The following is a 56002-nucleotide window of genomic DNA, read 5'->3' on the forward strand; positions in this document are numbered from 1 at the left end:
GTGAAGGAAAGCCTTACCGGACCGTTCCAGGCGAACCGGTCTGACGGCACAAAACCCGGAATCGGAATAGAAAGAAAAAATATACCTGCCATAAAATTAAAGAAAGGGAGAATTGAAGGTTACTCTTCTTTTCTCCCTTTTTCAGATTATAGGACGTTTTAATTATACACTCAGCTTTTAGAACTGTAACAGCATTGCTCCGCAGGAGTAGCCCCCGCCGAAAACGGTAAGGCCGACCAGGTCTCCGGGTTTCACTTTATGCAGGTTTTCGGAGAGAGAGATGGCACAGCTCGGGCTGCCGGTGTTACCTCGTTGTTCGATATTCATCAGAAAACGTTCCTCCGGGATATCGGTTTGCCTGGCTATCGTTTTGATAATGCGCTGGTTGGCCTGATGCGAAGAAATCCAATTCAAATCCTGGACAGTCTTACCATAACTTTGGGTTACCTTTTCTAAAGCTTCGACCATATAATGACAGGCATTGATAAATACATCGCGTCCTTCAGGCATTCCGATGCCACCGTTCTGTGGGCGGAGATACACCGCTTCGGCTGCTTTGCCGATGTGTCCCAGACCTTGGGTATAGATATCGATAATTCGGGGATCATGCCCGCTATAATTCCCGGCAGAGACAAAAAACGCTACAGCACCGTCTCCCCATAGGTGGCCGCTTTGCGGATCGTTTTCGTTGGCATAAGCTGTGTTGTGTTCTGCTCCGATGATCAGGGCTTTGGTCGCTTTCCCCAGAGCAAAATAGCCTTGTGCAATTTCCATCGCATTGATAAAAGAAGAACAGGCTGAGGAAACACTCACACATTTGGCGTGCTCGATGTGATAACGGCGTTGCACCATATGGGCCGGGGTAGCAACGGTATCGTAGGGGGAATAGGTTGCTGCGATGATTAAATCGATTTCCTCCATGGGATAAGGCAAATCGGTGGTGGCAAGATCCACTGCTTTTATCCCCATCGTATTGGTGTTTTCATTTGCAGCTGCTTTACTGCGGTTTTTGATACCGGTCCGGGAATAAATCCATTCGTCGTCCAGACCGTTTACTTCCTTGAAGTAAGAATTAGGAACCACAGAGTCCGGTAAATAGTGGGAAATTTTGTTGATAAACAATTCCATAGATTTAGCATTATGTTTCTGTTAGCTGTGATTTTGACATCAAACCTTCGTGCTAACAAGAAGTATGCCATATCCTCAGCCTTTGTTTAATATTCCATTAAATAGTAAGTCGACATATTCACGCAGCGACTGATAATTCCTTTTCCGGTGCCCGATGATAATAAAGGGTTGCTCCAGACTTTTGAACATAATCAGCAGCGTTTTTGCGAATGAGGAAGGATTATTGATATTGAAGAGGCCTTGCTCTTTACCGTTCTGCAAGATACGGGTTAGCAATTGCCGTTCTTTCATATCGATACCCTTACGCAACTGTTCAACTCGCAAATTGTTGAAAATAAAATCATAACGGATGTATTTGTTCTGACGGACCAGATTGTCGATCACATTGAACCGCGCTAAAATATATAATTTTAATTTGCGGTCGGGAGGAAGTGCAGAGTCTGCGGCCTTCTGCAATTTCTCATTAATGTCTTTGACATGATCCTCGACTACATAGTGATAAATCTCTTCTTTACTCTTAAAATGCATATATAAAGTCCGCCGACTCATGTTTGCTGCCTGAGCAATATCATTCATCGTTGCTTTATAAACGCTCATTTCTGAGAAAAGAGACTTGGCAACATGTATGATTTTATTCTTTGTCTTACTTAATTTTGTTCTCATAAATCTTGCGGTTGTGACTTTAAATTGCACAAAACACAAAATTTTGTGCAATTATAGCTATTTTCTATGACATTTATGGGCAAAGATAGTTTTTTTAACGGAAGAAAATGAGGTTTTGAGGATTGTTAAGTGTTCCAACGATTGCATAACCCCGGTATTTTATGTTTTATCCCTCTCCGATTCGTGTAAAAGGATGACAAATGTCATGTTTTATTGTTGAAGCGGGTGGTATCTTTGCGCGCGAATTGGGAGAGGTGGTGGAGGTGGCGATCGTTTTTTACAGCGTGTAATTTAATTGTCTGATTATGAATGTTACAAAAGTTTCCTTCTACAAGGAAAAAATTTTTTCGGCCCGGTGGTTTCAAACTTGGGGAACTCTTTTATTGGGATCTATGGTGATAGCGACCGGTTACACTTTTTTCATGACTCCCTACCAGATCGTTCCGGGAGGAATTTATGGTATTTCTACCATTTTGAACTGGAAACTGGGATTCCCGATCGGTATGGCGGCATTGTGTTTTAACCTGCCGTTGAGTTTGATCGGTTTTAAAATATTAGGCCGTGATTTCGGTTTGAGGACTTTTATCTGCTTTTGGTTGGTAGCTTTGTTTGCCGACGGTTTTCCGTGGGCTCTGGAACATTGGTGTGGCTATACGGCAGAATTTGCACATGATCCCCTGCAATTGGTCAAAGGAGGTATCGACAATCCCGATGCAACGAAGGAAGGGGTATTGTTGGCCAGTATCTTCGGAGGTGTGGTTATCGGAGTCGGAGCCGGATTGATTTTCAAGACCCGTTCTTCGAGTGCCGGTACGGATGTTTTGGCTGCCGTATTACATAAATTGACCCGCAGGCCTTTGGGGATGATGCAGATGACTGTCGACCTGATTATCGTGGTATTGGGTTTTGTGGCTTTCCCGGATTGGAAAACTCCGTTTTATTCCCTGATCACTATTTTTATTATGGGGAAAGTAATCGATATTGTCATCGGTGGGTATTCCAGCGATAAAACTTTTTTCATCATATCCGAAAAAACAGAAGAATTACGTCGGTTTATACTTTCGGAATTACACCGGGGCGGCTCTATCGTACCGGTCAACGGGATGTGGAACCGTTCGGAGAAAGAAATGATTATGACGGTCGTCAACCGTAAAGAGGTGACTACTTTGCAACGGGCCATCCAGCATATCGATCCTCATGCTTTTACCATGATCCTGAATGCTCAGGAGATTATGGGGCAAGGATTTAAACGGATGGATTGGGACGATAACAAGTAAATACCTGAGTTGCACGGTCGAAAATGCCCTGGAGCCAGGCGATAGTCATGCCGTAGTTGCTGACCGGAATCCGGGCATCGATGGCCGGTTGCAGACGGTGGCGCAATTGGGTGGCTGTGATCATACAGCCTCCGCATTGAATGATCAGGGCATAATCCGTTATCGGACGTGCGATCCGGTCTAAGCCGGCGATATGGTCGAATTCCAGCTGCTTTCCGGTATACTTACGAAGAAGGGCGGGGATTTTGACCCGGCCGATATCTTCACAGGAAACATGATGGGAACAGGATTCGAGCAGAAGAATCCGGTCGCCGTCTTTCAGTTCCGGGATGCGGGAGGTCCCGGCCAGATATCGGTCGAAATTGCCTTTATGGTGTGCCAGAATAATGCTGAAACTGGTGAAAGGAATATCCTGGGGAATCCAGGGGGCTATTTTGCCGAATACCTGACTATCTGTGATTACCAGGTCCGGTCGTAACGAATTCCGCTGAAAATAAGTCGTGATTTCTTCGGGTTGGACGACAATACCGATACCATGCCGGTCCAATATCTCTCTTAACATTTGTACCTGAGGCAAGATCATCCGGCCTGTCGGAGCTTCCGAATCGATGGGGGTGACCAGCATAACCACTTGGCCGGGACAAACCAGATCCCCTAACAGAGAGGAAGAATTTTGCCGGTTTACCAAAGTGCCGATTTTTTGAATCAGCATTTCTCTTTTAGCCTGGCAAGTGGAGAAACCGATAACCGGGGTACCGTATTTTTGCAAGAGTTTTTCCCGAAGTTGCTCCTGTAAAGGTTCCAGGTCCGATTTATTGTGTACGATCAAAAAAGGAAGTTTTAACTTTTGAAATTCTTCGGTCAGTATTTCTTCGAAATGACCGAATCGGTTGCCGGTGATTACCAGTAAGGCTGCATCGGCTTGCCGGATGGTTTCGAACGTTTTTTTTACCCTTAATTCCCCGAGTTCACCTTCGTCATCCGTTCCGGCAGTGTCGATTAAAACGACCGATGCAACTCCCGGGATTTCATAACTTTTCTTTACCGGGTCTGTTGTCGTGCCGGCAATGGGGGAGACAACGGCTTTGTCCTGTTGTAAAATCGTGTTGGCGATAGAACTTTTTCCGGTATTTCTCCGGCCGGTGATGACGAGATGAAATTTATCCATGAATCGGGGTTATTTATACATGCTGACTTCTTCTGCTGTGATTGTCGGGCTTCCGAGAATAATCAAACGTTCGACGACGTTGCGGAGTTCACGGATATTTCCGGTCCATTCGTAACTTTTCAGCGCTTGTAAAGCTTCCGGTGTAATATTTTTTTGTGCTATCCCCATTTCGTTGCAAATGGTTTCCAGAAAATAGGTCACTAACTCGTCGATATCTTCCGGACGGTCTTTCAAAGGGGGAACTTCGATAATTATAACACTCAGACGGTGGTATAAATCTTCCCGAAACCGTCCTTTGGCAATCTCTTCTTTCAAATTTTTATTGGTTGCTGCGATGACCCGCACATCTATCTGAATATCCGTGTCGCTTCCGATCCGGCTGATTTTATTTTCCTGTAAGGCCCGGAGTACTTTAGCCTGTGCTTCCAGGCTCATATCCCCGATTTCGTCGAGGAATAAAGTCCCTCCCGAGGCTAGTTCGAATTTCCCTTTCTTCTGTTTGATCGCCGAAGTGAACGATCCTTTTTCGTGTCCGAACAGTTCGCTTTCGATCAGCTCCGAAGGAATAGCTGCACAGTTGACTTCTATAAAAGCTCTGTCGTTACGGTGACTTTTTTCGTGCAACTGATGGGCTACCAATTCTTTACCACAACCGTTCGGTCCAGTGATGAGTACCCGGGCATCGGAAACCGCCACTTTATCGATCATGATACGGATATGATTCAATGCATCCGAATGGCCGATCATCTCGTATTTCTTACTGACTTTGGTTTTTAGCTTTTGGGTCTCCTCGATAAGCTGGTTTTTGTCCGTTGCGTTTTTGATCGTAATCAGAATCCGGTTCAGGTCCAGCGGTTTCTCGATGAAATCGTAAGCTCCTTTTTTGATGGCTTCGATAGCTGTATCTATGGTGCCGTGTCCCGATATCATGATGACCGGCACATCGGAAGTAAATTCTTTGATTCGTTCCAGTACCTCGATTCCTTCCATTTTAGGCATTTTGATATCACAGAACACCACCTCCGGTTTTTCAGTTTTCACCGACACCAATCCCTCCATGCCGTTTTCAGCTAATACGACTTCGTGTCCTTCGAAAGAGAGAATGTCTTTCATCGAATTACGGATGCTACGTTCGTCGTCGATTACAAGTATTTTTGCCATGGTCATTTTTTTTACACGGATAGCAAAATTAGGAATAATTTCGAAATCCTCAAATTTCCGAATCTTCAAATGTTTTCATAGCTTTGTAGCTAGGATGATTGTCAAATTATTTGGAATACGCTTATGAGATATATTTTATCTGTTCTGATTGTTTTTTGTTTGATTTGTCCCGATACGCTGGGACAGCGTAAAAAAGTAGGAGTCGTGCTGAGTGGTGGGGGGGCGAAAGGAGTTGCTCATATCGGTGTGCTGAAAGTGCTCGAGGAAGCGGGGATTCCGATCGATTATATTTCCGGGACGAGTATGGGGGCTATTGTCGGAGGGTTGTATGCTGTCGGATATAATGCCAAGGCGCTGGATAGTTTGGTCAGGATGCAGAACTGGCCTTTCTTGCTGAGCGATAAGGTATATCGTTTCAACCAGCCTTTTACCGAGAAAGAATCCAATGAGAAATACCTCATTTCCCTTTCTTTTTCCCAGGAAAAAGGTCTTTCGGTACCGGCAGGTTTCGTGAGCGGACAGAATATTTATAATCTGTTTTCCGAATTGACCATCGGTTTTCACGATTCGATTCCTTTCCGGGATTTACCGATTCCGTTCGCTTGTGTGTCGGCCAATATGATCGATGGGAAAGAAGTGGTGATGGACAAGGGGATACTGCCTTTGGCGATGCGGGCGAGTATGGCTATCCCGGGAGTCTTCGCTCCCGTAACTATCGATAGTATGGTATTGGTAGACGGAGGTATCTCGAATAATTTTCCCGTGGATGTGGCTAAAAATATGGGAGCCGAAATTACCATCGGGGTGGATCTCAGCACAGGGTTGAAAGATGAGAAAGGACTGGATAATATCATGGGGATCGTCGATCAGCTGACGGCTTTTATGGGCATGAAGAGTTATGAGAATAATAAAGCGATGGTGGATTTGTATATGAATCCGGATCTGAAAGGATTTACTGCGGCCAGTTTTACTGCGGAGGCTATCGATACGATGATTCAAAGAGGAGAACGGGTAGCCCGGGCCAATTGGGATAAAATTATGGCTTTGAAGAAACAGATCGGTCTTGAACCGGACGAAGATGCTGCTCCCCATCTCGAAAACAGGTTTTTGGAAACAGACACTCTTATTATAGGAAAAATTTCTATCGAAGGAGTGAAGGAAAAAGATGAAAAATGGATACAACGGCAAATCGGGATCAAAGAATTTTCTGTCATCACCATGGATGATTTACACAAAGCGATTTCTTTTTTATACGGTACCGGGGCTTTTGCCAATGTAAACTATGCCCTCAACGGGGATCAGATTTATGACCTGACGCTACGGCTGAAAGAAAAACCGGCCAGTTCACTGAATCTGGGATTCCGTTTCGACTCGGAAGAAATGGCTTCGATCCTGTTGAATACAACCCTTAGCCATAGGGCGTTGAGGGGGTCCAGACTGTCGATTACCGGACGTTTGAATAAAAACCCTTACGTATTGGTGGATTATTCTTTCGGCAGTAATATGCTGAGAAAATTGGGCGTATCCTATATGTTCAAATACAACGATATCAATCTGTACGATAAAAAAGACAAAGTCGATAATATTACTTTCTCTTATCATCGCGGAGACCTGAATTTATCGGATATTTATTTCCGGAATTTCAAATTTCAATTGGGGTTACGGTATGAATATTTCAATTATAAATCCGTCCTGTACAATACCGATTATATAGCGGAAAATCTGAAGTCACAAGGATTTGCCAGCTACTATGCTTTAGCTCATTTCGATACTTACGATAAGAAATATTTTCCGGACAAGGGGATGAGTTTCCGGGCTGATTATTCACTTTACACCGATAATATGGTCAATTATGACGGGCATGCTCCTTTTTCGGCCTTATCGGCCGATTTCGAACCGACCGTCCGGCTGACCCGTAGGGTATATCTTTTGCCGGCTTTGTACGGAAGGGTATTGATCGGACGCGATATAGCCATTCCTTATCTGAATTATGTCGGTGGAGAAGTAGCCGGAAGGTATATGAATCAGCAATTGCCTTTTTACGGTATCCATAATCTGCAGGTGTTCGATAATTCGGTGGTCGTGGGGCGTTTACAGTTGAGATATCGCTTGGGAATGAGGCATTACATCACTTTAACCGGGAATTATGCCAAACAGTCGGAAAGCTTTTTCGATATTCTGAAAGGAGACGATGTTTGGGGTGGAGGTGCCGGTTATGCTTATAATTCCATTATCGGACCGATCAGTGTCACCTTCGATATGTCCAATTGGGACCAGAAATTAGGGGTGTATTTCAATCTCGGCTATTATTTTTAAATTGGAGTAATTGTAATAAAAACGGAAATAAATGGGAAAATATTGGATTTGCATCTGTTTGGCCTGGGGGTTAGGGATCGGAGGTTGTACACCGGTACAGCAATATCGGTATACCGAAGGAAAGATTTACGGTACATTTTATCATATATCCTATGCTTCTGACGAGGATTTGAAAGAGGAAATCCTCCGGCAAATGGAGTCGGTAAACGCTTCTCTTTCCATGTTTAATCCCGAATCGGTTATTGCCCGTCTGAACCGCAACGAGACGGATAGTACAGATGCTCTGTTTCAGAAAATGTATGCGATGGCTTTGCAAGTAAACCGGAAAACCGAAGGAGCTTTCGATATTACGGTCGGACCTTTGGTCAATGCCTGGGGATTCGGTTTTAAACAAAATTCTTTCCCGGATTCTGCCCGTATAGATACATTACGGCAATTTGTAGGTATGGATTTACTGACTTTGACGGAGGGGAAATTGCAGAAAAAATACCCGGAAATTACGCTGGATGCCAGTTCTATTGCTAAAGGACTTGGAGTAGATTTGGTGGCCGAATACTTCGAGCGTAAAGGCTTGAACGATTATATGGTAGAGATCGGAGGAGAGGTCAGGGCCAAAGGACAAAGCAGTAAAAAACGGCCCTGGCGGATAGGAATCGACCGTCCCGAGGAAGATGTGACCGCTCGGAACCGCCGGTTACAAATGATTGCCGGACTGAGTCAGGGGGCTTTGGCTACTTCGGGCAACTACCGGAATTTTTATGTGCACGACGGTAAAAAGTATGCCCATACGATAAATCCCAAGACAGGTTATCCTGTTCAGACCGAAGTGCTCAGTGCATCGGTTTATGCTCCTACCTGTATGGAAGCCGATGCTTATGCCACTGCTTTTATGGTATTGGGATTGCAAAAAGCCCGGCAGATTGTTTTGGCCGATCCTGAACTGGAAGGCGCTTTTATTTATCTGGAAGAGGGAAAAATGAAAAACTGGATTTCACCTGGCTTCGAAAAATTGATTGTAGAAAAATAGAGAGGAGTGAGGGAAAATGATGAAGAGAATCGTATTTACACTCATCATTTGTTTTTGGGTTGGAAGGGTACTGGCTATAGACCATAGGATTCCGGCAGTACAAGATTCTGTGCGCCTGGATACCGTTAAGAAAAGTTTACAGGCACAGTCTTTACAACATCTTTTGGAGCGGGATTCCTTGCCACTGATGACCTTACCGGTTTCTGAGGCACAGATGAAGATGTCTCCGGTCTATTTACCGGATAGTCTGATCCGGGATACCCTGCGGTATGAATATACCAAGATTAAAGACTTTGCCTATAAGGCGAAATGGACGAAAGAACTTTATAAAATGGTCTTCGTCAATCCCCGCCGCGGCTATCTGAATGTTATGCGTACCCAGAACAGTGAGGAAAGGTTTAAAGCTTATTCCGGGAAAGTGATTCATGATATTTCTATTGTTGTTCTGCCTCCTTATGGAACTAGTGTTTACGATACCACTTATTTCGAGGAAGATATGGGATGGCTGAAAACTTTAGCCAACAAAACCCATATGAAAACGGCCGAAAAAGTGATCCGCAGGCAGTTGACGATAAAACCCGGCATGTTATTGGTACCTTTTGAGTTGGTGCAAAATGAAATTTTGTTGAGAAGATTGGATTATATCGATGATGCGAATATGATCGTTACGGAAGATCCGGACAACCCTGCCCAGGTGAATGTTACCCTCATTTGTAAAGATCAGCTTTCGTGGGGAGCGACGGTCGAATCGAATTTCTTGAATTCTTTCGATATCGGACTCGAAAATAAAAACTTTATGAAATTGGGACATGTCCTGAATTATGAGTTCAGTTACCGGGGAACCAAAGACAAAAAATGGGGAAATGAGTTGGAATATAAGGTAAACAGTCTTTGGGGGACTCATATCAACATCCGGGGATATTACCGCAATGATTACCGTGAAAAAGAAGTTTTCGTAGATGTCGAAAGGCAATTCCTGACCAACCGGATGAAATGGGCCGGAGGGATGGGAGTAGGACGTGTTTTTTATTCGGATGATTTACCGGACCGGAATGTAAACCGGTTGGAAGAGTTGTTCAATTATCATTATCAGGACGTATGGTTAGGTAAATCTTTTTTGTTGCCTTACCGGTATAGCTATAACCAGAATATGTTTCTGACGGGTCGTTTTTTCACGACCCTTTTCAACAATCGTCCTTTGGTTACAGACGATACCAACCATTTGTATTATAACCGGAGGGATTATTTTGCCGCTTTTACTTACATCAAAATGAAGTATTATAAGGCCAATCTGATCTATGATTTCGGGCGTACGGAAGATATTCCTACGGGATTGATGCTTAGTCTGACCACGGGGTATGAAAAGAGTGAATTCGATAATTATGGCTATATCGCCGGAGAGTGTCACTATTCCCATTTTAATAAATACGACGAGCGTTATTACGCCCTGGAAGCAGCCTTGGGGTCTTATGTCAACGAAGACGGTTTCACCCGGGGAACGCTGAAATTGGGAGCCAGTCATATCAGTAATTTGTGTAGCTGGGGCAGTTTTAAATTCCGTTTCTATAACGACGTACATTATGTGAAAGGAATCCGGCGTTATCCGGGCGATTTTTTGTATATGGAAGATCGGAATATTCGCGGATTTTCATCCGATACACTAAGAGGAAATCAAAAACTGTCGTCTTCTTTGGCGACTACTTTTTTCTTGCCCTATATTAAAAAAGGATTCCGGGTTTCCATTTCTTCTTTCTGTGATTTCGGTGTGATTGCCGCCGACAATAAAAAATTGGTACACAGCAAAACATATTGGGGATTCGGGGTAGGAGTCAACCTGAGAAACGATAATGTCGTCATTAAAAATATTTCTTTTCGTTTTGCCGTTTATCCTACTATTCCTGAGGATGGCAGGAGTTTTCAAGCGATACTTTCCAGTGGGAACAGAGGCAGTTTTTATGATTATCACGTAACAAAACCACAGGTGATTCAGTATGAATAGGAAATACGGATAGATCATGACAAGTTTTGCGTCATCTGATATTTGGTTAGCTTTTATTATGACTCTGGTTGCAGCGATTTCTACTTTTATGGGAGCGATGACGTCGTTATATTTCAGAAAAGTCAACCAGGTTACCCTCTCGGTCATTTTGGGATTTGCAGCCGGAATAATGATTTATACCGCTTTTATGAAACTGATGCCCGATTCGATCAGCATCCTATCCTCCCAATTGTCTTATGCTCAGACGAAAATCACCAGTACGGTCTGGTTTTTTGTCGGTATCGTTTTGTTGTATCCTTTAGGATATCTGGTGAAGTTGTGGAAGAAAAAAGAGGTGGAACGCTACGACGCTTCACTTCAATATTACCGGCGGGTAGCGATATTGGTGCTTCTGACGATTACCGCCCATAGTTTCGTCGAAGGGCTGGCGACTTTTCTGTCGTTTTTGGCTACTCCTTTGGTGGCTATTCCTCTGGTTCTTTCTATTATTGTCCACAACTTTCCCGAAGGGATGACGATCGGAGCCCTGTTTAATAAAATCAGTGATTCGATGAATCGCCGCCGGGCTATATTCTACAGTGTGATCGCTTCCTTATTCGAACCGATCGGAGCCCTGATGGCTTATATTTTTATTCTGAAATATTCTAATCCGGTTTTAACCGGAATACTGAAAGCTTTTCTTTCCGGACTATTGGTAGCCACTGCACTGAATGAACTGATTCCCAATTCCCAACTGAAAGGGAACCGGAAGGTGTCGGTACAGAGTATTATTTTAGGCATGTTTATTATGGGTGTCGTCTTGGTCAGTGCTTCGATTTTTTAAAATTTTACAACAATTGTAATTATTTCAGAATTTTTTAACGTTTCTCCGGTCTGAGGTTTGGAGGATGTGCCTCTGCGGTTTATCTTTGCTGAAAATATAAAGATAGGGTATTTTGTTGATTCATAAATAATTAATTGGTTGTAAATGAAAAAAGTCTTCTTGTTTTCTTTATTTTTGGTTTTAGGGTTAGTTCTTTCACAGTGTTTACCGGTTTGGTTGGGGGAGGCATTCCTGACAGCTGAAAAGGTAGCGAAGACTTTGATGTTCGTTTGTCTGGCATTTATTATGATTAATGTCGGGCGGGAATTCGAATTGGATAAAACGAAATGGAGATCTTATGCTGCCGATTATTTTATAGCTATGGCTACTGCTGCCGTGCCCTGGATTATGGTCGCTTTTTATTATATGTTCTTATTGCCTGCCGATTTATTCGGGAATTGGGATGCCTGGAAAGAGAATTTATTATTGAGCCGGTTTGCGGCCCCTACTTCTGCCGGTATATTGTTTACCATGCTGGCTGCTGCCGGGTTACGGCGCGAGTGGATCTATAAGAAGACCCAGGTGCTGGCGATCTTCGACGATCTCGATACGATCTTACTGATGATTCCCTTGCAAATATTTATGATCGGTTTTAAGTGGCAGTTATTTGCCGTGGTGATTGTGATCACTTTTTTATTAGTGATCGGTTGGAAAAAACTGGGAACGATCCGGTTGTCCCAAACCTGGAAATCTATTTTATTTTATGCTGTATGTATCGTAGCTGTAACGGAAAGTATTTATCTTTTGACCAAGTGGATGATGGGAGCTGACGGAGCGATTCATATCGAAGTATTGTTGCCTGCCTTTGTCTTGGGAATGGTGATGAAGACTGTCCATCAACACGGGAACCGGGACGAAAAGATAACCGGAATGATTTCTTATCTGTTTATGTTTCTGGTGGGGTTGAGTACACCTCAGTTTATCGGTATCAATCATGGACACCGGATTACAGAAGCTGTGGGGATTATTGCTGCACAGCCTATGCCTTCCTGGGAGGTATTGATTGTGCATGTGATCGTTGTTACTTTACTTTCGAATTTGGGAAAGATGTTTCCGTTGTTTTTCTATCGGGATCGGCAATTGGAAGAGAGACTCGCCCTTTCTGTCGGTATGTTCACCCGGGGGGAAGTTGGGGCCGGAATTATTGTCATCGCTATGGGCTATAATCTGGGCGGTCCCGCTCTGATTATTTCTGTATTGAGTTTGGTACTCAACCTGCTTTTGACCGGTGGTTTTGTGGTCATTGTGAAACGTTTGGCACAACAGGCTTATGGACTGAAAGAATAGACGGAATAAAGATACCTTTTCTTGGGGACAATGGAGAAAAGAAGAATAAACTTTCATTCTCCGTTTCTCCAAATTTATGGTAGGTTTGAATAAGTTCATAAAGTCTATGGACCTGCGGGTGTGGCCGGACGGAACCGGAGTTTGTATTATTTCGCCTCTTTCTTCTTAAATAACCGTCGGAAAAATCCTTTCTTTTCTTTGGTTTTTTCTTCGGTAGTTCCGGGATGTTTCACTTTTTCCAGTTTACGGTTCGAGATCTTTTCGAGCAGGTTCAAATGTTCTTTGAAGGTCGGTATTTCCGTTTCTTTTTGCTGAGGTGGTAAGGCAAAAGGGAAGGAGAGTCTGTTCCAAACCTGATAATTCGGGCTCTCCAGGCAATCTTTCATAAACCGGCCGAAAATAGGCATAGCCATATTGGCGCCTTGTCCTAAACGGATGGTGTTGAAATGGATGTTTACATCGTTGGCTCCGACTCTGATTCCGACGACTATCTGGGGATTATATCCGATAAACCAGCCGTCTACCTGATTTTGGGTCGTACCGGTTTTCCCGGCCATTTCATTATGCAGACCGTATACCGAACGCAATCTTTGCCCTGTTCCTTCGTCGATGACTGCCGAAAGCATATTGCTCATTAAATGGGCTTCGTTTTCAGGCAGTACTTGCCGGGGAATTTCGGGCTGAGCTTTGAATATCAGATTACCTTGGCGGTCCTTGATTTCTTCCAGGTAATAAATCGGACGGAGGTTTCCGTTATTGGCAAAAGTCATAAAAGGACGAACCATTTCCTGCAAGGGGATATCGGCTACTCCCAAGGCTAAAGAAGGATAGGGAGGAAGCTCGGAGGTGATACCCAAACGGCGGGCATGATCGATAACGGTGTCTATGCCCGTCTGAAGCAATACTTCGACAGCGATGGTATTGATCGATTTACTAAGGGCTCCTTTCAAGGTGTAATATCCCTCGTAATTGTTGTCCGAATTGCGTGGGGACCAGTCGTCATATTCCGGATAGGTTTTCTGTTCATTTTTGTAATAAGCGTCCAGACGGGTCCCCTGATGTATAGCTGCACTGTATACGACCGGTTTAAAGACCGATCCTACCTGGCGCGGGGCTTCAACCTGGTCGTATTGGAAATATTTATAGTTCAGATCACCGACCCAGGCTTTTACTTTCCCGGATTGTGGTTCCACAGCAATCATTGCCGGATGCAAAATCTTCAGATAATGCTTGATCGAATCGATCGAAGAATAATCTACCCGCATTTCTCCCTCTTCCGGGCTGTATACCAGCATCGCTTTTTTTTCATTCAGAATTTTCAGTATGTCTTTTTCAGCCAATCCCTGATGTTTCAATCGTTGATAGACCGTACTGTTCTGAATAGCATTTTTCAGTATCGCGGGATTTTTGTCCCAGGGTTCTTGTTTATCCAGGTGGATGTAATAGGATTGCTGTAATTTTTTCATGTGCTCTTGAACGGCATTTTCTGCATATTGCTGCATCTCTGCGTCCAGAGTTGTTTTCAGGATAAGACCGTCCTTATATAGGTTGTAGTTCGTACCGTATTTTTCGTTGTATTCTTTGAGGATCCGGTCGGCATCCCGGCGTATTTTTTCGCGTAAATAAGGAGCCAGACCGGAAAAATGGTTGACCGGAATGTAATGCAGCTGTAGTTCTTCCTGCTTTATTTTTTCACCGGTCTCTTCATCCAGATAATCGTATTTCATCATTTGGTCGATTACCGTGTTGCGACGGTTGAGCGCCCTTTCCGGATGCAGACGCGGATTGTAACGCGAAGGTCCTTTGAGCATACCGATCAACGTGGCTGCCTGAGGGATAGTCAGATCGGAAGCAGAGGTTGAAAAATATTTTTGAGCGGCACTCTCGATACCGAATGTATTTTCCCCGAAAGATACCGTGTTCAGGTAAAGGGTGAGGATATCGTCTTTGCTATAAATGTTTTCCAAACGATGGGCTGTAAACATTTCTTTGAGTTTCACAACCGGTATAAAGGTCACCTGCTGTTCGTCCCGGGGATACAGATTTTTAGCCAATTGCTGACTGAGCGTACTTCCGCCGCCTGAACTACGGTGTCCCAGCAGAACAGTTTTGAAAAATACCCTCAGCATACTGATTTTGTCTACGCCTTCATGTTCGTAAAAACGGACATCTTCGGTCGCGATCAGGGCTTTGACGGCATAAGGGGAAATATGATTGAAATTGACATTGGTACGGTTTTCGACATAATATTTACCGATCAGCAAGTTGTCTTCGCTATACAATTCCGAAGCTTCGTCATTACGGATATCCCGCAATTCGGCATAATCCGGTAGCTTACCCCAAAGACCGGCATATACCGAGTAGACAAATAGAGTGATACCGATTGCGAGAAACAGGATAAATAGCACCCCGTATTTCAATAGCTTGAACTTGTGGTGGTGCCGGTGAGAAGAAACCGCTTTTTTATGTTTTTTCTGATATTGTTTTTGGGCCATATGCTGAAAAGCTAAGCATATAATTCGACTTAGCCGGACAAAAATACAAAATAATTTCTTTTATCGGTCGGACTTCGGCTAGTACCGACATGCCCGCTGGCAGTTTGAAGGGTACGAGGATGAAGTGAAACCTGAAATGCTGGGGGAAAGTGAAGAAAATATTTAAAAGAAAAGTCCGGATGTAAAGTCCGGACTTTATACCTAAGGAAACAGAAGGGTTATTTGATGATTTCAACCATGGCACAACGATTCCATTTGTTGTTGTTTTTGTAGTAAGGTTTTTCTTTACCTACATATTCGATAACCATCCGGTTAGAATTGATGCCGTAATCTTTTTTCAACATATTGGCGACAGCCTCGGCTCTTTCTTGTGAAATCCGGAGATTTACATTGATCGGACCGAATTTATCGGCATAACCTACGATGCGGATTTTGACATCCGGGTTGTTTTTCATGAAAGTTCCGATATTGTAGATCAACGGGTCATAAATATCCTGAACCACGGCGCTATTGAATTTGAACGGGATGGTAGAGGGGATAGATTCTACGATTTCTACATTTTTCGTTTCAACCGGTCTAACCACTTCTTTCTCGATAACTTTGATCTCTGGCGGACGGTTCTGTAACTGAGTCACTTGATTAGCTAATACCAGGTTGGCGGCAGCCATTTCGTCGATGACAGCTTGTTTCGGTGCGGTACGGAAACCTCTGCCTTTGAAATAATAGGTAACCCCTGCAGTAAGTCCACCCAGCCCATCGTTCGGGAAACCACCGGTTTCTACCATCTTATCGTTGAAGATCATGCCCTGGAATTCGATGTTGGCATCGAATCTTTCAGAAATCTTGTATTTGGCTTGAATACCGCCATGGATGGTGAAAGATTGCTGATGTTTCCGGGTCATACCTCCGACACCGAAGAAAGGAACGATATCGAATTTACGGTCGGGGTTGTATTTCGCGAAGAAATTTATCAATCCCATCATAAAGTCGATGTTCATGTGCATATAATGCATGTGTAACATACTTCCGGCATTATCGGTGAAACCGTGTAATGCTCCGCCACCGCCTTGTAACCGTAATCCCCACCAGGGGTTGAACATTTTACCTACAGCCAACTCAGGCATAAAAGTAATCGTGTTTTTAAATTTTGCCTGTGAGGAATGTTCGGCAAAGAAAGCATTCGCTCCAAAATTTGCAGAAACAAACCAGTTATGCCAGAATGGGTTGGCTTCAAATGAGGTTTTGTATCCCGGAAGACGTTGTTCTATAATGACTTCCTCGACTTGCGCCTGGGCCTTTGTTATTCCACATAGACCAGCAACCAAAACAATTAACATTAATCCTTTTTTCATAACATTTTTATAATTAAGTAACTTATAATATTGACATTACATTTCGTTTGTTGTTATTATCTTTTGATTTAAAATAATAGAGGTGTCAATGAACTTGTATTTTAATGTCAAAACTTACCGGAATAACGTAGTTTGGGGGGAGGACGTTTCAAAATAGGGTCAATAAAATGTGAGTTTTTATGATTTTTAACCTTTTACTTTTAAGCTTTACATATTTTTTTTATCTTTGAACTCCGATCGTATTTCTTCCGGGGAGTATGGTCGGAGGAGGATGATTGCTTATTTTTAATCAGATACATATAAAACAAAAGTGGACCCGTCCACAGACAAAAATTGACGAACATGTTAAACATTGCATTATTTGGTCCTCCGGGAGCAGGAAAAGGTACTCAGGCAAAAAAGATTGTAGAGAAATATAATCTGGCCCATCTTTCGACAGGAGATATGATCCGCAAGGAAATTGCGGAAGGAACCGAGTTAGGTAAAATAGCGGAAGAGATTATCGCAAGGGGCGAATTGTTGTCTGATGAATTTGTGGTGAGACTGATCGAAAATAGTATGGCTCAGCATCGGGGAGTGAACGGATTCCTGTTCGATGGTTTTCCCCGTACTGTGGCTCAGGCTGAGATTCTCGACCGGATGTTGGAAAAGGAAGGTACTCCTTTGAAAGGATTGATCTGTATCCATGTCCCTTTCGAAGAATTAAAACGCCGGATGCTCGAACGGGCTAAAATCGAAGGACGGGCTGACGATAACGAAGAGGCGATTGCTAAACGGTTCCGGGAATATAATGATAAAACCGTCCACGTGGCTAATCATTATAAGAAGAAGGGAGTGCATATCGATGTCGAAGGAAATTGTCCGGTAGAGGAAGTGTTCAATGCTATTACGAAAGCGATAGAGGAAATGAAATAAGGTAGATCGGCTTGGTTTCGATCGGAATCCTTTAGAAATGAATCGGCGGAACTCGGGTCGGGAGTCAGTGTTTATCCCGAACGAAGTTCCGCCGATCAGTAAAGTGCCGGTCACGAAAGAACATTATTTTTTCAGTCCTTTTCTTTCCAATAGCGGTTCGATGCCGGGTTCTTTGCCCCGGAATTGTTTATAAAGTTTCATCGGATCGTCCGAACCTCCCCGGGAGAGTATATTTTCCCGGAAAGCTTTGGCTTTCTCCGGATTGAAAATATCTCCGGTTTCCTTGAATGCAGCAAAAGCATCTGCATCCAACACTTCTGCCCAGGTGTAGGCATAGTAGCCTGCCGAATAACCTCCGTTGAAAATATGTCCGAAATAAGGACTGCGGTAGCGGACGGTGATTTCAGGTATTAAACCGATCTTATCCAGTACTTCTTTTTCGAATTTTTCCGCATCGATCGGATCGCTGTTTTGAATAGTGTGGTACGCCATATCCAATAGGGCGGCCGACATAAATTCCGTCACAACGAAACCCTGATTGAAATGACTGCTGTTTTGAATTTTATCGATTAACTCCTGGGGCATCGGTTCACCGGTTTGCCAATGGTGGGTATAGATTTTTAAAACTTCGGGATCTCCGGCCCAGTTTTCCATCACCTGGGAAGGCAATTCGACAAAATCGCGGGCAACCGAGGTGCCTGCCACACTGGGGTAAGTACATTCGGATAGTAGTCCGTGTAAAGCATGCCCGAACTCATGGAATAGGGTACAGGCTTCATCGAAAGTAAGCAAGGCGGGCATATCTCCGGCCGGTTTGGTGAAATTGCAGACATTGGTAATGACCGGACTGGAATTCAATAATTTAGATTGCGGGCGGAAAGCGTCCATCCAGGCGCCGCTGCTTTTACCGGCCCGTGGAAAATAATCGGCATAATATATTCCGATGTGTTTACCGTCGGCATCTTTGACTTCGAATGCCAGGGCTTCGGGGTGGGGAAGAGGAAGGTTGTCGAGTTGTTCGAAAGTCAGGCCATATAACTTGTTGGCTACATAAAAAGCACCTTTACGGACTTCTTCCAGCGGAAAATATTGGCTGATTTCGGTTTCGTTCAACCCGTATTTCTCTTTTTTCAATTTTTCAGCATAATAGCGCCAGTCCCAGGGAGCTAGTTTGAACCGTCCTCCGGTTTTATCGATCATTTTCTGTAGTTCCCGGGCTTCTTGCCTGGAGATCGGTAATGCCGCTTCCCAAATTCGATTACATAATTGATATACGTTCTCCGAATTTTTAGCCATATTATCGTCGAGGACATAGCTGGCATAGTCGGGGAAGCCTAACAGCCGGGCTTTTTGTACCCGTAAAGAAACCATTTTGCTGATGTTGGCCCAATTGTTGTATGCATTGTCCTGACTGCCCCGGTCGATATAGGCTTTGTAGATCTGTTCGCGCAGATTACGGTTGTCTGCATATTGCAGGAAAGGCATAATACTGGGATTCTGCAAAGTGAATACCCATTTCCCTTCCAAACCGTTTTCTTTCGCTGTCTCGGCAGCAGCAGCGATGACACCTTGCGGGAGCCCGCTCAGGTCTTTTTCATTATCGATCACCAACCGGTAGGTATTCGTTTCATGCAATTGGTTGGCTCCGAATTTCAAACTCAGTAAAGCCAGTTCACTATTGATTTTTTTGAATTTTTCCTTGTCTTCTGCCGAAAGATTGGCACCACCACGAACAAAGTTGTTGTAATATTTTTTCAATACCATTTTTTGTTCCGTAGTCAGATTTTCTTTGTCCTGGTTATCGTATACCGTTTTGATCCGGGCAAATAGCTCGGCGTTCAGATTTATACCGTCCGTATGAGCCGTGATTTCGGGCATAATCTCCTCTGCAATGGCATTGATCGAATCGTTCGTATTGGCTTCCCGGAGATTGAAAAACACATAAGATACCTTGTTTAACAACTGCCCCGATTTTTCCATGGCCTCGACGGTATTGGCAAAAGTGGGAGCTTCCGGATTTTTCAGGATGGCCTGAATTTCTGCTTCCTGTTCTTTTATCCCTTCCCGGAAAGCCGGAAGGTAATGACGATTCTGAATTTTGTCGAAAGGAGGCACTTCGAAAGGAGTATCGAATGGGATTAAAAACGGATTGTCCGTAACCGGTTGGGGGTGATTGCAGGATTGCACCACTATTCCTGCAAAACAAATGACATACATAATTTTTTTCATAAAAGTGAGGTAAAATTGTTTTTGATCTTTACACACAAAGATAGCTATTTAATAGGCTAAAGTGCAAATAAACGGATAAATATAGTAAAAACGGGGACTGCGGACAGTTATTGTTCCCAGTTTGAGGCAGGTATAAATCCATGACGGGGAAATTATTCGAACTTTTTTTGTAAGACATTTGCTTATCTGAAAAAAATGTATTTCCTTTGCATCCTGTTTGGAAAGCGTTTATAAAAAATACTGAGAGATGTCAAGAGTTTGTCAAATAACCGGAAAAAGAGCAATGGGTGGAAACCATGTATCTCACTCTAAAAGAAGAGTAAAGAGAACATTCTCGATCAACCTGTTCAAGAGAAATTTTTATTGGCCAGAAGAAGACAGATGGATTCGCCTGAATGTTTCAGCCGATGGTCTTCGTTTGATTAATAAAAGAGGTTTAAATGCATGTTTAAAAGATGCTACTGCTGCTGGATTAATTAAAACTATTTAAAATCACTGACGATGGCAAAGAAAAGCAAAGGAAACAGAGTGCAGGTGATTCTTGAATGTACTGAACAAAAAGAATCCGGCGTGCCAGGAATGTCCCGGTACATCACTACCAAGAATAGAAAGAATACTCCTGAAAGATTGGAACTGAAAAAGTACAATCCGTATTTGAAAAGAGTAACGTTACACCGTGAAATAAAATAATTGAACTATGGCAAAGAAAACCGTTGCAACATTGAAAACCGGAGATGGTCGTGGTTATGCAAAAGTAATCAAAATGGTTAAATCTCCGAAAACTGGTGCCTATATGTTCAAAGAACAAATGGTTACCACCGATCAGGTAAAAGAAGTATTGAAGAAATAAGATGTTTCTTTTATATAAAAGAAAAGCGCTTTATCAAAAAGCGCTTTTTTATTTGCCTTACGTTTATATAAACGTTCATGTATAAGGTAGGCCGATAGTTACAAGAGGAATGGTTGCCTGTGTTATTTTAGCAGGCTTGTATTCATGCGGGAAACATGATGTTTATAAGGGGATGGGCAAGACAAGGTGGAATTTTTGAACTGCCTTTGAAAGGATTTTATGAGGCAGTTCTTTTTTTGAGATTACGGATCGAATGTTAAAAAAATACTAATATTCGGTTTTTCTATTTATATATAAATATATGTTTATATATTTGTACTGTGAAATGACAGAGAATAGGACACTTTATAAACTTTAGACGGCTTTATGGGAACACAATGTTTTACGAAAGAAGAGCTTGAACATATCGCTTATGCCTTGAAAGCGGTAGCACATCCGAATCGGTTGGCTATCATTTGTCTGTTGTCCAGGAACGAGGAATTGAATGTTTCGGAAATCTGTGAACAGATGGCTTGTAGCCAGGCGTTGATTTCCCATCATTTGACGGATATGTATGCAAAAGGTATTCTTCAAATCCGGCGTGAAGGACGTAACGCCTATTACCGTCTGGCCGACGATCGGGTGACTAACGTGATGCGTTGTATGATGAAGGCTGGAGGTTGAGAAACCGGAAGCTATTTTTTTATTTATTATATAAATGTATGTTTGAATATTTAATTATAAAAAGGAGGTTCTTATGGAAAAATTTGAAGAGTTTATAAATAGTGAGACACCGGTATTGGTGGACTATTTTGCGACCTGGTGTGGTCCGTGTAAAATGATGCATCCGATATTGGATGAATTGAAAGAGCGTTTGGGGGATAAAGTCCGGATTTTGAAGATAGATGTAGACGTTCCTGCCAATCGTCAAAGTGTTTACGCTTATCAGATCCAGTCTGTACCGACTTTGATGCTTTTCAAAAAAGGACGGATGTTGTGGCGCCAGAGTGGGGTAGTCAGAGTCCCTCGATTGGAAGAAATAATCAAACCCTATTTAGCCTCTTAAATTACCGGACATGAAGTATATGATTATCGGCGGAGTTGCCGGTGGTGCGTCTACGGCGGCTCGTTTGAGAAGATTGGATGAACAGGCTGAAATAATACTGTTTGAAAAAGGAGAATACATTTCATATGCGAACTGTGGATTACCTTATTATATCGGTGGGGTGATCGAAGAAAGAGAGCGTTTATTTGTACAGACTCCCGAAAGTTTCAAAGCCCGTTTTAATATCGAAGTTCGGATAAAATCGGAAGTAAAAGCGATCGAGCCTGAAAATAAACAGGTCGTTATAAAAGATTGGGCTACAGGAAAGACATATCGGGAGTCGTTCGATAAATTGGTATTGTCACCGGGAGCCGAGCCGGTACTTCCACCTTGGGAAGGGATTCGGACCGAAGGTATTTTTACCCTCCGGAATGTGGCTGATACAGATCGGATCAAAGCGTGGGCCGGCCGTCAGGAAGTGAAGAAAGCCGTTGTCGTCGGAGCTGGTTTTATCGGACTGGAGATGGCGGAAAATCTTCATGAGCTGGGTATACAAGTGACTGTTGTCGAGATGGCGGATCAGGTGATGACACCTGTCGATTTCGAGATTGCCGCAGTAGTTCATCAGCAGTTTAAAGATCGAAAAGTGGGGTTATTGCTTCAGGAAGCGGTGGCTGCTTTCTGCAAAACAGAGAACGGATTGCAAGTAGAATTGAAAAGTGGTAAAGCCTTACAGGCCGATTTGGTCATATTGTCTATCGGCGTGCGTCCCGATAACCGTTTGGCTAAAGAGGCCGGATTGAAGATCGGGGAAACCGGTGGTATTTGGGTGAATGAATATTTGCAGACTTCCCATCCGGATATCTATGCCGTAGGAGATGCGATCGAATTCCCCCATCCTGTAAGTGGGCGTCCGTCGCTTTCTTTTTTGGCTGGTCCGGCAAATAAACAAGGACGGATATGTGCCGAAAATATCGTGGATGGAAATATACGGCCTTACAAGGGAGCTATCGGGACAGCGATCGCTAAAGTGTTCGATCTGACGGTCGGGGCAACCGGATTGTCGGCGCGGGTACTTGAACGGTTGGGAATAACCTGGCAGGAAGCTATCGTTCATGCCGGTTCGCATGCCGGTTATTATCCGGGAAGTATTCCGATGACTTTGAAGATTAATTTTTCCCCGGAAGATGGAAAATTACTGGGAGCTCAGGTGGTTGGGATGGACGGAGCGGATAAACGCCTGGAAATGTTGGCTGCAGTCATTCGTACCGGTGGTTCGGTTCAGGACTTGATGGAATTGGATCAGGCTTATGCACCACCTTTTTCCTCGGCGAAAGACCCGGTGAATATGTTGGGATTTGTAGCCGATAACAGGATGCGGGGCAAAGTGAAAATGATCGGTTGGAAAGAGTTGGAAGCGTGGGATAAGAATACCCTGACTTTAGTGAATGTATGTTCGGAAGAGGAATGTGAGCTGACTACGATCGAAGGGGCCGTCAATATTCCTTTGAATGAATTACGTGAACGTCTGGGAGAACTTCCGAAAGGGCGTCCTGTGGTCGTGTTCTGTGCCGTAGGATTAAGAGGATATATAGCTGCCCGAATCCTGATGCAAAGAGGGTATGAAGTTTACAATCTGAGCGGTGGTTTAAAGACGTATAAAGCGGTTACCGTCCGGCAGAGCAATGAGATTTTACCGGAGACTTTACAGAAAGAACAGAGTCGGTCGGGTGGAGGAGGCCGACACCTGACCGTGGATGCTTGCGGATTGCAGTGTCCGGGACCTGTGATGAAACTGAAAAGTGGAATGGAGGGTTTGAAGATCGGGGAGAGGCTCGAGATTACAGCTACCGATCCCGGTTTTGTCAGGGATGTCGGGTCATGGGCTAAAATGACCGGCAATCGGTTGGTGCAGGTGGTACAGGAAAAAGGAATCATTACGGCTACCCTGGAAAAAGGAGAAGGAGGACAGGGAGGCGGGAAGGATGGTGTTTCCGCTGACGGAAAGACCATTGTCGTTTTTAGTGATGACTTGGATAGGGCGTTGGCTTCGTTCGTGATAGCCGATGGGGCAGCTTCTGCCGGACGTAAAGTGACGTTGTTTTTTACCTTTTGGGGATTGAATGTGATCAAGCGGAAAGCTACTGTACCGGTAAAGAAAGATATGGCTGGAAAGCTGTTCGGTATGATGTTGCCTTCGGGGAGTCATAAGCTGGCTTTGTCCAAACTGAACTTGGGAGGGATCGGTTCACGGATGATGCGGGGAATGATGAAAAATAAAAAGATAGATTCTCTGGAGACTCTGATGGAGCAAGCGAAAGCGAATGGGGTAGAGTTTATCGCCTGCCGGATGTCGATGGAGGTTATGGGAATAAAAGCCGAAGAATTATTGGACGGAGTGAAAATCGGAGGTGTGGCTACCTATCTCGAAAGAGCCGAGCAAGCCAATATCAATCTTTTCATTTGAAATTCCGTCCCTGAATCCGAAAAAAAGAGATTAGCATTTGCTAATCTCTTTTTAGTAGCGGGGGCCCGACTCGAACGAACGACCTTTGGGTTATGAGCCCAACGAGCTACCACTGCTCCACCCCGCAATCCCGGTCAATACTTTCTGTATTGCGGGAGCAAAGATAGCTCTTTATTTCTTTCATACAAATTTTTCACTATATATTTTGGAACTCCGAAGCTTCCCCGTTTGCTGGATGTCCCGGGTTGATTCATCGGGGAAATACGGCAGGATGCATTTGGGTGGGGGAGAATGAGACGAGGGGACAAGTAATTCATTTTACGGTATATGAAATCCGGTTGACGAACGGATGGGACGGGCTCAAAGCCGGGGAGAAATAATTACGGTTGAAATTGTCGAGCCTTAAAAGAAGAACTCCGGGACGGACCTTTCGTCCCATTTCCGGACGAAAGGTCCGTCCCGAAATCCGAAAAAAAAGAGATTAGCATTTGCTAATCTCTTCTTAGTAGCGGGGGCCCGACTCGAACGAACGACCTTTGGGTTATGAGCCCAACGAGCTACCACTGCTCCACCCCGCAATCTTGGTCAATACTTTCTGTATTGCGAGTGCAAAGGTAGTGTTTATTTTTTATAATCCAAATATTCGGGAAGAAAAATTATTCTTAGTTTTTGTTAAAATCGGATTTTGTGCTGTAATTTTGTATACATTTGCATGAAAATCGGTGAGTTATCCAAATAATGAAAGTATGATGTATCGGTTGAAAGGGTTAATATATGGGGTAATTTCCTCTGCAACATTCGGTTTGATTCCGCTTTTTGCACTTCCGGCGATTCGTAATGGGATCGGTGTGGATTCGGTAATGTTTTATCGGTTCGGTATTTCGGCTTTGGTATTGGGGCTTTGGTTGGTTATCCGGCGGTACGATCTGCGGATATCGGGACGGGAATTGTTCACTCTGGCCGGATTGGGTATTTTTTATGCTATGACCGCTTTGTTGCTGACTACTTCTTATTTGTATATTCCGAGTGGTATTGCAACGACGATTCATTTTCTTTATCCGGTGGTTGTGACGACCGTTATGATCCTCTTTTTTAAAGACAAGGTTTCTGTTCCGGTCATCGGAGCTACTTTGATGGCTATCTTAGGGGTATATCTGCTGAGTAATAACGGGGCTGCCGGAACGGTGAGTCTGAAAGGGTTGTTGCTGGTTTTGACAACGGTCGTTACTTATGCCCTTTATATTGTGGGTGTAAACAAATCCTGTGTACACCGGATGGATGGTTTGAAGCTCACTTTTTATGTGCTTTTGGCAGGGGCTATGGTGTTCGGTTTGAATTTATCGGTGAAGGGAGTACCTTTAGATCCGATTCCGGATTGGGAAACAGGAGTATATTTGTTATTATTGGCTTTGATTCCGACATTGGTTTCCGATTTTACGTTAATCTTATCGGTACAGCATGTCGGCTCGACGACTACGGCTGTATTGGGATGTATGGAACCGTTGACTGCCGTATGTATGGGTGTCTGGTTTCTGCACGAAAGCCTGGGCTTTTGGCAATTTGCAGGGATTGTGATTATTTTGTCGGCGGTATCGGTTGTCATTCTGGCCAATAGTAAAGACGGATTCAGGCCTCGGCGTTTGATTCCTTTGAAATTGCGGAAAGCGGTTCGATGGATAAAGCCAATCAATTTCAGTCATTAAATATTGCTCTTATGGTTACTTTAAAAAGAATTACGCAGGCGGAAGATGAAGCTTTCCGGAAATTAACGGCCCTTTATACCGAAGCCTTTCCGGTAGAAGAAAGGCGGGAGATCGGTCAGCTCGGAGAGTTGCTGCATACCGAACCTGCCATGTATTTCAATGCAGTGGAATGTGACGGTCAGCTTGCCGGGTTGTTTGTTTATTGGGATTTCGGAAGTTTTTATTACCTCGAACATTTGGCTGTTTTTGCTGAAATGCGGAATAAAAAGATCGGACAACAGATTCTGGATTGGGTGAAAGAACAGCTGCAAGGGGTGAGATTACTCGAAGTAGAGCCTGCAGAAACGGAGATGGCTACCCGGAGAATCCATTATTATGAGCGGAACGGTTATCGGATTTTAGACCGGAATTATTTACAACCTCCTTATGTGAAAGGGGGGAAAGATTTTCCGCTCTGGGTGATGGGGAACGGGAGCGGACAGTCGGCAGAAGTATTGAACCGGCAAATACAGACCATCAAAGACAAGGTATATTACCGTCTGTAATATTTATTTTTACAACATACCGGAAAGTAGAAAAATACCTGAGATCGAATCATTATCTTTGACTTCAAGATAAGGGTAAAACAAGGTCAACGGCATCGGAAAAGTCAACTGACTGTTTGGATGTCGTTGACCTTTTGTTTTGGTCTTTTGAGAATTATATAATACACTTTTTATGTTATTAAAAACGTTGAAAATCGGTAATCTTTCTATTCAGGTGCCGATTATACAGGGAGGCATGGGAGTTGGAATCTCCCTTTCAGGTCTGGCCTCTGCTGTTGCAAATGAAGGTGGGGTCGGAGTGATTTCTGCTGCAGGACTTGGGGTAATTTATAAGAATTTGTCCAAAAATTATCTGGAAGCGAGTATATTGGGACTGAAAGAAGAGCTGAGCAAAGCCCGTCAGAAAACCCAGGGAGTCATTGGAGTAAATATTATGGTGGCTCTTTCGAACTTTGCCGATCTGGTCAGGACGGCGATTGCCGAGAAAGCCGATATTATTTTTGCCGGCGCGGGAATGCCGCTGAATTTACCCTCCTTTCTGCAAAAAGACAGTACCACTAAATTAGTACCGATCGTTTCTTCGGGGCGGGCTGCCAAGCTGATCTGTGAGAAATGGAAAAGTATTTACAATTATTTGCCGGATGCTTTGGTGGTAGAAGGTCCGAAAGCCGGAGGACATCTGGGATTCAAAAATGAGCAGATCGATGACGAACATTATCAACTGGAAACCATTTTACCCGAAGTGATTCAGGAAGCTCATGAGATAGAAGAAAAATACGGCCGTAAGATTCCGGTGATCGCTGCCGGTGGGATTTATTCCGGCGACGACATCCGAAAAATCATGGAGTTGGGAGCCGACGGCGTACAAATGGGTACCCGTTTTGTGACTACCGAAGAATGTGATGCTTCGGATGTTTTCAAACAAACTTACCTGAATGCACACGAAGAAGATATTCAAATCATAAGAAGTCCGGTAGGGATGCCGGGAAGGGCGATTTTCAGTAATTTTATCCAAAAGATCAAAGAGGGGAAAAAACAACCGAAAGTGTGCCCTTTCAATTGTATTAAAACCTGTGATATCAGTAAGAGTCCGTATTGTATCATTACGGCCTTGTACAACGCTTTCCGGGGAAATATGGAAAATGGTTATGCCTTTGCCGGAGCCAATGCATTCAAGGCTACGAAAATTATGTCTGTGAAAGAAACTTTCCGTTCGTTGCTGGAAGAATTCAACCGCACAAAATAAACCGTATTTTTGCTGGATTTCTTAAATATTTACCTATATTTGAAAAGATCAAAATTACTTTCAAAATAGGTAAATAGTAGAACATATGGATCAAGATAAAGCCCAGCAATCGATCGATACGCTATCGGAAAAAGTGAATGGAGTAGTCAGAAGTGTGCGGGTGAGCTGTAGTCCTGAAAATGATTACCGGGGGGAGAAAGACTATCGTTCTGTATTCGGCGTACAGGAAATAGAATGTTTGTATGTGGATACGGAAGTATTGAATAAACAGTTTGAAGGCGAACCCTGGGAGGGGAAGATGACTGTCCGTTTGTTTCGCCTGGAGAACGGCAAAGGACAGTGCTTGTCTGTGAAAGAGAGCGGAATAAAAGTAGAGCGTCAGGATGCTTTGCCGGTGTATGAAGAGCGGATAGACCGCGCAGATTTACCGGAACAGGCCTGGAAACAGGGGATATATCGTATCTTGGCGGATATCGACGGAGTGGCCGGACAATCAGAAGATCTGTATATCGTCCCGGGGGAGGGGAAACCCGAAAAATATTTTCGCATCCTGCATGCCGGTCTGGACCGTTTTTGTGAAGAAACCGAGTCCGAGGCTCAGAAACGTCCTCATTCTTTCCGGATGTTCGATGCCACCCGATTGAAAAATATCCGTTTCTTCCTGATGGCCCAAAACCTGCTGGGGGGAGAGTGGGTATATGAATTCGTTATCCGGGTGGTAGACCGTAGGGGGAGTATCAAAGCCATGCAGATCGTAAAATCCGCCCAATATATCAAGGATCAGGCCGGGAATAGTATTCTTTGTTTTGCTGTCGATCTGGGGAGTCAGGAAGATTTCGTCACTCCGGGAGAATATACCGTGATGGTTTCCTGTTTCGGACAGACGGTCCTGAAGATGGGCTATGGAATAGGTCATAAAGATATTCCTTATGATTTCGAGCAGGAGATACTGGCCGATGGTGGAGAAGTGGCCGTGAAGCAAAATCTGAATCCGGTATACACCGCTAAAGATAAAGATGAAATCCTCGACCGTTTGTATCGTTTGGTGGGGTTGCGTAAAGTGAAAGAAGAGATAACCCGGATCATAGAGTACGTCGAATTTATCCGTCTCCGGCGGGAGAATGGCTTCAGCGATACTTTTCCTCAATTGCATCTGATCTTTACCGGATATCCCGGTACCGGTAAAAATACCGTGGCGGAGATGGTGGGAGAATTGTATCAGAAATTAGGGCTTTTGAGTCACGGCCGGGTGAATCATTACAGCCGTCGTGATTTGGTGCGTGAAGGCACTGCTGCAGAAGAGCAATTGGTTCGGCAGGCCCTGAAAAACAGTATAGGGGGGATTCTGTTTGTCGATCAGGCCGGAGATTTATTTCATCCCGAAGATCCGAACGATCGGGGGGTGATCGCTTTAGGAATATTGTACGGTATACTGACCAGGGAAAAACCGGAAGTTTTGGTTATTCTTTCCGATATTGATGAAGAGATGACTGTTTTGCTGGAAGCTTTTCCCGATTTGCAGAAGCTTTTTCCGCGCCGGCTTTGTTTCGAAAATTATAGTCCTGAGGAATTGATGGAAATCGCCCGGATCAAACTGGAAAAACTGCAATTCCGTTTTACGCCGGGAGCAGAAGAGAAATTTTATAAACAGTTGAAAATAGCTTGCCGGGCCAATGAGGTGGATTTTACCAACGGACGTTACATCGACGAACAGCTCGAACAGGCTTCGGCCCGGATGTCGGCCCGTCTGATGGCGAACCGCTGCGGAGAGTATAAGAAAGAGGACCTGATGCTGATTACGGAGGAAGATATCGTAACTTTACCCGAGGGAGACCCTGGCAAAGCATTGGAAAAACTCAAGGCGATGATCGGTTTGGGGGCATTGAAACAAAGTATTGTACAACATCTGAGTTATGTATATTTTATCCGGGAAAGGCAAAAACATGGTTTCGACGATACCCTTCCTCCCCTGAATATGATCTTTAGCGGTAATCCCGGTACAGGGAAGATGACTGTCGCTAAGATGATGGGAGAAATCTATCATTCGGTGGGTATTCTGTTGCGTCCGAATGTGACGGTACAGGACGGACGTCAGCTCACCGGCGATGGAGGGCTGACTCCCCAACAGGGAGCCGAAGTGTTGATGAACGGTGCGGCCGGAGGTATTCTATATATCGACCATGCCGATGTATTGCCCCGGAGTGAATGGGGATTGGCCCTGTTCGAGGCTTTATTGTCGAATTTATCGACCGAGGAATGCGGGGATACGATCGTGGTTTTAGGCGGATATCCCGAAAGAGTCGATAAGATGCTGGAGATGAATCCCGCTTTAAAGAATTATTTTCCTTATGTATTTTCGTTCAACGATTATACGCCCGAAGAACTGATGCAGATCGCTGAAAATAAACTGAAAGAAAAAGCTTATGTATTTCATCCCAAGGCACGGGAAGTATTCGGTGAGCTGATCCGGAAAGCTTATGAAAACAGAGATAAGAATTTCGGTAATGCGCTTTTCGTTGAAAAAGTCGTGGCAGCGGCTATTCGTCATATGTCCGAACGGACGATGAAAATCCGTCAGGAACGGGAGCTGACCCGTCAGGAGATGACTACCATCCGCAAAGACGATATACCGGTCGATAGTTTTGAACTTCCAAAATTGGAAAGGGATGTATTCGATGAAGAGGAGATCGGCCGGGCATTGGAAGAGCTGGATAAAATGGTCGGACAAACGGGAATAAAAAAACAGATCCGTGATTTTGTAGAGCTGGCGCGTCATTATAGCCACGAGGGGGTAAAATTGAGCAGCCGGATGTCCCTGCAATGGTGTTTGACCGGTAATTCGGCCATGGGAAAGGGAACGGTAGCCCGGATCATCGCCCGTCTTTACAAAGCCATGGGGATCGTCGATAAGGGACAGGTATTCGATTTTAAGGTGGAAAGAATGATCGGACTGATGGAAGACGAGGCTCAGCGTAGTATCGGGGAAGCGTTGGTGAAATCCAGCGGAGGTATCTTGCTTTTCGATGAAGATTCACCCAAATTGAACGAAGCTGTCGGCTTCCGTGAAAGAGTACGTGCTCTCCTGATGAATCAGATGGCCGAACATCCCGGAAGTTATATTATCATCTATGCAGAACCCCGGAACAGGGTATCGGGTATCAACGGAGACGCCGAACACATGTCGGATTTGGTCAATGTACTGGTCTTCGAAGATTATACGAAAGAAGAGTTGATGATTATTCTGAAACGTCGTCTGGAGAAAGAACGAATGAAAATGACAGCGACAGCCCGTCAGTATATGACTGTTTTTATCGGTTCGCTGGTTGCGACCGAGGAACGCAGTCATGCCAGTTCGCGCCTGATGCGGATCGTAGCCGATCTGATTGTCCGCAATTGTCTGCAACGGATGGCAAAGAGTAACCGGACGAGTACAGTAAAAGAGGTGATTTCTGTTCAAAAACAGGATGTGGCTATGTTTACCGAAGCTTTTGTGGCAGGAGTAATGAACGAACGGAAAAGAATCGGATTCATTTGAATCGGGCAGATAAGAAAGTAGAACGATATAAAGAGATTGGAAATGAAAAAGCAAATGATATTGTGGACTTGTATGCTGTTATTGGTATTGGCAGGATGTAAGAAGGACGATGTGCAGTATACAGACCGGTATGAACTGAAAGGAAAGGTAGAGAAAGGACCTTTTGTCAGAGGATCGGAGGTTACGGTTTATGAATTGAGCGAACGGCTTGAACGGACCGGAATCAGTTATACGAAGACCGTACAGGACGATCAGGGAAATTTCGATTTCGGTATTTTGGATATCCGGTCTCCTTATGTAGAAATTGTGGCGACAGGAGCTTTTTATAATGAGCTGACCGGCGAACAGACCTCCGGATCGTTGAGTTTGCGTTCGATTGCAGATCTTTCGAATCAGAAATCGGTGAATGTGAATGTATTCACTCATCTGGAAACCCGACGATTATTGGAGTTGAACGGTGGAGAAAAGCGCTTTAAAGCCGTCAGTCAGCAGGCACATGGAGAAGTGTTGAAGGCCTTCGGGTTGCAGAGATTCGAGATGGATGAGGTGAATACCTATTCACTGACAGATGGAATCAAAGGAGCGGGTAGTTTGTTGGTGGTGTCGGCTTCTCTGTTGAAGGATAAAACCGAGACCCGGTTTGCGGAATATTTGGAAGGGTTGTGTGAAAAGTTGAAGGAAACCGGTACGCTTCCGGACGATACGAAGGAAGAAATCCGTAAAAATGCAGTGAGTATCGATTGGACAAAGGTTGCTGAAGGATTAGTTGCAAAGTATAAGGAAACCGGCCTGGAAATTACTGTGCCCGATTTGAGTTATTTTATCGACTGGGACGGCGATGGAGAAGCCGGAAATGAATTCGGAGGGATCGTAGGCGATAAAAAATTGAAATTCAAGACCGATACTTTACGGGTAAGTCAGGATGGGGGAGAATATGCTGTAGATATCCTGGCTAATTTATCTTATGATTTTACTTATCCCGGTATGGAAGAAGAAGTGCCGAAATCCGGGGTGGAGGTAGATAAATTATTCCAGTTCAAGTCAGAGGAAATGGATTATACAGTGACGCTCGATAAGGTGCAGGGGCAGCTTAAACTGACGGTACAGCCGGCAAAAGGATATTGGATCCGGGATGAACGCATTACTTTGTACAGCCTGGATGGTGAAGTAAGCGCCACCCTGCTGATTACTCAGGACGGAGATATGAATAAGTTCGAAGTACCTGAAGGAGTCGAAGAAGCGGTGAGCGGCATATTGGGGAGTATCCGTGAAGCCTGTGATTATATGTATACGATAGAGGCTTATTATACGCAATGTTTCCCGGAACCACAAAACAAGTGGCAGAAATATTACCGGCATGAAAAAAGTGTCATGGCCGATATAGACTTGAAGCGGGCCTGGGAGGTGGCTTATAAAGCTATTGCCAGTGCCAATAATGGGTATGATATCCTGGAGAAGGAAAAAATGGGTAACCTCTGTTCGCCTCAGTTTAAGTTGTTGCGTTCGATCATGTATTATCCGCTGATCGTATTGTGGGGAAACATTCCTTATCCGGAACATTTTTCGACGGCGGCGGCACCCCGGTTGACAGAGCAAAAAGCTTACGAGAAGTTGGCTGCGGATCTGGAGGAGATCCATCGGCTGATACTGGACTGGAGAAGTGCTGAATATCAGGATTACATCGGTATCGGTGAACTGATGCTGGGAAAAGTGTATATGCAATTGGGAAGATACAATGAAGCGAAAAGGGGCTTGGAGATATTTTTGAAGAATGAAGGGTATGCCTTTAATGCCAGCCGCAAAGAGGCCTTGAATAGCGGTTCTAAAGAACTGGTATTCGGGTTGGATCTGCTGGATTATCCTTCGGTATATACCAGTGAGATTGCAGATCACCGATATTTACCTGTCGGTAGCTATACCGAGGCTTTGTTATTGCTGGCCGAATGTACGAATCGTATCGGTGACCGGGCGAAAGCTATGGATTATCTGAATCAGGTCCGGAAAAACTACCGTTTGTCTGAAGCGACAGATTTCGACCAACAGTTGAAAGCTACCTGGAAAGAATTGTTGAAGGGGGAATTCGCTTATTTCGCTTTTTTAAAACGGAACGATCTGTGTGAAAAAGAACTCGGAATCGAAGCCTGGCAAAAGCTCTTGCCATTCCCTGAGTCGGAAGTCGGTTTAGGTGGGGCAGAACAGAATCCGGGGTATTGATCGTTTTATAGTTGCAACGGTTACAGCAGGTAGATTTGTTTGCTGAAACCGTTGTAATCGTTGCCTCCTTTTAACTATTAAAGAAGTAGAATTATTCCGCTCTTTATTCGTCTTCGGTGTTCGTGTTCAGGGAACCGGTCGCCTAACTATCCATAATCCGATAGAGGTGAGCCGGTATTTTATTCTATAAAATTTTTCTAATTCTTCCTTTGCCAGGTCGTGTTAATGTGAGATGCAGGGTTTTATGCCGGAGGACCATTGGAGCAGGAACGAGTGTCCGGTTAGGGTTTCCGAACGCCCGACCGGTGGTGTCTGACGGAAACGTAACGTAAAGTTTTTTGTGTAGTGAGGAGTTCCGCCGGTCAGTGAAGGAAAGCCTTACCGGACCGGTCCGGGCGACCGGGTCTGACGACACAGAACCCGAAATCGGAATAGAAAGAAAAAATTAATTCTACCATAAATTTGGAGTGACGGAGAATTAGAGTTTACTTTACTTTTCTCTATTGTTTGGCAAACTTTTATTTCCCTGTAACTAAAAACGGTGCAATGTTTTAAAACTAAACATTACACCGTTTTAACTATTTTCACCATTTTAAGAAATTATGTTTTATAAAACTATTTCTTTTGGTGTTGTCAAGGAATTATTTTCCGAGCATTTCGCAAATTTCGTTGTATACAAACTCTCCGGTAAAGCCGAACTTTTCGTCCAGTACTTTGGCTGGGGCAGAATATCCGAAGTGATTTACGCCGTGGATTTTGCCGTTACATCCGACCAATCCTTCCAGAGTTACCGATAAACCGGCGGTCAGGCCGAAATGAGGCGTAGAGGCCGGAATGACTTCTTCCTGGTAAGCGGTCGGCTGCTGACGGAATAAACCTTCCGAAATAGCCGATACAACCTGTGAAGCGATACCTTTTCTTTCGAGTAACAACTTGGCGGCATCGATCAGGGTGGCCACTTCCGATCCGGATGCGATTAGGATCACTTTGGGATTTTCACCGTTTTTCTGTACGATGTAAGCTCCTTTTTCTGCTTTTAAAGCTTCGGTATAACGGTCGGTTGCGGCCGGCAGATCGTTGATATTCTGACGGGACAATACGAGAGCCGTCGGAGTTTCGGTATTTTCCATCGCCATTTTCCAGGCCACCGAAGTTTCGGCTGCATCGGCCGGACGTAAAGCCAGCATGCTCATTTTTCCGGCGTGGTTCTGCATTTTTTCCAGCAGACGCAACTGGGCTTCGTGCTCGATCGGCTGGTGGGTAGGACCGTCTTCACCGACCCGGAAGGCATCGTGGGTCCAGATGTATTTAACCGGCATCTGCATCAGAGCCGATAAACGGAAAGCCGGCTTCATATAATCGGAGAATACAAAGAAGGTTGCACAGGCAACATGAATACCGCCATGAAGGGCGATACCGTTACAGATTGCAGCCATAGTCAACTCGGCAACTCCGGCTTGCAGGAATTTACCGCTGAAATCTCCTTTCACTAGGTTGCGGGCTCCTCCTTTGATAAAACCGTCTGTCTTATCTGAATTGGAAAGGTCGGCAGAGCTGACGATCATATTTTCAACTTCCTGTGCCAGTGTAACCAATACATCGGCTGAAGCCTGACGGGTTGCTATATTGGCTTTGTGTGCAATAGCTTTATAATCGATAGCAGGCGCTTCTCCCGACATAAACCGATGGAATTTGGCTGCTAATTCCGGGTTGGCTTTTTCCCAGGCAGCTTGTTCGGCTTTTTTCTGTTTGGCCTGAGCCCGTTTCTCTTCCAGTACCTGCGCATAATATTCCTGTACATCCGGGAAGATAACGAATGGATTCTGAGGATCTCCGCCCAGGTTAGCCACCGTATTTTCAAAAGAAGCTCCGGCAGCGCTCAGCGGTTGTCCGTGAGTTGATACTTTGTTGGAGAAATCTTCTTCGTTGGCACCGACAGCTCCTTTCCCCATCAGGGTGTGTCCGATGATGAGTGTAGGACGTTCTTTTTCTTCCTGTGCCACTTTCAGGGCCTGACGGATTTCTGCTGCATCGTTGCCGTCGATGGTGATGACCTGCCATCCCCAGGCTTCATATTTTTTGGCTGTATCTTCGTGGGTTACTTCATCCACTTTGGTAGAAAGCTGGATATTATTCGAGTCATAGAACATGATCAGGTTAGCGAGTCCGAGTGTACCGGCAATACGTCCTGCACCTTGGGAGATCTCTTCCTGAATGCCACCGTCTGAGATGAAAGCATAGGTCTTGTGGGCCATCCATTCACCGAAACGGGCTACCAGAAAACGTTCGGCGATAGCTGCTCCGACGGCCATGGCATGTCCCTGACCCAGAGGACCTGAAGTATTCTCTACACCCCGTTTTACGTCTACTTCGGGATGACCGGGAGTGATGCTGCCCCATTGACGGAAGTTTTTCAGATCTTCCATGCTATATTTACCAATCAGGCTCAACGTTGCATAAAGCATCGGTGACATATGACCCGGGTCCAGGAAAAACCGATCCCGGTTTACCCACTCGGCATCGTCCGGATCGAAATTCAGAAATTCAGAATATAGCACGTTGATGTAATCGGCACCACCCATCGCTCCTCCGGGGTGACCTGATTTTGCTTTTTCAACCATTGAGGCTGCCAGAATTCGGATGTTGTCCGCCGCTCTGTTGGTAGTTGTATTCATGATATAAATTTAAAATAGATTTTTGGTTTTTTGCAAATTTATAAATAATCTTTCAAAAAAAGAAAAGTAAGAATTACACTTAATCTTACTTTTCTTCTTCCGTTTAGAGATTCAGCTCTTTAAACTGGTGTTCCCACCAAGCCGGTTGATCTTTCAGATATTTGGCGAAGTAGGAGAGAATCGTATTGTTCCACAGGATACGCTGATTGTAATCGACCACGGCATGATCGGCATCTTTAACCAATACTAATTCGACATCTTTACCCAATAATTTCAGAGCAGTATAAAATTGTATACTTTCGTTTGTCGGTACATTGACATCTTTTGTACCGTGGATTAACAGGATAGGCACTTTCACCTGATCGGCATTGAAAAGGGGACTTTGGTCGACATAGATATCCTTACGGTTCCAGGGGAAAGCGTGTGCCGAAGCGTTGGTACTGTAGCCGTAACCCCAATATCCGCCTCCCCAATAGCTAGAGATAGAGGAAATGCCGGCATGTGAGATAGCACAGGCGAAAATATCGGTTCGGGTGGTAAGGTATTCGGTGGTAAAACCTCCGTAAGAAGCTCCCATACAACCAATCTTAGAAGCATCGATAAACGGATGGGCTTTGGCAAATGCTTTGGTCGAGGCGATAATTTCGTCGGCTGTGATTTTACCCCAATTGTTTTGGTGGCGGGCAGAAAATTCCTGTCCGTATCCGATGGTTCCGGAAGGTTGAAGCACATATACGACATAACCGTTGGCCGTATAGAGGTTGAAAGGCCAGCGTCCGCCGAAACTACGGGAGACGGGGGTCGTTCCGCCGTAGTAATAAACGATCAGCGGATATTTTTTGGCCGGATCGAAATCGGCAGGCAGATAATAACGTCCGTCGATTACCGTACCTTTCTTATACTTATAGTCCCAGTCTTTCATCTCTCCGAAAACAATATTCCGGTATTGCTCTTCGTTGGGATCCGCCCAGAGAGCCGCTTGATTATCGGTTAGGTTCAAGGTATAGATCCGGGGAGGATAATCGGTGTTCGAAGCGGTATACATCATTCGGTCGGCATGGCTGGCAAAACTGGTCCGGAGAATCATGTCTCCCGGGCATTCGATCCGGGTGAATTTACCGTCGGCATAGCAATACAGACGTACGAAATCGGCATCGGTCGTTTTTATATAGATATTACCGTTTTTATGCCAGGTCATTTCTTCCACCGAAGGATTGAAATCGCGGGTGATCGCGTCCACTTTTTTAGTGGCCAGGTCATAAATATACAATTGGGTATCGTATTGGTTGGCAATCTGATTTTTCCCGATGTTTTCTCCCAGTTTACCGAAGGCCGAAGGGCCGCCGCTGATCAGCAGTTTTTTGCCATCGGGAGAGAAAGTACAGGATATGGAATAAAGCCGGTCCTTCCAAAGGGTATCCAGTTGTTGGGTGGTGATATCCATCAGATAAATATCTTGTTTGTTATAGGGATATTCCGTATAAGCCGGGCGTGAAGTGGAGATCAGTAATTTTTTACCGTCTGCACTGATATCCATAAGCGAAGTGCTCAGATTTCCCCAGGTGAGCCGGGAATGGAGGCCGGTAGCGAAATCGTACTTACACAGATAACTCCGGTTACGGAAATAGTCCTGCCGATCTTGTATGCCGTCCAGTTTACGCAATTCCCATTTGGGATCGCTGTAGTTTTCATTGGCATAATAGATCAGATAAGAACGATCGGGTGACCAGATGCAGCTCTGAATTTGCCGGTCTTCTTTGATCAGACGGGTTTGTAGTTGTTTTTCCAGGTCGTAACTATATAAAGATTGTCCGTTGCCTTCTGCTTGCAGGAAAGAAAGTTTGTCCTGATCGGGAATCCATTGCAGATTACGTACGTTATTGCCATAAAAGGTATAGACGATTTCTTTGTCGGCGATCCGGTATACGTAGGTATTGTTACTGCTTCGGCCATCTACGGTATTGGTGATCCCGACAAGGGCATATTTTCCGGTGGGGGAGACAGACAGATGGGATACTTGTTTACCGTTGAGCACATCGTAAATATTCTTGCCTCGTTGCGGGGACAGAGAGAAACCGAAAGGGAGCTGTTCGTAGGCTTTGTCGGCTTTAAAATTAGCATACAATACATTGCCTCCCTGAGTGGCCGTTTTTACGATAATCGTGTGTTTTCCTGGAATCCAATCGCCGTGAACGATTTTTTCTACGGGTTTATTATCCGCAGAACCGGCTTTTTTTACTCCATCGATATAGACTTCGGCCTGACCGAATAGCCGGAAATGAAAACTTCCGCTCATCCATTCGGAATTGCTGAAATAGACCGCGTAATAATTTAGCGTCGGTTGATCTGTTTTTTCACCGGCTGTTACGGTATCCCGGTTCATCGGGGCCACCGTCCACCGGAGCCGGTGAAAATGATTCTCCTTTGAATCGGCATCGGGAACCAGGCTGCCGATATTTACTCCGGAGTAATCGGTGAGCATGGCATCTGTAAATACCTGGTCTTTGACATTTTTTACATGGCTCAAGGCCGGCTTCTCCATTTTTATAGGTGTCAGGCTCAGCCACTCCTTGATATCCTGTGCGTTGGCAGTCAAGGACCCTGCAATGAATAATGAGAGTAAAAATCCTTTGTTTTTCATCGATGATAAGGTTTATCAGGTTTTAGCTTTTTAACATTTTTTCTTTCTGCGAAGGTATCGCTTTTTGATTGAAAAGAAAGTTAATGTCTAGTTAAACCCGGAGTAACTTAATCGTTCTTTTACCGTACAAGTCAGAAAACTTTAAGTTATGCGAATATTGATTTGTCTGTTAGCCTTAGCGGTGACCCTGACCTGTTGTAAGTCGAATAAAAGAATGATACGATCGGAGGTAGGGTATGTATCTACCCAACCGGTAGAAGTTGCTGTACAGGAGAAAGTACAGGATACCTTGATCGTGGAAGAAGAACCGGTGACGGTGAAAAAGGAGAAAGTCGGTTTGACGGACGGTGCCGATTTGATGCGGTATTGTATTATTGTCGGGAGTTTTATTTACCGGCAGAATGCGATCAACTTGCGGTCGGACCTGATGCGCCGCGGATTTTTGGGTTGTTCGATTATGCAGAATAGTGAAGGGATGTACCGCGTTAGTGCGGTTTGTGACGATACTCACGCCGATGCTGCCCGGGAGCTTATCCGTATCCGTAGACAATATCCGCAGTTTCGGGATGCATGGCTCCTGGAGGTCAAAGAGGACTAGTCTTCGAGCATCGAATCGTGGCGGTTGACTCTCACCACTCCTTCCAGATGTTTTAGTCTGGAAATCAATTGGGACAGGTGTTCGGTATTATCGATCAGGACAGTGATATTACCATCGAATACCCCCTCGGCGGCATTGATCGAAATGGCCCGCAAAGTAGCATGCGGATCTTTGGCGATCAATTCGGTAATTTTGTTGATGATATTACCGTCCTCTTTGCCTGTCAGATTCAGGACGGTTTGATAAGAAGTGGCTCCATCGTTGGTCCAGCGGGTCTTGACGATCCGGTAAGGATAACGGCGAACCAGCTCCAGGGCATTTTTACACTGGCGGCGGTGTACTTTAATCCCTTCGCCGATGGATACGAAACCGATGATATCGTCTCCGTATACCGGATTACAGCAACGGGCGAACTTATACTCTACATTATCCACATTTTTATCGATCAGCAGTACATCTTCATCGATTTTTTTTGGACGTACCACTTTGATATCTTTAGGCGGAACGACAGGGGCCGGCTTTTCTTCCACCTGCGTCAATATCTCTTTGATTTCGGAAGGATCGTGCTTGCCGATAGCGATGCCGTGGTAAAGGTCGAGAGCGAACTTGTATTTGTAGTGCTGCATCAGTTTGCGGATCACTTCGTCGTTGAATTCGATTTTCCAGTTTTTCAGACGGCGCATCAGTGTTTCCTTGCCGATATCGGCCTGGTGGTTGATTTCTTCATTCAGGTATTGACGGATTTTATTCCGGGCTTTCGAAGTGACTGTAAAACTCAGCCAGTCGGCTTTCGGTTGCTGGTTGGCGGCAGTGATAATAGAAACCTGATCTCCGTTTTTCAAAACATATTTCAGGGTTTCATTCCGGTGATTGACAATACCTCCAACACACTTGCTCCCGATATTGGTGTGAATAGCGTACGCAAAATCCAGTAAGGTGGCTCCTGCCTGTAACGTTATTAAATCTCCTTTGGGAGTAAATACATGTACCTCTTTATCCTGGAGGTTGATTTTCATATCATCCAGTAATTCCAGCGCATTCTCATTATTGCTTTCCAGGATTTCGCGCAATTCGTTCAGCCAGTTTTCGATAATTGAATCCGAAGATCCCCCTTTGTATTTCCAGTGGGCAGCGAATCCTTTCTCGGCAATCTCATCCATACGTTCCGTCCGGATCTGTACTTCTACCCAGCGTTTGCCAGGCCCCAGCACGGTGGTCTGCAACGATTCGTATCCGTTGGATTTGGGTACAGAAATCCAGTCCCGGAGACGCTGGGGATTAGGCGTATACTTATCGGTTACGATAGAATATACCCGCCAACAGTCGGGCTTCTCATTTTCGCCGACACTGTCGATAATGAAACGTACAGCAAAAATGTCGAAAATTTCTTCAAATTCAACCTGGCTTTTCCGCATCTTATTTAAGATCGAGGCAATCGTCTTCGTGCGGTATTTCATTTTAAATTTGATACCTCTCCGGTTCATTTCTTCGGCAATCGGAGCGATAAATTCGGCAATGTAAGCCTCCCGGGCGGTTTTCGATTCCTTTAATTTTTGTTCGATCTCCCGGTAGATTTGGGGATTGGCATAGCGGAGAGCTGTGTCTTCCATCTCCGATTTGATATTGTACAATCCCAATCGATGGGCAAAAGGGATGTAAATATAGCTGGTTTCCATGGCCAGCTGTTTTTGTCCGGCCTCCGAAAGCTGTGCAGCCTGCCGTAAAGCATAGAGTTTTTCGGCCAGGAAGATCAGCTGTACGCGGATATCTTCGGCAAAACTGAGCAATAATTTTCTGAAATTCTCCGAGTTTACAATCCGCTGGGTGGCATAAATGTGGCTGATATCCTTTAGTCCTTTGATGATTTGCTCTACTTTTTCCCCGAACATCTCCCGGATTTGCTCCAGGGTGATCATTTCTTTTTCCACTGTTTTGTGGAGCATGGCACAAATGATAGAAGTCCGGCCTAAGCCGATTTCCTGGGTAATGATCAGCGTAATATCCAAAATACGGACGATCTCCTGATAGTTTAATTCCGAAGCTTCGGTTTCGTTTTGGATGGCTATCTTAAAGGCTTTACGGATCAACCGGATGTCTTCGCTCGAAATCAGGTTCCGGCAGGATTTTAACACAGCCGTATATTTACTCAATATGATCGGACGATAGGTTTGTTCTGTCATTGCGTTCATAAGTGAATCTTGTTAGAAGGTGTCGCTTTTTTCTGTTTGTAAAAATAGCGATTCTTTTGAAGATTATCGATCCGGCAATTCTATTTTTGTGTAAAAGTTTGTTGAAAAGTGTGTGTAAAGAATAAGTGTACAGAAATATGAAATCAGAAATGAACTGCTGTAATCTGCTACCATGCTGTTATCCCGGAAAATCCGGAAAATCTTTATCGGGCCGCTTGGAAAATAATACGTTGAAGTATAAACAGGAAAGGCCGGTTTAAAATTACGAGGATATGCTTGAAATCAATTTTTTATGTATATTTACGACGATCAAACGTGGGATTATTTTGAACCGTATACAACTTTTTGGAAAGGATAAAAATATAAAATATGACAACAAAAGAGAGATATGAAGGCGTATTGGGGTGGTTTGCCGGGAAAATGCCGGTAGCCGAGAGTGAATTGAAGTATAACGACCCTTTCGAATTGATCGTGGCGGTGATTCTGTCCGCCCAGTGTACCGACAAACGGGTGAACATGACGACTCCGGCTTTATTCGAACGCTTTCCCGATGCAAAGGCCATGGCTGCCGGGACAGTGGAGGAGATCTATCATTTGATCAAATCAATCTCCTATCCGAATAACAAAGCTAAGCATCTGCATGAAATGGCCCAAAAACTGGAAAGGGATTTTCAGGGAAAAGTGCCTGAGGATATGGAGTTATTACAAACGCTTCCCGGTGTAGGGCGTAAGACGGCCAATGTTGTGATGGCAGTGGCATTCCACAAACCGGCCATGCCTGTGGATACGCATGTTTTCCGGGTATCTAACCGGATCGGGTTGGTGAATAACACAAAAACGCCTTTGGAAACTGAGAAACAGTTGGTAAAAAATATTCCGGCGGAGATCTTGTCGACGGCTCATCATTGGCTGATTTTGCACGGACGTTATGTTTGTCTGGCCCGGAAACCGAAGTGTGAAGAATGTGGAATCCGGCAATGGTGCCGTTTTTTTCAGAGTAGACGGTGAAGGGGGAACGGGGAATGGAGAAAGGAAACCTCCCTTCTCCTTTTTCCTTTCTCCTACATTGACTTGTAATATATAGCTGCCCAGGCTCCGGATTTCACTTTGCCGACACCCGATGGCGGACAGGTATCGCTGTACAGTGTAAAAGGAAAATTGAAAATCATCGATTTCTGGGCTTCGTGGTGCGGACCTTGCCGGATGGAGAATCCCAATATGGTGAAACTGTACGATGATTTTAAGGACAAAGGCCTTGCTGTGATTAGTGTATCGCTTGACGAACGTAAAGCCGCCTGGACGCAAGCGATCCAAAAGGACGGTATGCCGTGGGTCCACGTGTCCGACTTAAAAGGCTGGAAAAGCGAAGTGGTGAAGTTGTACAATGTAGATTCCGTACCGTGTATTCTGGTACTTGATGAGAATAACCGGATTCTGGCCAAGAACATCCGGGCGGAAAAATTGCGGGCCTTTGTGGAAGAGCGGCTGGGAAAATAGGTTTGGGTCGTTATATATTACGATGGAGTTCATACCTGTTTTTTATTATAAGCCGGTTTCGATAGGAAAATCTGTAGGAATTATTTTTCTTACAGATTTTCTATATATGTTTACCCTAAAAATGTAGAATTATTCTGGTACTTGTTCGTCTCCGGTGACCCGATCGCTTCCGCCGGTCAGTGAAGGAAAGCCTTACCGGACCGGTCCTGGCGAACCGGTCTGACGGCACAAAACCCGGAATCGGAATAGAAAGAAAAAATTATACCTAGAATTATTCTGGTACTTGTTTGTCTCCCGTGACCCGGTCGCTTCCGCCGGTCAGTGAAGGAATCTTTACGGTAAATGCTCCCTTTCAGCAAAAGATTTACTCGATGATATGCATTCCCGTCAGTTCGGAAAAATGACGCAAGAGGATAACTTTTATTTCAGATAAATCGACCGGATGTCCTAATTCCTTTTCCATGGAAGTCACTCCTTTGTCGACAAATCCGCAAGGATGGATATAATTGAAATAATTCAGATCGGTATTCACATTTAAGGCAAAACCGTGCATCGTGACATATCTGGAACATTTCACACCGATGGCACAAATTTTACGGGCCCGGGGGGTATCCGGTTCGAGCCATACTCCGGTTGCTCCCGCCAAACGGAAGCCCTGAATACCGAAAGAGGCGATCGTGCGGATCACAACCTCTTCCAGCCGGTCTACATAATCTTTTACCCCTAACCCGAAACTCTCCAGATCGATCACCGGATAAACCACCAGTTGCCCAGGACCGTGAAAAGTAATATCTCCTCCCCGGTCGACTTTTATAAATTCGGCATGCTTAGCCCGAAGCTGTATCGCGCTGATCAGCATATTCGCTTCATTACCGCTTTTCCCCAAAGTATAAACAGGGTCGTGTTCTACAAAAAGCAAGTGGTTTTCGGGAATTTTATTCCCTGCCTTCTCCGCTTTCACTTTCTCCAGCAGCCGTTCCTGCAATTCCCAGACTTCCCGGTATCCTTTTTGTCCCAAATCTGCAAATACCGTCTTTTTCTTCTCTTCCATACCCTTGCCGGTTTTCACTTTTTGATATGTCTTTCCGCATGATAACTGGATCTGACCAACGGGCCGCTTTCTACAAAGGTAAATCCTTTCCTGAGCCCGATCTCTTTATACTCTTCAAACACTTCGGGCCGGATGTATTCTTTAACTTCGGTATTTTTAGCCGTAGGTTGCAGATATTGTCCGATCGTCATGACCTGACATCCAACATTTCTCAAATCATCCATGGTCTCGAGAATCTCTTCCCTGGTTTCACCTAACCCCAGCATAATTCCCGATTTAGCCACACACTGACTAGCAGCGATTTGTCCGATCACTTTCAAAGAAACTTCATAAGTTGCCCTACTCCGGACACTATCGGACAAACGTCTCACTGTCTCCAGATTATGCGATATCACTTCAGGTCCGGCATCGATAACCTGCTGTACCAAATCCGTCCGTCCCTGGAAATCAGGAATCAATACCTCCATCGTCGTATCCGGATTTTCTTTCCGGATAGCCCGGATCACCTTTACCCAATGCGAAGCACCCAAATCCTCCACATCGTCCCGATCGACCGAAGTGATCACTGCGTGCTTCAAACCGAGTAACCGAATCGACCGGGCTACATGTTCAGGTTCCTGAGGATCCAAAGGAGCAGGATGCCCTGTCGTCACATTACAAAACTTACAGGCCCGGGTACATATATTCCCCCCGATCATAAAAGTAGCCGTTCCGCACCCCCAGCACTCTCCCTGGTTAGGACACCTCCCGCTTGTACAAATCGTATTCAGATGATGCCCCCGGATCGTGTTCAGTACATCGACAGAAAGCTGTCCCATCGGCAATTTGATCTTCAACCATTCCGGTTTTCTTCTGGTATTTTCCATTTCTAAAGTAAATCGTATTCGATTGCAAAAATAAAAAAGAAAAACGTAAAAGCCGGGAGATACATAAAAAAAGAGCGCATATCCTTATGCGCTCTTCGCTAACTAACCCTTAAAACTGTGAATTAAAAATGTGGTTATTCCCGTTTAATACCACTTAGTTGTTGTCCATGATGGAATATTTTGTTGTTGTTTTCATTTATAAGATGCAACAACTAGAGATTGGTTGCGTCGGAAATATTATTTTTTTCAAAAATATTATCGACAGCTAAAAAAGAAAGGCAGTTATATACATATTTACCGGGACGTGACTTCCTGTTATACCCGGGTGAAAGATGTCCCGGTGACACCCCTCAAACCGGTATCCGTTACCTATGGGTATTTGAGTGTATTCAATAACTTGAAATGGGAACCTGTCGCTTATGCCGGACCTCGGGAAGGACGGTTCCTTTTTAAAGATGTCGGGTATAGAGTATTTATTACGTAACGATGGCAATAGTGTATATCCTGACCATCGGTATGAATTGAATTATCATGACGGCTCGGGATGGTGTTGCCACCGATCTGGCTCCCTTTCGCTTTACAGATCGGGTAGCGATGAAATCCTCTGCCTTGCCTGCAGTTGAATTGATTCCTGAGTGGGATAAGGCGATAGAGTCGGGACATAGCGGTGTCCGTTTAATTGAAATGCCTCTTCAGGCGAATATTTTCAGTTTGTATGTAGAGAGCGTAATTAAGTCGGGTAAATTGCTTTATCAGAAGCGAGCCTTTATGCGCCGTCGTCTGATAGTAGCCTGTCGTTGCTGTGGAGAGACTGATGTGTTTGTGAAACATTACCCCCGTCCCTTTGTTTCCTACTACCAGGCATTATGACGATGGGACGGTTGTATCATTTTATGGGTGCAGGGTGATCAGAGGGGAGATTGTCGCTATGATTCCTGTGGTAATCAATCCTATATAGATCGTGAGGCGGGTATGGGCGATCTCTTTCGGGTGTTCGATCAGATAACGGTTGTGTTCGTCGTATTTCAATAATCCGGCGATTTTCTTTTGGCGAAGGGTATAGCGTAGTAAATAATAGAAGATCAGCGCACCACTCAGCCCGACGAACATACCTGCCAATAAGTCGCCCGGGTAATGTACACCTAAATAGATGCGGGTATAACAATTCAGGACGGCCCAACATAGAATGAAAATACTTAACCAACGTTGTCTGAAGAAAAAAAGCAGGAAGAAGGCTAACCCGAAGGAATTGGAGGCATGACAGGAAGGGAACCCATAACTGCCTCCCCGTTTCCCGTTTACGATATGAACAAATTCGGATAAAGGATTGTTGAGATTCGAAGGACGCAAACGCTCGACTGCGGGACGTATCCAGGTGGCACATAGCTGATCGGCATAGGTGATGGTTAAAGCAATGGCGACGGCCGTGAGTAAAGTCACATATACATTAAAATTTTTACAGAGTATATAGAGGATCGTAGCGTACATCGGGATCCAGATAAATCTTCCGGTAAAAAGCCACATAAAACTATCCCAATAGGGAGAATGTAAGCCGTTCAGTGTTAACAACAGCTGTTGGTCTAATTGCTGTAAAGTTTCAAGCATAAGATTTGTTTTTTCATGTAAACGTACCCCGGAATATATAGTTCACTGAAAAAAGGAACGTTTAAATTGGTTGAAAGAATAGCTATCTCCGGCGTAAAGGTATTATTTTTCCCGAAATTTAAAGTAATAATTTTCAAAAGATTACGACTTTGACCTGCTCTCCTTATAGAAGTCGTTGAAAACCAAGTAAAAATGTTCGTTTTTGAGTTTATCAAAGTGTGTAAACTTTATGTGTTCGGTGCAGAAGATTTCATAAATAACTTACAAACTGAAAGCTTCTAAACGAAGAGTACCGTTCAACGGTTACAAAAGTTGTTGTAATTCAAGGAGATCAGAAATTGGGGTTGACTGTTTTAACTGGGAACAGTGGTTTTCCGGCCTAATCCCTGGGAATCGTGAACCAGAAAGTCGATCCTTTCTCCGGTTCCGATTCTACTCCGATTTTTCCGTTGAATTTGTCGATGATAGTAGAACAGATCGATAGGCCTAATCCTGTTCCCTGGATGAAATTGTTTAATTTGACAAAGCGACGGAAGACACTGGCTTGTTGATCTTTCGGAATACCGATTCCGGTATCTTCTACATAAAAGTAAATATCTTTTTCCCGGAGTCGGTAGCCGAAAAAAATGTGGCCTTGTCGGGTGAATTTCAACGCATTGTTCAGGAAATTAGAAATCACCTGATTGAGGCGTATACGGTCGATTTTGATTGCATACTCTTCAGCCTGTTCTGGTATGAATTTAATTTCGATACCGGTTTTGGCTTTTAGTTGAAAGACGGATTCGATTTCCTGAAAAAATTGATTCAGTTCCACTGTGTTTTCCGTAAAATCCATCACACCGGCTTCAATCTTGGAGATGTCCAAAATGTCGTTGATCAGTTGCAGCAAAAGGTCGTTGTTGACAGAGATAATCCGGGTATACTCGGCCTTATCTTCTTCGCTGAAGTCCATTTCGCTGGCCAGTAGATTTGAAAAACCGACAATGGCATTGAGCGGAGTTCTGATTTCGTGACTCATATTGGCAATAAAAGCGGATATCAACCGATCCGATTCTTCTGCTTTGGCTTTTGCCTGAATCAAATTCGCTTCGATCTTTTTCAGATTATCGATATCTGCACTCAGAAAGACCAGTTCGACTTGTTCGCCGGAAGCATGAGGATCACGAAGAGAGGCATGATATTTATACCAATGCCATTCGTTGTTCTGGCGGATGCGGACATGTCTGCCGAAAGTATGGGCTTGCCCCTGAGCAGCTTCGTCAATAAATTGTAATAATGCTGTCCGGTCTTCCGGATGCATATATCGGTAAGTATCGATCACTTGTGTGATATCCCGGGTGGTTTCTCCTAAATTGATAAACCACTGATCGGTAGCAAATCCCTGGCGAGTAGATACGTTCCATTGAGCTACTCCGATATGGGCCTGGATCGAAGCAAAACTGAAAAGTGATTCGAGTTCCGCTACCCGTCGTTTGGATTGGGTATTTCGTTTTTCACTGCGGAAATGTTCGATGCCTATACATAAAATTTGGGCCAGGGTTTGCAAATAGATTTTATCTTGCTGGCTGCAAGGGCGGACTTGCCGGACGTAGTCGACCCCGACATATCCCCACAATTGGTTGTTCACATGAAGGGGGGCGACGAACATAGAGATAATTCCTTGCTCCAGCAGGAGGTGGCGCTCTTTTTCAAATTTGATTTTTTGTGTCACGCGCAGGTCTTCGGTGATCAATAGCTTATCTTCCTGCATCTGACTATACAACCACGGAATATCCTCGTTGGGAATATGCTGAAGATATTCGATTTGAGGGGGGACCGTATCGGCACAAATTTCATATGTATTCTTGCTGGTATTGTGTTGCATATCGAACTCGAAAATATAAGCCCGGTCTGCTTCCAGTTCTTTCAACATCCTTTGCAGAATTTTTTCCACGGACTCCTTTTCATTTTTAGCTTCCAGGAAAACCCGTAAGGCTGCGGATAAATGTTCCTGGTTATTCATGGAAGTATCGATTTCACTTTGTGTTTTGTCCAATTTTTTCCGATAAAAAACAAATCGTAATGAAGTGAAAATGACCAGATAAATGAGAATACCACCCCCCAGGCTACCACCGCACAACAACAGGAGTGTCCGGTGTTTAGTCCAAAAGGTCGGAGGCCGATTATAGAAATAGAGCCGGGAGGTGTTACAATTGCCGATGTTTAAATGATTGGCTTCCAATAGAGTTTCATTGATATGTACACCGAGGGATTGAGTATTGCTCTGGAGGGGAATAGCTTTAGCCGGTACTCCGCCGAGAACCCGGAGGGCCAGCTCCGACAATAAAACCCCGTAATCGAAACTTTCAGCATAATATCCTCCGATATAATCGATATTGTTATTCCCCCAATCCGTGACAGAGAATACGGGAGTCGGAGCCAATTGGCAAATATTATGGTGTACTTTTTCATGATCGTATAAGTACCCCTCTGCATCCTGCATCCAGCCAGTCAGTAATATACCGGTATTCGGCGAAAGATGCTGCAAACGTTCATATAGCGTGTTGGTCGAAAGGAAACGGCCGTCCAGAAAAGTGAATTTCAGATCGGAAGGATATTCCTGAAGGTATTTTTTTACCAGAAGGGTAGAATAAATCCCGAAAAACTGGCAATCTCCGATAACGGCGATTTCTTGTAAATCAGGACGTAAAGCCTGCATGAGCTGTATGTTTTGCGGGATGTATATATCTTCGGTAATTCCGGTGGCATTATAAGATCGGCATAAATCTTGGGTAAGCTGAAAGTTATGGGCAGACAATCGGGTAGGGTGAAGGTATTCACTCAGGTCTAAACTATATTTTTTTACTCCGACTAGTAGAACATCTACATTTTTCCAGGAGTCCTGACGTGTATACCGATAGGCCATCCAGGCGGCATCCGCGATGAGGATAACCATTTTGGGGGGATGTAACCGATGATTGTTCAAAATGAAACGGGTACTTTGAATCCAGATTTCCGGTGAAGCAAACAAATCGGTATTTAAATATTCGCTATATACCGGGTAGGGGCAATCGTTTTTTTTTAATTCTTGACGGAATGAGGCCTCGAGCGTTTTTGCCCAGCTTGAATTACTATTGTATGAACTGATTAATAAAATATAATCTTCCCTTTCTCCTTTTACTTGAGTAGGTAAAATTATACCTGTAATTACAATCAGAATAACCAATAGGCTTTGCATGCCGTTCGTGTGTTTTTCCTCACAAAGATAGGTTTTTATTTCGAGTCTGATTATGATTTCCCGGAACTTTACATTATAAATCAACTAAGAAATCAATACCTTATAGAAAACTGTTCCGACCGGGTAACCCAGGTATCCGTCTGCCGATAGGATGACTTGTTCTGATGACACAAAAACCGAACTCGGAATAGAAAGAAAAAAATATACCTGCCTTTTACTGGAACAATAGAGAGAAAAATAAGTGGTTGATTATTCGTATGATATGATAATGGTGAATATTTTATTTCAAAAATAATCGAAAAATGGTAACCTCGGGTTGGTTTTGCCCGTAGAAGAGGGTGTAAATGATGATTGAATTTATGATTTTATTTTAGCTGTTATTTAGATTAAGATTATTTAGCACACACCACGAGGGAGAGGAAGCTTATCAACAAGCTGATTTTCGGAAAAGTTCTTTATATTTTGGAAAGTGATCTACGGGAATAATACACCACGCACATATACACCACACAGACGCACGCACATATAATAACATCTTTTCATTAATCCCACTATTTTCCGATATAAAGAATCTACGAAAATGTCTCCCTTTTTTTATTTTATTTACCTTTTACTTAAAACCTTTTATTTCCTGTTTGTTGTTTTTTCCTTAACTTTGCAAGTTATTTGTAAGGATTGAAAAAATGAAAGAATTTCAGGAAGAAGAGGGACAGATTGTCATTTACGGTGCACGTGAGCATAATCTGAAAAATATAGATTTGACTATTCCGCGGAATAGTCTGACTGTCATTACCGGATTGAGCGGGAGTGGGAAATCGTCTCTGGCTTTCGATACGATATATGCAGAAGGACAGCGTAGGTATATGGAGACTTTTTCGGCCTATGCCCGTCAGTTTCTGGGAGGGATGGAACGTCCGGACGTCGATAAAATTACAGGATTGAGTCCGGTTATTTCTATCGAACAAAAAACGACTAATAAGAATCCCCGTTCGACAGTAGGTACGACGACCGAAGTTTATGACTTTTTGCGTTTGCTTTTCGCACGTGCCGGCGAGGCTTATTCTTATGTTACAGGGAGCCGGATGGTGAAATATACGGATGAGAAGATCATCGAATTGATTCAGAAAGATTTCGCTGGAAAAAAGATTCTGCTTTTAGCACCGGTAGTGAAAGGACGGAAAGGAAATTACAAAGAGCTTTTCGAAAATTTACGGAAGAAAGGATTCATTTCGGCACGGGTAGACGGGGAGATCCGTGAAATCGGACTCGGTATGAGTGTGGATCGGTATAAAATCCATGATATCGAGATTGTGATCGATAAGATGATTGTCGACCATATCGATTTGAAACGCCTGAAAAGCTCGGTGGCTACTGCCATGAAAAACGGTAAAGGGGTGATGATGGTTAAACCGTTGGATCGTGGGGATATTAAATACTATAGCCGGCATCTGATGTGTCCGGATACCGGGATTTCTTACCGGGATCCTGCTCCTCATTCTTTCTCTTTTAATTCCCCTCACGGAGCTTGTCCCAAATGTAAAGGGTTGGGGTATGTGAATGCGGCCGATATCGATAAGATCATTCCTAATAATGCGCTTTCGATTTATGAAGGAGGGATCGAACCGCTGGGAAAATATAAAAATAGCATTCTTTTTTGGCAAATAGAGACGGTGTTGAAAAAACATGGCTATGAATTGCATACTCCGATCCGGGGGCTTTCGGAAGAGGCTTTGACGGATATCCTGTATGGTTATCCCGGACAAATCCGGTTAGAGAATACAGCTTTGGGTGTCTCTTCCAATTCGCTTTATAATTTCGAAGGTATTATCAAGTATGTCACTATGCAGGAGGAGAATAGCACTTCGAAAAAAGCGAATAAATGGGCCGAACAGTTTATTTCGGTTGTAAAATGTGACGTATGTAACGGGCAGCGCCTGAATCAGGAAGCTTTGAATTTCCGGATTGCCGGTAAAAATATTGCTGAACTGGCTTCTATGGAACTGAGCGATTTGTATGAATGGGTATGTACCACCGAAGCACAGCTCGAAGACAAACAACGGCAGATTGCCGGAGAGATATTTAAAGAAATCCGTACCCGGTTGAAGTTCCTTTTGGATGTGGGCTTGGAATACTTGTCTTTGAATCGTCAATCTATGACCTTGTCCGGCGGGGAATCGCAGCGGATACGTTTGGCTACTCAAATCGGTTCACAGTTGGTAAATGTGTTGTATATTCTGGATGAACCGAGTATCGGCTTGCACCAAAAAGACAACCGGCGGCTGATCCATTCCCTGCAACAATTGAGGGATAATGGAAATTCGGTGATCGTAGTGGAACATGACCGGGAGATGATGGAAAGTGCGGATTATATTGTCGATATGGGCCCAAAAGCCGGTAGGAAAGGGGGAGAAGTTACCGCTATCGGTACGATCGACGATATTAAAAAGAGCGATAGTCTGACAGCTCAATATCTGAATGGTACCAAAAAAATACAGATACCCGAAAAAAGAAGGGAAGGAAACGGAAAATTCCTGACCTTGAAAGGATGTACGGGGAATAACCTGAAAAAAGTAGATGTAAGCATTCCTTTAGGGATGTTGGTATGTGTGACGGGAGTCAGTGGAAGTGGCAAGTCGTCGTTGATCAACGGGACTTTGCATCCGATCCTGACCGAAAAGTTCTATCGCGCGATTACCTCGCCTCTTCCTTATAAAGCTATCGGGGGAATCGAACATATCGATAAAGTAGTGGTGGTGGATCAAAGTCCTTTGGGCCGTACCCCCCGTTCGAATCCGGCGACCTATACCGGTATCTTTACCGATATACGTAAGATTTTCGAGAAGTTGCCGGAAGCTCAGATTCGCGGATATGGAGCCGGACGTTTTTCATTCAATATTCCCGGCGGACGTTGTGAAGAGTGTAAGGGAGCCGGAGTGAAGACGATAGAGATGAATTTCCTGCCGGATGTGTATGTGCATTGTGAAGCTTGCGATGGAAAGAGATATAATAAAGAGACCCTGGAAGTGAGGTATCGCGGAAAATCGATCGGCGATGTGCTGAATATGACGATCAATCAGGCAGTCGAGTTTTTCGAAAATGTCTCTTTCTTGCAACAAAAGCTGAAGGTGCTTCAGGATGTGGGATTAGGCTATGTGAAACTGGGCCAGCAATGTACGACTTTGAGCGGTGGAGAATCACAACGAATCAAGTTGGCGGCTGAACTGGCAAAGAAAGATACCGGTAAGACACTTTATATTCTCGACGAACCGACAACGGGATTGCATTTCGAGGATATCAATATACTGTTGGAGGTTATACAGAAACTGGTGAATAAAGGAAATTCTGTCATCGTTATCGAGCATAACCTCGATGTTATTAAAGTGGCCGATTATCTGATCGACATGGGACCTGGAGGGGGGAAAGAAGGAGGAAAGATCGTGGCTACAGGTACACCCGAAGAGGTAGCTGAATGCAAAAAATCGGAGACCGGTAAATTTCTGCGGGAAGAGTTGAAAAGGTAAAAGGCTAAAGGCTATAAGCATATATTTCGAACTGCCTATAGCTTTTAGCTTATAGCCTTTTACTTTTTAAATGATTCCCAGTACGTTCAGGAGGATCAGGAATATACAGATAGGGGCTATATATTTGAGAATAAAAGTATAGAGCCGGAAGAAGCGGGTTTTCAAACTGCCGTTGTTGCTGATTTCACTGTAGAGGATGCTTTTATCCAGGTACCATCCGGCAAAGATACAAATCAGAATACCTCCCAAAGGAAGTAATATATTCGAACACAGATAATCACAGGCATCGAAAAGGCTCATTCCGAAAATTTGTACATGGCGGAGGGGTCCGAATGAGAGAGTATTGAAACTACCGATACAAGTGATGACCAGCGTGGCGATTACCGTAGCCCAGGGGCGTTTCAGTTTCTTTTCTTCAACAAGATAGGCTACCGGCACTTCCAGTAAAGATATGGCGGAAGTCAGGGCGGCGAAAGTGAGCAGGATGAAAAAAAGGATCGCCCAAATTTCACCTGCAGGCAGTCCCTGAAATACTTTGGGGAGAGTCAGGAAAACCAATCCCGGACCGGCTTGTGGATCGATATGAAAAGAAAATACGGCCGGCAGAATAGCGATACCCGCTAAAATGGCAACCAAGGTATCGGTGATAATTACTTTCAGGGAGATACCGGTCAGATTGTCGTTTTTAGGAATATAAGAAGCATAAGTCAGCAGAATACCCATCCCCACAGAAAGTGAGAAAAAAGCCTGACCTAAAGCGGATAAAATACTATCGGCGGTGAGCTCGGACAGTTTGGGAAAGAATAAGAATCTCAAGCCTTCTGCCGAACCGCTTAAAGTCATAGAATTAATACTCAACGCAATAATGATGATAAACAGTAGGGGCATCATCAGTTTGGAATACCTTTCTATCCCTTTTTGCACCCCTCCCATGATAATCGCTCCGGTAAGGAACATAAAACCGATATGCCAAAGGAGTGCTTTGTAAGGATGGGAAATGAAATTGGTGAAAATGGAATTTATATCTTCTGCACTTTGCCCGTGAAAGGAGTTACTTATCGACAACCACACATATTCGAGCGTCCAGCCGGAAACCGTTCCATAAAATGAAAGGATCAGAGTGGCTGCAATAATCGAGAGGAGACCGAACAAAAACCACTTCGTGCCCGGTGCCAATACGCGGAAAGTACCGAGTGCATTTTGTTGGGAACGACGTCCTAAAGAAAATTCGGCCAACATCACCGGTAAGCCTATGGCTATGGTAAAGAATATATAGACGAGTAAAAAAGCTCCTCCGCCGTTTGTACCTGCCACATAGGGAAATTTCCAGATATTTCCTAAACCGACTGCCGAACCTGCTAAAGCTGCTATAGCCCCGAATTTGGATTTAAAACCGATTCTATGGTTTGAATGGTGCATATCAGATCTATTTTTGACTGTAAAAATAAAACAATTCTTGTTCCCAGTTAACTTTGCAATAAAGTTTAACAGATTGAATAATAATGTTTTTGAATTCAATTTGATTTACTTTCAATTTGAAATTGAATTTTCTTATCATGTAACGATTCTGAAGTAGAAAAGTTGATGCGAGCTACTTTTCCGGTTAATAGTTGCAATGGTTGCAAAAGTTTCAGAAATTAAGCCTAACCGCTGCCGTGTTTTAGTCCAATTAATATTTCTTCGATAAAAAAATTGAAAACCACTTGTATGTTACTATGGAGTAACATATATTTGTGACTGAATGGTAACATATATAAAAACAGTAAGAAAATGAAAATAGAAAAAGACAGGGAAACTACAGAAAAGCGTTTGCTTACGGCAGTCGGTGAAATCATAGAGGAAAGCGGACTTGAGTCTTTAGGGGTAAATGCCGTAGCACAAAGGGCCGGAGTATCAAAGATGTTGATATACCGCTATTTCGGATCATTGGAAGATTTGATAGCCCAATATATCATACAGCGAGATTATTGGGTAAATATTCCGACAGAGATTCCCGGGAAGAATGAACTAAACGCATTTGTTAAAGATATGTTCCGGGAACAAATTCGGCAGTTAAGGGAGGATAAAATGCTGATACGCCTATACCGTTGGGAATTGTCTGTCAATAATCCGATAGTAGAACAAATAAGGCGGAAGCGAGAGGAAAACGGGATTAAATTGATTGAATTTATTAGTCGTATTTCCGGTGTTCCTTTTTCTCAAATTCAATTTTTGGCAACAATGATTAGTAGTTCTATTACCTATTTAGCAATGTTCGGGGATGTCGGAAAAGTTTATAATGGTTACGATTTTAAGACCGATGATAGTTGGGAACAGTTAGAAAAAGGAATTAATTTGATTGTTGATAAATGGATATGATATATAAAAAATATAATAAGTTTAGTAATCATGGTTTTAGGAAATATAAATATACATGCTCAAAATCCCGATTTCCTGTTTATGGTAGAGTATGCCATTAAAGCACCGTCAGGGCATAACACCCAACCGTGGCTTTTCAGGATCAACGAAAATAGCATCGAAATACATCCTAATTTTGACAGGGCGTTGCCTGTTGTTGATTTTGATAACCGAGAATTGTTTATCAGCTTGGGATGCGCTTTGGAAAACCTTTGTATAACCGCTTTAGAAAAAGGTTATGATTATGATGTTGAATTAACGAAGACGGGGATTATAACTGTT

The 56002-nt window shown here is 44.1% G+C and carries 39 protein-coding genes, 2 tRNA genes and 1 pseudogene; 25 read left to right on the plus strand and 17 right to left on the minus strand.

The window, feature by feature from the left end; genetic code table 11:
• Positions 1 to 177: 177 nt before the first annotated feature.
• Both WS34_RS04920 and WS34_RS04925 read right to left on the minus strand, forming a co-directional pair.
• Positions 178 to 1128 (minus strand): 3-oxoacyl-ACP synthase III family protein, encoded by a 951-nt coding sequence (locus WS34_RS04920; protein ID WP_013611188.1) that lies wholly within the window; start codon positions 1126 to 1128, stop codon positions 178 to 180.
• Positions 1129 to 1203: 75 nt separating this feature from the next.
• A complete protein-coding gene (locus WS34_RS04925) occupies positions 1204 to 1791 on the minus strand; it encodes a TetR/AcrR family transcriptional regulator (protein ID WP_013611187.1) in 588 nt (195 codons plus the stop codon).
• A 305-nt stretch (positions 1792 to 2096) separates the two neighbouring features.
• Between WS34_RS04925 and WS34_RS04930 the strand changes: the two genes are divergently transcribed.
• The gene (locus WS34_RS04930) at positions 2097 to 3068 is read left to right on the plus strand and encodes a YitT family protein (RefSeq protein ID WP_013611186.1); all 972 of its coding nucleotides are present in this window, start codon (positions 2097 to 2099) and stop codon (positions 3066 to 3068) included.
• Here WS34_RS04930 and hydF read toward each other — a convergent pair.
• Positions 3037 to 4236, minus strand: a complete 1200-nt coding sequence (gene hydF, locus WS34_RS04935) for a [FeFe] hydrogenase H-cluster maturation GTPase HydF (protein WP_046403520.1) — start codon at positions 4234 to 4236, stop codon at positions 3037 to 3039. The genes WS34_RS04930 and hydF overlap by 32 nt on opposite strands.
• A 9-nt stretch (positions 4237 to 4245) precedes the next feature.
• Positions 4246 to 5397, minus strand: coding sequence for a sigma-54-dependent transcriptional regulator (locus WS34_RS04940; protein ID WP_013611184.1), 1152 nt, complete (start codon positions 5395 to 5397; stop codon positions 4246 to 4248).
• Positions 5398 to 5520: 123 nt separating this feature from the next.
• On the opposite strand from WS34_RS04940, the gene WS34_RS04945 reads away from it, so the two are divergent.
• The 5 genes from WS34_RS04945 to WS34_RS04965 all read left to right on the plus strand — a co-directional run bounded on the left by WS34_RS04945 (position 5521) and on the right by WS34_RS04965 (position 12888).
• Positions 5521 to 7713 (plus strand): patatin-like phospholipase family protein, encoded by a 2193-nt coding sequence (locus WS34_RS04945; protein ID WP_013611183.1) that lies wholly within the window; start codon positions 5521 to 5523, stop codon positions 7711 to 7713.
• A 31-nt stretch (positions 7714 to 7744) separates the two neighbouring features.
• Positions 7745 to 8740, plus strand: a complete 996-nt coding sequence (locus WS34_RS04950) for an FAD:protein FMN transferase (protein WP_013611182.1) — start codon at positions 7745 to 7747, stop codon at positions 8738 to 8740.
• Positions 8741 to 8756: 16 nt separating this feature from the next.
• Positions 8757 to 10739, plus strand: coding sequence for a BamA/TamA family outer membrane protein (locus WS34_RS04955; RefSeq protein WP_229032319.1), 1983 nt, complete (start codon positions 8757 to 8759; stop codon positions 10737 to 10739).
• Positions 10740 to 10755: 16 nt separating this feature from the next.
• Complete coding sequence (locus WS34_RS04960) at positions 10756 to 11562, plus strand: ZIP family metal transporter (protein WP_013611180.1); 807 nt, start codon at positions 10756 to 10758, stop codon at positions 11560 to 11562.
• Between the two features lie 144 nt (positions 11563 to 11706).
• Entirely contained in the window at positions 11707 to 12888 is a 1182-nt protein-coding gene (locus tag WS34_RS04965) for a cation:proton antiporter family protein (protein ID WP_046403523.1), read from the plus strand.
• Between the two features lie 146 nt (positions 12889 to 13034).
• Here the strand turns inward: WS34_RS04965 and WS34_RS04970 are convergent, their stop codons facing one another.
• Together WS34_RS04970 and WS34_RS04975 are read right to left on the minus strand one after the other, a co-directional pair.
• Entirely contained in the window at positions 13035 to 15383 is a 2349-nt protein-coding gene (locus WS34_RS04970) for a penicillin-binding protein 1A (RefSeq protein WP_046403524.1), read from the minus strand.
• A 218-nt stretch (positions 15384 to 15601) separates the two neighbouring features.
• Positions 15602 to 16735, minus strand: a complete 1134-nt coding sequence (locus WS34_RS04975) for an OmpA family protein (protein ID WP_022161298.1) — start codon at positions 16733 to 16735, stop codon at positions 15602 to 15604.
• Between the two features lie 342 nt (positions 16736 to 17077).
• Between WS34_RS04975 and WS34_RS04980 the strand changes: the two genes are divergently transcribed.
• Positions 17078 to 17650 carry an adenylate kinase gene (locus WS34_RS04980; RefSeq protein ID WP_013611176.1) on the plus strand — a complete coding sequence of 191 codons (573 nt, stop codon included), beginning with the start codon at positions 17078 to 17080 and terminating at the stop codon, positions 17648 to 17650.
• A 123-nt stretch (positions 17651 to 17773) separates the two neighbouring features.
• Here the strand turns inward: WS34_RS04980 and WS34_RS04985 are convergent, their stop codons facing one another.
• Positions 17774 to 19879: a M3 family metallopeptidase gene (locus tag WS34_RS04985; RefSeq protein WP_022161296.1), complete on the minus strand. Its 2106-nt coding sequence runs from the start codon at positions 19877 to 19879 to the stop codon at positions 17774 to 17776.
• A gap of 247 nt (positions 19880 to 20126) precedes the next feature.
• On the opposite strand from WS34_RS04985, the gene rpmB reads away from it, so the two are divergent.
• From rpmB to WS34_RS05010, 6 genes are all read left to right on the plus strand, one after another.
• The gene (gene rpmB, locus WS34_RS04990; protein WP_013611174.1) at positions 20127 to 20369 is read left to right on the plus strand and encodes a 50S ribosomal protein L28; all 243 of its coding nucleotides are present in this window, start codon (positions 20127 to 20129) and stop codon (positions 20367 to 20369) included.
• Positions 20370 to 20380: 11 nt separating this feature from the next.
• Entirely contained in the window at positions 20381 to 20569 is a 189-nt protein-coding gene (gene rpmG / locus WS34_RS04995; protein ID WP_013611173.1) for a 50S ribosomal protein L33, read from the plus strand.
• 7 nt (positions 20570 to 20576) lie between these two features.
• Positions 20577 to 20729: a DUF4295 domain-containing protein gene (locus WS34_RS15425; protein ID WP_013611172.1), complete on the plus strand. Its 153-nt coding sequence runs from the start codon at positions 20577 to 20579 to the stop codon at positions 20727 to 20729.
• A 366-nt stretch (positions 20730 to 21095) separates the two neighbouring features.
• Complete coding sequence (locus tag WS34_RS05000) at positions 21096 to 21392, plus strand: ArsR/SmtB family transcription factor (RefSeq protein WP_013611171.1); 297 nt, start codon at positions 21096 to 21098, stop codon at positions 21390 to 21392.
• Positions 21393 to 21465: 73 nt separating this feature from the next.
• The gene (gene trxA / locus WS34_RS05005) at positions 21466 to 21774 is read left to right on the plus strand and encodes a thioredoxin (RefSeq protein WP_046402496.1); all 309 of its coding nucleotides are present in this window, start codon (positions 21466 to 21468) and stop codon (positions 21772 to 21774) included.
• Between the two features lie 10 nt (positions 21775 to 21784).
• A complete protein-coding gene (locus WS34_RS05010) occupies positions 21785 to 24220 on the plus strand; it encodes an FAD-dependent oxidoreductase (RefSeq protein WP_046403527.1) in 2436 nt (811 codons plus the stop codon).
• A 55-nt stretch (positions 24221 to 24275) separates the two neighbouring features.
• Here the strand turns inward: WS34_RS05010 and WS34_RS05015 are convergent.
• Positions 24276 to 24347: transfer RNA gene (locus WS34_RS05015), tRNA-Met, on the minus strand.
• Positions 24348 to 24726: 379 nt separating this feature from the next.
• A tRNA-Met gene (locus WS34_RS05020) sits at positions 24727 to 24798 on the minus strand.
• Between the two features lie 168 nt (positions 24799 to 24966).
• Between WS34_RS05020 and WS34_RS05025 the strand changes: the two genes are divergently transcribed.
• The 5 genes from WS34_RS05025 to WS34_RS05045 all read left to right on the plus strand — a co-directional run bounded on the left by WS34_RS05025 (position 24967) and on the right by WS34_RS05045 (position 33463).
• A complete protein-coding gene (locus tag WS34_RS05025; RefSeq protein ID WP_202194441.1) occupies positions 24967 to 25923 on the plus strand; it encodes an EamA family transporter in 957 nt (318 codons plus the stop codon).
• Between the two features lie 11 nt (positions 25924 to 25934).
• Entirely contained in the window at positions 25935 to 26468 is a 534-nt protein-coding gene (locus WS34_RS05030) for a GNAT family N-acetyltransferase (protein ID WP_013611167.1), read from the plus strand.
• Between the two features lie 172 nt (positions 26469 to 26640).
• A complete protein-coding gene (locus WS34_RS05035) occupies positions 26641 to 27714 on the plus strand; it encodes an NAD(P)H-dependent flavin oxidoreductase (protein ID WP_046402492.1) in 1074 nt (357 codons plus the stop codon).
• Between the two features lie 85 nt (positions 27715 to 27799).
• On the plus strand, positions 27800 to 31249 hold the full coding sequence (locus tag WS34_RS05040) for a hypothetical protein (protein ID WP_046402490.1): 3450 nt from the start codon (positions 27800 to 27802) through the stop codon (positions 31247 to 31249).
• Between the two features lie 42 nt (positions 31250 to 31291).
• Positions 31292 to 33463 carry a tetratricopeptide repeat protein gene (locus tag WS34_RS05045; RefSeq protein ID WP_013611162.1) on the plus strand — a complete coding sequence of 724 codons (2172 nt, stop codon included), beginning with the start codon at positions 31292 to 31294 and terminating at the stop codon, positions 33461 to 33463.
• A 641-nt stretch (positions 33464 to 34104) separates the two neighbouring features.
• Here the strand turns inward: WS34_RS05045 and WS34_RS05050 are convergent.
• Together WS34_RS05050 and WS34_RS05055 are read right to left on the minus strand one after the other, a co-directional pair.
• On the minus strand, positions 34105 to 36138 hold the full coding sequence (locus tag WS34_RS05050; RefSeq protein WP_022159493.1) for a transketolase family protein: 2034 nt from the start codon (positions 36136 to 36138) through the stop codon (positions 34105 to 34107).
• Positions 36139 to 36241: 103 nt separating this feature from the next.
• Positions 36242 to 38779: a S9 family peptidase gene (locus tag WS34_RS05055; RefSeq protein WP_046403533.1), complete on the minus strand. Its 2538-nt coding sequence runs from the start codon at positions 38777 to 38779 to the stop codon at positions 36242 to 36244.
• Positions 38780 to 38927: 148 nt separating this feature from the next.
• On the opposite strand from WS34_RS05055, the gene WS34_RS05060 reads away from it, so the two are divergent.
• Positions 38928 to 39377 (plus strand): SPOR domain-containing protein, encoded by a 450-nt coding sequence (locus tag WS34_RS05060; RefSeq protein ID WP_013611159.1) that lies wholly within the window; start codon positions 38928 to 38930, stop codon positions 39375 to 39377.
• Here the strand turns inward: WS34_RS05060 and WS34_RS05065 are convergent.
• The gene (locus tag WS34_RS05065; RefSeq protein ID WP_013611158.1) at positions 39374 to 41566 is read right to left on the minus strand and encodes a RelA/SpoT family protein; all 2193 of its coding nucleotides are present in this window, start codon (positions 41564 to 41566) and stop codon (positions 39374 to 39376) included. The two genes, WS34_RS05060 and WS34_RS05065, sit on opposite strands and share 4 nt — an antisense overlap.
• Positions 41567 to 41935: 369 nt before the next feature.
• Here WS34_RS05065 and nth point away from each other — a divergent pair, with 369 nt between their 5' ends.
• Both nth and WS34_RS05075 read left to right on the plus strand, forming a co-directional pair.
• The gene (gene nth, locus WS34_RS05070; RefSeq protein ID WP_022159490.1) at positions 41936 to 42574 is read left to right on the plus strand and encodes an endonuclease III; all 639 of its coding nucleotides are present in this window, start codon (positions 41936 to 41938) and stop codon (positions 42572 to 42574) included.
• A gap of 72 nt (positions 42575 to 42646) precedes the next feature.
• On the plus strand, positions 42647 to 43063 hold the full coding sequence (locus WS34_RS05075; protein ID WP_083813716.1) for a TlpA family protein disulfide reductase: 417 nt from the start codon (positions 42647 to 42649) through the stop codon (positions 43061 to 43063).
• A 364-nt stretch (positions 43064 to 43427) separates the two neighbouring features.
• Here WS34_RS05075 and lipB read toward each other — a convergent pair whose 3' ends face one another.
• Together lipB and lipA are read right to left on the minus strand one after the other, a co-directional pair.
• Positions 43428 to 44114 carry a lipoyl(octanoyl) transferase LipB gene (lipB, locus tag WS34_RS05080; protein WP_013611155.1) on the minus strand — a complete coding sequence of 229 codons (687 nt, stop codon included), beginning with the start codon at positions 44112 to 44114 and terminating at the stop codon, positions 43428 to 43430.
• A gap of 14 nt (positions 44115 to 44128) precedes the next feature.
• Positions 44129 to 44980, minus strand: a complete 852-nt coding sequence (gene lipA, locus WS34_RS05085) for a lipoyl synthase (RefSeq protein WP_013611154.1) — start codon at positions 44978 to 44980, stop codon at positions 44129 to 44131.
• 531 nt (positions 44981 to 45511) lie between these two features.
• Between lipA and WS34_RS05095 the strand changes: the two genes are divergently transcribed.
• A complete protein-coding gene (locus tag WS34_RS05095; protein WP_046403537.1) occupies positions 45512 to 45850 on the plus strand; it encodes a hypothetical protein in 339 nt (112 codons plus the stop codon).
• 21 nt (positions 45851 to 45871) lie between these two features.
• Here WS34_RS05095 and WS34_RS05100 read toward each other — a convergent pair whose 3' ends face one another.
• Both WS34_RS05100 and WS34_RS15430 read right to left on the minus strand, forming a co-directional pair.
• Positions 45872 to 46585, minus strand: coding sequence for a phosphatase PAP2 family protein (locus WS34_RS05100; RefSeq protein WP_022159954.1), 714 nt, complete (start codon positions 46583 to 46585; stop codon positions 45872 to 45874).
• Between the two features lie 379 nt (positions 46586 to 46964).
• Positions 46965 to 49802 (minus strand): ATP-binding protein, encoded by a 2838-nt coding sequence (locus WS34_RS15430; RefSeq protein WP_286693634.1) that lies wholly within the window; start codon positions 49800 to 49802, stop codon positions 46965 to 46967.
• Between the two features lie 683 nt (positions 49803 to 50485).
• On the opposite strand from WS34_RS15430, the gene uvrA reads away from it, so the two are divergent.
• Positions 50486 to 53323, plus strand: coding sequence for an excinuclease ABC subunit UvrA (uvrA, locus tag WS34_RS05110; RefSeq protein ID WP_046403539.1), 2838 nt, complete (start codon positions 50486 to 50488; stop codon positions 53321 to 53323).
• 66 nt (positions 53324 to 53389) lie between these two features.
• Here the strand turns inward: uvrA and WS34_RS05115 are convergent, their stop codons facing one another.
• Positions 53390 to 54742 carry a sodium-dependent transporter gene (locus tag WS34_RS05115; RefSeq protein WP_041556379.1) on the minus strand — a complete coding sequence of 451 codons (1353 nt, stop codon included), beginning with the start codon at positions 54740 to 54742 and terminating at the stop codon, positions 53390 to 53392.
• Between the two features lie 351 nt (positions 54743 to 55093).
• Here WS34_RS05115 and WS34_RS05120 point away from each other — a divergent pair, with 351 nt between their 5' ends.
• Both WS34_RS05120 and WS34_RS05125 read left to right on the plus strand, forming a co-directional pair.
• The gene (locus WS34_RS05120; protein ID WP_046403541.1) at positions 55094 to 55681 is read left to right on the plus strand and encodes a TetR/AcrR family transcriptional regulator; all 588 of its coding nucleotides are present in this window, start codon (positions 55094 to 55096) and stop codon (positions 55679 to 55681) included.
• Positions 55682 to 55711: 30 nt separating this feature from the next.
• Positions 55712 to 56002 (plus strand): annotated as a pseudogene (locus WS34_RS05125) (Acg family FMN-binding oxidoreductase); the annotation flags it as partial.

Origin of the sequence: Odoribacter sp. N15.MGS-14 (assembly GCF_000980245.1) — a bacterium.
In the GTDB taxonomy this organism is placed as follows: Bacteria; Bacteroidota; Bacteroidia; order Bacteroidales; family Marinifilaceae; genus Odoribacter; species Odoribacter splanchnicus.

Coding starts and splice junctions, on each gene's coding strand:
- WS34_RS04920 (WP_013611188.1), bottom strand. CDS start 1,128: ATGGAATTGTTTATCAACAAAATTTCCCACTATTTACCGGACTCTGTG.
- WS34_RS04925 (WP_013611187.1), bottom strand. CDS start 1,791: ATGAGAACAAAATTAAGTAAGACAAAGAATAAAATCATACATGTTGCC.
- WS34_RS04930 (WP_013611186.1), top strand. CDS start 2,097: ATGAATGTTACAAAAGTTTCCTTCTACAAGGAAAAAATTTTTTCGGCC.
- hydF (WP_046403520.1), bottom strand. CDS start 4,236: ATGGATAAATTTCATCTCGTCATCACCGGCCGGAGAAATACCGGAAAA.
- WS34_RS04940 (WP_013611184.1), bottom strand. CDS start 5,397: ATGGCAAAAATACTTGTAATCGACGACGAACGTAGCATCCGTAATTCG.
- WS34_RS04945 (WP_013611183.1), top strand. CDS start 5,521: ATGAGATATATTTTATCTGTTCTGATTGTTTTTTGTTTGATTTGTCCC.
- WS34_RS04950 (WP_013611182.1), top strand. CDS start 7,745: ATGGGAAAATATTGGATTTGCATCTGTTTGGCCTGGGGGTTAGGGATC.
- WS34_RS04955 (WP_229032319.1), top strand. CDS start 8,757: ATGATGAAGAGAATCGTATTTACACTCATCATTTGTTTTTGGGTTGGA.
- WS34_RS04960 (WP_013611180.1), top strand. CDS start 10,756: ATGACAAGTTTTGCGTCATCTGATATTTGGTTAGCTTTTATTATGACT.
- WS34_RS04965 (WP_046403523.1), top strand. CDS start 11,707: ATGAAAAAAGTCTTCTTGTTTTCTTTATTTTTGGTTTTAGGGTTAGTT.
- WS34_RS04970 (WP_046403524.1), bottom strand. CDS start 15,383: ATGGCCCAAAAACAATATCAGAAAAAACATAAAAAAGCGGTTTCTTCT.
- WS34_RS04975 (WP_022161298.1), bottom strand. CDS start 16,735: ATGAAAAAAGGATTAATGTTAATTGTTTTGGTTGCTGGTCTATGTGGA.
- WS34_RS04980 (WP_013611176.1), top strand. CDS start 17,078: ATGTTAAACATTGCATTATTTGGTCCTCCGGGAGCAGGAAAAGGTACT.
- WS34_RS04985 (WP_022161296.1), bottom strand. CDS start 19,879: ATGAAAAAAATTATGTATGTCATTTGTTTTGCAGGAATAGTGGTGCAA.
- rpmB (WP_013611174.1), top strand. CDS start 20,127: ATGTCAAGAGTTTGTCAAATAACCGGAAAAAGAGCAATGGGTGGAAAC.
- rpmG (WP_013611173.1), top strand. CDS start 20,381: ATGGCAAAGAAAAGCAAAGGAAACAGAGTGCAGGTGATTCTTGAATGT.
- WS34_RS15425 (WP_013611172.1), top strand. CDS start 20,577: ATGGCAAAGAAAACCGTTGCAACATTGAAAACCGGAGATGGTCGTGGT.
- WS34_RS05000 (WP_013611171.1), top strand. CDS start 21,096: ATGGGAACACAATGTTTTACGAAAGAAGAGCTTGAACATATCGCTTAT.
- trxA (WP_046402496.1), top strand. CDS start 21,466: ATGGAAAAATTTGAAGAGTTTATAAATAGTGAGACACCGGTATTGGTG.
- WS34_RS05010 (WP_046403527.1), top strand. CDS start 21,785: ATGAAGTATATGATTATCGGCGGAGTTGCCGGTGGTGCGTCTACGGCG.
- WS34_RS05025 (WP_202194441.1), top strand. CDS start 24,967: ATGATGTATCGGTTGAAAGGGTTAATATATGGGGTAATTTCCTCTGCA.
- WS34_RS05030 (WP_013611167.1), top strand. CDS start 25,935: ATGGTTACTTTAAAAAGAATTACGCAGGCGGAAGATGAAGCTTTCCGG.
- WS34_RS05035 (WP_046402492.1), top strand. CDS start 26,641: ATGTTATTAAAAACGTTGAAAATCGGTAATCTTTCTATTCAGGTGCCG.
- WS34_RS05040 (WP_046402490.1), top strand. CDS start 27,800: ATGGATCAAGATAAAGCCCAGCAATCGATCGATACGCTATCGGAAAAA.
- WS34_RS05045 (WP_013611162.1), top strand. CDS start 31,292: ATGAAAAAGCAAATGATATTGTGGACTTGTATGCTGTTATTGGTATTG.
- WS34_RS05050 (WP_022159493.1), bottom strand. CDS start 36,138: ATGAATACAACTACCAACAGAGCGGCGGACAACATCCGAATTCTGGCA.
- WS34_RS05055 (WP_046403533.1), bottom strand. CDS start 38,779: ATGAAAAACAAAGGATTTTTACTCTCATTATTCATTGCAGGGTCCTTG.
- WS34_RS05060 (WP_013611159.1), top strand. CDS start 38,928: ATGCGAATATTGATTTGTCTGTTAGCCTTAGCGGTGACCCTGACCTGT.
- WS34_RS05065 (WP_013611158.1), bottom strand. CDS start 41,566: ATGAACGCAATGACAGAACAAACCTATCGTCCGATCATATTGAGTAAA.
- nth (WP_022159490.1), top strand. CDS start 41,936: ATGACAACAAAAGAGAGATATGAAGGCGTATTGGGGTGGTTTGCCGGG.
- lipB (WP_013611155.1), bottom strand. CDS start 44,114: ATGGAAGAGAAGAAAAAGACGGTATTTGCAGATTTGGGACAAAAAGGA.
- lipA (WP_013611154.1), bottom strand. CDS start 44,980: ATGGAAAATACCAGAAGAAAACCGGAATGGTTGAAGATCAAATTGCCG.
- WS34_RS05095 (WP_046403537.1), top strand. CDS start 45,512: ATGACGGCTCGGGATGGTGTTGCCACCGATCTGGCTCCCTTTCGCTTT.
- WS34_RS05100 (WP_022159954.1), bottom strand. CDS start 46,585: ATGCTTGAAACTTTACAGCAATTAGACCAACAGCTGTTGTTAACACTG.
- WS34_RS15430 (WP_286693634.1), bottom strand. CDS start 49,802: ATGCAAAGCCTATTGGTTATTCTGATTGTAATTACAGGTATAATTTTA.
- uvrA (WP_046403539.1), top strand. CDS start 50,486: ATGAAAGAATTTCAGGAAGAAGAGGGACAGATTGTCATTTACGGTGCA.
- WS34_RS05115 (WP_041556379.1), bottom strand. CDS start 54,742: ATGCACCATTCAAACCATAGAATCGGTTTTAAATCCAAATTCGGGGCT.
- WS34_RS05120 (WP_046403541.1), top strand. CDS start 55,094: ATGAAAATAGAAAAAGACAGGGAAACTACAGAAAAGCGTTTGCTTACG.